The sequence below is a fragment of the Kaistella sp. genome, from assembly GCF_032060305.1.
Classification (GTDB): domain Bacteria; phylum Bacteroidota; class Bacteroidia; order Flavobacteriales; family Weeksellaceae; genus Kaistella; species Kaistella yananensis.
On the sequence record NZ_DAMBHK010000005.1, the window covers coordinates 1 to 57,671 of the forward strand.

The 57,671-nt window shown below is 43.4% G+C and carries 37 protein-coding genes and 1 pseudogene (1 of these 38 running past the window's edge); 35 read left to right on the forward strand and 3 right to left on the reverse strand.

Going from position 1 to position 57,671, the window contains the following annotated elements:
* The 8 genes and pseudogenes from glyA to V5N63_RS01305 all read left to right on the forward strand — a co-directional run.
* A pseudogene (glyA, locus tag V5N63_RS01270) lies at positions 1–272 on the forward strand (serine hydroxymethyltransferase); the annotation flags it as partial.
* 648 nt (positions 273–920) lie between these two features.
* Positions 921–1,379 carry a regulatory protein RecX gene (locus V5N63_RS01275; RefSeq protein WP_332032294.1) on the forward strand — a complete coding sequence of 153 codons (459 nt, stop codon included), beginning with the start codon at positions 921–923 and terminating at the stop codon, positions 1,377–1,379.
* 340 nt (positions 1,380–1,719) lie between these two features.
* A complete protein-coding gene (locus V5N63_RS01280) occupies positions 1,720–2,361 on the forward strand; it encodes an outer membrane beta-barrel protein (RefSeq protein WP_332032296.1) in 642 nt (213 codons plus the stop codon).
* A gap of 73 nt (positions 2,362–2,434) precedes the next feature.
* On the forward strand, positions 2,435–3,232 hold the full coding sequence (locus V5N63_RS01285; protein WP_332032298.1) for a polysaccharide biosynthesis/export family protein: 798 nt from the start codon (positions 2,435–2,437) through the stop codon (positions 3,230–3,232).
* Between the two features lie 6 nt (positions 3,233–3,238).
* Entirely contained in the window at positions 3,239–5,563 is a 2,325-nt protein-coding gene (locus V5N63_RS01290; RefSeq protein WP_332032300.1) for a GumC family protein, read from the forward strand.
* Between the two features lie 339 nt (positions 5,564–5,902).
* Positions 5,903–6,871: an SDR family oxidoreductase gene (locus V5N63_RS01295; RefSeq protein WP_332032302.1), complete on the forward strand. Its 969-nt coding sequence runs from the start codon at positions 5,903–5,905 to the stop codon at positions 6,869–6,871.
* A 619-nt stretch (positions 6,872–7,490) separates the two neighbouring features.
* Positions 7,491–8,954 carry a nucleotide sugar dehydrogenase gene (locus tag V5N63_RS01300; RefSeq protein ID WP_332032304.1) on the forward strand — a complete coding sequence of 488 codons (1,464 nt, stop codon included), beginning with the start codon at positions 7,491–7,493 and terminating at the stop codon, positions 8,952–8,954.
* Positions 8,954–10,120 carry a nucleotide sugar dehydrogenase gene (locus tag V5N63_RS01305; protein WP_332032306.1) on the forward strand — a complete coding sequence of 389 codons (1,167 nt, stop codon included), beginning with the start codon at positions 8,954–8,956 and terminating at the stop codon, positions 10,118–10,120. The genes V5N63_RS01300 and V5N63_RS01305 overlap by 1 nt, the downstream gene beginning before the upstream one ends.
* A gap of 272 nt (positions 10,121–10,392) precedes the next feature.
* Here the strand turns inward: V5N63_RS01305 and V5N63_RS01310 are convergent, their stop codons facing one another.
* Positions 10,393–10,959 carry a helix-turn-helix domain-containing protein gene (locus V5N63_RS01310; RefSeq protein WP_332032308.1) on the reverse strand — a complete coding sequence of 189 codons (567 nt, stop codon included), beginning with the start codon at positions 10,957–10,959 and terminating at the stop codon, positions 10,393–10,395.
* 600 nt (positions 10,960–11,559) lie between these two features.
* On the opposite strand from V5N63_RS01310, the gene V5N63_RS01315 reads away from it, so the two are divergent.
* The 14 genes from V5N63_RS01315 to V5N63_RS01380 all read left to right on the forward strand — a co-directional run bounded on the left by V5N63_RS01315 (position 11,560) and on the right by V5N63_RS01380 (position 26,783).
* Positions 11,560–12,198, forward strand: a complete 639-nt coding sequence (locus V5N63_RS01315; RefSeq protein ID WP_332032310.1) for a DUF6266 family protein — start codon at positions 11,560–11,562, stop codon at positions 12,196–12,198.
* 504 nt (positions 12,199–12,702) lie between these two features.
* Positions 12,703–14,136, forward strand: a complete 1,434-nt coding sequence (locus V5N63_RS01320; RefSeq protein ID WP_332032312.1) for a lipopolysaccharide biosynthesis protein — start codon at positions 12,703–12,705, stop codon at positions 14,134–14,136.
* Positions 14,133–15,215 (forward strand): DegT/DnrJ/EryC1/StrS family aminotransferase, encoded by a 1,083-nt coding sequence (locus V5N63_RS01325; protein WP_332032314.1) that lies wholly within the window; start codon positions 14,133–14,135, stop codon positions 15,213–15,215. The genes V5N63_RS01320 and V5N63_RS01325 overlap by 4 nt, the downstream gene beginning before the upstream one ends.
* A 2-nt stretch (positions 15,216–15,217) precedes the next feature.
* Positions 15,218–15,859 (forward strand): acetyltransferase, encoded by a 642-nt coding sequence (locus tag V5N63_RS01330; RefSeq protein ID WP_332032316.1) that lies wholly within the window; start codon positions 15,218–15,220, stop codon positions 15,857–15,859.
* A gap of 1 nt (position 15,860) precedes the next feature.
* On the forward strand, positions 15,861–16,967 hold the full coding sequence (locus V5N63_RS01335) for a TDP-N-acetylfucosamine:lipid II N-acetylfucosaminyltransferase (protein ID WP_332032318.1): 1,107 nt from the start codon (positions 15,861–15,863) through the stop codon (positions 16,965–16,967).
* Positions 16,968–16,971: 4 nt separating this feature from the next.
* A complete protein-coding gene (locus V5N63_RS01340) occupies positions 16,972–17,928 on the forward strand; it encodes a glycosyltransferase (RefSeq protein WP_332032320.1) in 957 nt (318 codons plus the stop codon).
* A 186-nt stretch (positions 17,929–18,114) separates the two neighbouring features.
* Positions 18,115–19,017: a glycosyltransferase family 2 protein gene (locus tag V5N63_RS01345; RefSeq protein WP_332032322.1), complete on the forward strand. Its 903-nt coding sequence runs from the start codon at positions 18,115–18,117 to the stop codon at positions 19,015–19,017.
* A 1-nt stretch (position 19,018) separates the two neighbouring features.
* Positions 19,019–19,957, forward strand: coding sequence for a glycosyltransferase family 2 protein (locus V5N63_RS01350; protein WP_332032324.1), 939 nt, complete (start codon positions 19,019–19,021; stop codon positions 19,955–19,957).
* Positions 19,958–19,982: 25 nt separating this feature from the next.
* On the forward strand, positions 19,983–21,107 hold the full coding sequence (locus V5N63_RS01355; RefSeq protein ID WP_332032326.1) for a glycosyltransferase family 4 protein: 1,125 nt from the start codon (positions 19,983–19,985) through the stop codon (positions 21,105–21,107).
* 1 nt (position 21,108) lies between these two features.
* Entirely contained in the window at positions 21,109–22,176 is a 1,068-nt protein-coding gene (locus tag V5N63_RS01360) for a glycosyltransferase (RefSeq protein ID WP_332032328.1), read from the forward strand.
* 13 nt (positions 22,177–22,189) lie between these two features.
* Positions 22,190–23,287, forward strand: a complete 1,098-nt coding sequence (locus tag V5N63_RS01365) for a glycosyltransferase family 4 protein (protein ID WP_332032364.1) — start codon at positions 22,190–22,192, stop codon at positions 23,285–23,287.
* A gap of 37 nt (positions 23,288–23,324) precedes the next feature.
* A complete protein-coding gene (locus tag V5N63_RS01370) occupies positions 23,325–24,512 on the forward strand; it encodes a glycosyltransferase (protein WP_332032330.1) in 1,188 nt (395 codons plus the stop codon).
* Positions 24,509–25,567 carry a glycosyltransferase family 4 protein gene (locus V5N63_RS01375; protein ID WP_332032332.1) on the forward strand — a complete coding sequence of 353 codons (1,059 nt, stop codon included), beginning with the start codon at positions 24,509–24,511 and terminating at the stop codon, positions 25,565–25,567. The genes V5N63_RS01370 and V5N63_RS01375 overlap by 4 nt, the downstream gene beginning before the upstream one ends.
* A gap of 1 nt (position 25,568) precedes the next feature.
* A complete protein-coding gene (locus tag V5N63_RS01380; protein ID WP_332032334.1) occupies positions 25,569–26,783 on the forward strand; it encodes a hypothetical protein in 1,215 nt (404 codons plus the stop codon).
* A 304-nt stretch (positions 26,784–27,087) separates the two neighbouring features.
* Here the strand turns inward: V5N63_RS01380 and V5N63_RS01385 are convergent, their stop codons facing one another.
* The gene (locus V5N63_RS01385) at positions 27,088–27,516 is read right to left on the reverse strand and encodes an endonuclease domain-containing protein (protein WP_332032336.1); all 429 of its coding nucleotides are present in this window, start codon (positions 27,514–27,516) and stop codon (positions 27,088–27,090) included.
* A gap of 508 nt (positions 27,517–28,024) precedes the next feature.
* Here V5N63_RS01385 and V5N63_RS01390 point away from each other — a divergent pair.
* Together V5N63_RS01390 and V5N63_RS01395 are read left to right on the forward strand one after the other, a co-directional pair.
* Complete coding sequence (locus V5N63_RS01390; protein ID WP_332032338.1) at positions 28,025–29,110, forward strand: hypothetical protein; 1,086 nt, start codon at positions 28,025–28,027, stop codon at positions 29,108–29,110.
* A 413-nt stretch (positions 29,111–29,523) separates the two neighbouring features.
* Complete coding sequence (locus tag V5N63_RS01395; protein ID WP_332032340.1) at positions 29,524–30,750, forward strand: glycosyltransferase family 4 protein; 1,227 nt, start codon at positions 29,524–29,526, stop codon at positions 30,748–30,750.
* Between the two features lie 659 nt (positions 30,751–31,409).
* Here the strand turns inward: V5N63_RS01395 and V5N63_RS01400 are convergent.
* Positions 31,410–32,393, reverse strand: a complete 984-nt coding sequence (locus V5N63_RS01400; protein WP_332032342.1) for a lipoate--protein ligase — start codon at positions 32,391–32,393, stop codon at positions 31,410–31,412.
* A 734-nt stretch (positions 32,394–33,127) separates the two neighbouring features.
* Here V5N63_RS01400 and V5N63_RS01405 point away from each other — a divergent pair.
* The 11 genes from V5N63_RS01405 to V5N63_RS01455 all read left to right on the forward strand — a co-directional run.
* Positions 33,128–35,593, forward strand: a complete 2,466-nt coding sequence (locus tag V5N63_RS01405; RefSeq protein ID WP_332032344.1) for a T9SS type A sorting domain-containing protein — start codon at positions 33,128–33,130, stop codon at positions 35,591–35,593.
* Positions 35,594–35,806: 213 nt separating this feature from the next.
* On the forward strand, positions 35,807–39,085 hold the full coding sequence (locus tag V5N63_RS01410) for a T9SS type A sorting domain-containing protein (RefSeq protein ID WP_332032346.1): 3,279 nt from the start codon (positions 35,807–35,809) through the stop codon (positions 39,083–39,085).
* A gap of 288 nt (positions 39,086–39,373) precedes the next feature.
* Entirely contained in the window at positions 39,374–39,817 is a 444-nt protein-coding gene (locus V5N63_RS01415) for a hypothetical protein (RefSeq protein WP_332032348.1), read from the forward strand.
* 43 nt (positions 39,818–39,860) lie between these two features.
* Entirely contained in the window at positions 39,861–43,208 is a 3,348-nt protein-coding gene (locus V5N63_RS01420; protein WP_332032350.1) for an Ig-like domain-containing protein, read from the forward strand.
* A 289-nt stretch (positions 43,209–43,497) separates the two neighbouring features.
* A complete protein-coding gene (locus tag V5N63_RS01425) occupies positions 43,498–48,072 on the forward strand; it encodes a glycine-rich domain-containing protein (protein WP_332032352.1) in 4,575 nt (1,524 codons plus the stop codon).
* A gap of 507 nt (positions 48,073–48,579) precedes the next feature.
* Entirely contained in the window at positions 48,580–49,293 is a 714-nt protein-coding gene (locus tag V5N63_RS01430; RefSeq protein ID WP_332032354.1) for a hypothetical protein, read from the forward strand.
* 2 nt (positions 49,294–49,295) lie between these two features.
* Positions 49,296–55,073 (forward strand): choice-of-anchor D domain-containing protein, encoded by a 5,778-nt coding sequence (locus tag V5N63_RS01435; protein ID WP_332032356.1) that lies wholly within the window; start codon positions 49,296–49,298, stop codon positions 55,071–55,073.
* A gap of 101 nt (positions 55,074–55,174) precedes the next feature.
* Positions 55,175–55,453: a hypothetical protein gene (locus V5N63_RS01440; protein WP_332032358.1), complete on the forward strand. Its 279-nt coding sequence runs from the start codon at positions 55,175–55,177 to the stop codon at positions 55,451–55,453.
* 57 nt (positions 55,454–55,510) lie between these two features.
* Complete coding sequence (locus V5N63_RS01445) at positions 55,511–56,119, forward strand: sugar transferase (protein WP_332032366.1); 609 nt, start codon at positions 55,511–55,513, stop codon at positions 56,117–56,119.
* Positions 56,116–56,733, forward strand: coding sequence for an acetyltransferase (locus V5N63_RS01450; protein ID WP_332032360.1), 618 nt, complete (start codon positions 56,116–56,118; stop codon positions 56,731–56,733). The genes V5N63_RS01445 and V5N63_RS01450 overlap by 4 nt, the downstream gene beginning before the upstream one ends.
* A protein-coding gene (locus tag V5N63_RS01455; protein WP_332032362.1) for a DegT/DnrJ/EryC1/StrS family aminotransferase crosses the window boundary here: on the forward strand, positions 56,720–57,671 show its 5' portion. It continues 188 nt past the right edge of the window; 952 of the gene's 1,140 nt are visible here — the first part of the coding sequence; its start codon is at positions 56,720–56,722; its stop codon lies beyond the right edge, outside the window. The genes V5N63_RS01450 and V5N63_RS01455 overlap by 14 nt, the downstream gene beginning before the upstream one ends.

Consider the following 57,671-nt stretch of genomic DNA (forward strand, 5'->3'; position numbering starts at 1 on the left):
ACGGCAAGGAAACCGAGAAAGCCCTTGTAAAAGCCGACATCACCTGCAACAAAAATATGGTGCCGTTTGATGATAAATCAGCATTTACTACTTCGGGAATCCGTCTCGGTACGGCGGCCATCACCACACGCGGCCTTAAGGAGAACGACATGTCGACCATCGCCGGACTCATCAATGAGGTCGTGATAAACCTCAAAGACGACTCCGTTATCAGCGAGGTCCGCACAAAAGTGAATGCGCTGATGGATGAGAAGCCCCTGTTTCAGTATTAAGAGGGAAGCTGGGTAATGAAGGAAGGATGCTGCACCGTTACGGCTTCGTCGCGGTGAGGCTCCATCGGAGTGACAGGTGTGGGATGCTTGATGCTGGGTGACCTATGCTGGATGGAATATCATTACCAAAAAAATCAGCTTCTTTTACCCCGGCCCTAAAGGGAGTGAAGCTGATTTTTTTGTAGGCCATTTTTAAAAACCTAACAAAATGGCTCGACGGGCATCGGGAGTCAAACTGTTAGTGGTTCGACGGGTGAAGAATTATAAATAATTACTCAACGATTTTGCAGCTTCCACAGACTCGCTCTCTTTTCCTCGACCCCTCATCTATCAATGTGTGAATGAGATGACCTAGGAGTTATTTGCGTTAAGAAAAATTTGAATTTCTTCCCACAGGCCTTTCCACACTTAACACATAAAAATCCCCATTGTTCGAGTGGCGGCAATAAATTGTTTTAAGAGGTTGAATCTTCCGATCCGCCCTAGTTATGGGGATTTTCTTGGAAGAAATTCAACTTTTTTAGCAAATAAATCCAGTCTTGACTTTTTTGTTACTTTTTGTGTTAAGACAAAAAGTAAGCAGAATAGGAGATGAAAACAAAACAAAAAGCATAAAGAATATTTTAATAGTTAACCTCTTTTCGATTAATGGAACAGAAAAAGTCTTACACTTTCCTCGAAATCAAACAGAAAATGGCCGCTTACTGCAGCTATCAGGACCGCTGTCATCAGGAAGTGGAACAGAAGATGCGGGATTTTCTGCTGATTCCGGAGGCCAAGGAAGAAATTCTGCTCTACCTGATGCGGGAGAATTTCCTGAACGAAGAACGGTTTACGAGAAGTTATATCCGTGGGAAATTTTATATCAAATCCTGGGGCCGCAACAAGATCCGGAACCACCTGAAATTTAAAGGCGTGCCGGAGAAGCTGATCAACCGCTGTTTCGATGAAATCGATGACGCGGATTATGAAAAGACGCTCCTCAAAATCTATGAACAGTACTACGCCCGCCAGACGGGTAAGGAATATCAGAAGAAATCGAAGACCACTAAGTACCTGCTGGGAAGGGGTTTTGAGTATGAGGAGATTCTCAAGGTGAGTGGGTGAGTTTGTGACTGGTTTAGTGGTTTAGTGGTTTAGTGATTGAGTACTTGGGTGGCGATGGGGGGTGAATTTGTCACTTTGTCAAAGTTTTAAACAGTATAACAATACTTTGACAAAGTTTATCCTGTCACTTGTTTTTGCACCCATCTTCCATCTTCCATCACCCATCACCCATCATCCAAAATCTCCCATCTCCCATCCCTTGCAGGCAATTCTTCCCTGAAAATGGCGTTTTAACTAAAGTTAATCTGCGGCGGGATTAAAAAAAATACCCATTATTGAAATAATTTTAATTAATTTGCACAAATATTAAATAAACAGATAACATCCAATATCGACCGATATGAAGAAAATAAGTACAGTCCTCGCCCTCTTTTTAGCCATTGCCATCAGCGCGCAGTCAATTAAATATGGTGTTACCGGGAACATTCACAGAGGTTCTATCGTAGGGGTACACGACAGGTCTATAGGGAAATACGGTGGCGGATTAGGAATCTTCGCGGAGATTCCATTGGTGGAGAATGATGTCTTCGATTCTGCTTGGCTCTATGTAGTGCCACAGGTTGAATACAGTATGCAGGGTGAAAATGCTGAGGTAAAAAAAGATATTTATGGATTGCAGAAATTCCATCATGACTATTTAGCCATGCAGGTCTATCTGAAGTGGTTTTTTCATAAAGGTAATATGAAAAGAGATCTTTTTTTATTCGCTGGACCGCGGATTGAATATCTGGTGCGAGAAGACAGAAAGGTTGATCCCGCATACGATCTCACGCATTACAAGGTAAATCTTGACGATGAAATTGAAAAATTCGGATACGGAGTATCTTTCGGCGCAGGGCTCAAAATCAGCCAGCAGTGGTCTGCCTTTCTTCGTTACGACCGCGGCTTCAGCAAGGTGTATCCAAAGAATGATCGTAACAATACCTACAACAGGCTGATCGCTTTAGGGGTGAATTATTACCTGAACGAGAACTGGTGGTAAAAACAGCACGATTTTTGACCAAGATTACAGCCTGATGAAAATAGCTTTACTTTTGTAATCTTAAAATTTAACAATGAAAAAATACGCAGCCGTATTTCATATCCTTTTTATTGCGCTCTTCCTGACTTCCTGTAAACCTAAAAAGAATATCGTTTATATGTCCAATGATAACTTCCAGCAGGAAGTATCACAGGCGCGATATGCCGGACTTCATATCCAGGAAGGCGACCAGCTTCAGATTTTAGTTTCCGCTTTCGATGATATTGCGGTACGACCTTTCAACATCGGAACAATGAACCGAACAGGTACATCTGGCAGTACAGCTAACAATACTGCAATTACTCCCAGTGAATACACGGTGAGCAGCGACGGTACCATTGTTTTTCCTGTACTGGGACCGGTGTACTGCAAAGGCATGACGAAGCAGCAACTTAAGGAGGACCTGGAAAGCCGGCTTAAAAGGTATCTTACCGATCCACTCGTTACAATCACCCTGACCAATTTCAACATCAGTGTGCTCGGGGAGGTGAAAAGTCCCGGACAGAAAACCAGTCCCACCGAAAAACTCAATATTTTTCAGGCCATCGCGTTGGCAGGCGATCTTACCTATGACGCGAACCGGACGAATATAAAACTGATCCGGACTTCTGAAGCCACCGGTAAAGATGAAACGGTCTCGCTCGACCTCTCTGAGGCTTCTATTGTGAATTCCCCCTATTACTATTTACAGCAGAACGACATCCTTTATGTAGAACCGGACCGCAACAAACAGGTGGCGGTAAATACCGACTCGGCGACGGATAAATGGATCCGCTACGGAGGCGTCGCTTTAGGAATTGTTACGCTGATTATTACTTTAACCCGAAAATAAAAATTGATGGAACTTTTAGAATCTTCGGGTCCTGTACAGAAGGCCAAGCCCCTTAATATCAAGAAAGAAATAGTAAAATACCTCAGGAAATGGCCCTGGTTCCTCATCAGCATGGTGATTTTCTATACCGCTGCCCAAATTTATCTGCGGTATGCCGAACCCCAGTACCATACCAAGACTTCCCTAAAACTGCTTGAGTCGAAGGGTAAGAATGCGAGCGCCCTCACTGACCTGAAAAATTTCGGCATGGGGGTGAGCGGGTCCGATGAGCTTCAGGGTGAAACTACGGTGATCGTTTCAAAGCCCATTTTAGAGAAGGTCGCCCGTAATCTTAACCTGGATGTTTCCGTGTACAGTTCAGGAAAGATCAAGGAATTTGAACTCTACAGGAATTCGCCCTATGAGGTGAGAATCGTCAGTTTAAACAATCCCTCAGGCTTCAGCGGAGCCACCTATGAAATGACACCTGTAGGCAGTAATTCCTACCGGCTTTCCGGCTCCGGTAAAATTTACAGGTTCGGAAGCCCCGTGAAAGTTTCGTTTGGGGTGATTCATATTGCCGCAAAACCCGGCACCAGAAATAAGGTTCCTCTGAAGATTGTTTTTAAAAATATCGCCAGGGTGGTGAGTGGGTTGGAATCAACCATCAATGTCAGCCTGCCTCCCAACAAGGGCATGCTCATGGAGGTCTCTATGGTCGGACCTGTACCGAGAAAATCTGAGGATATCCTCAATGAGCTCAGCAAACAGTACCTTATCGACGGGGTGAACGATAAAAATGAGGAAGCCCAGAATACCCAGAATTTCATTAACGAAAGACTGGAAATCATCACGGAAGACCTGTCGGGTATTGAGGGACAAAAAGAAAATTTCAAGCGTTCCAACCAGATCACCAACCTCGATGCGCAGGCGGGTATTGCTTTAGGCAGTGCTGAGGAAAACACCAAAGCAGTGGTGGAAAAGAGCATGCAGCTGGATGTGGTGAATTCTGTACTTTCAGCCAGCGGCAGCGACCAGCTTCTGCCCTCAGGGATGGGCCTGAGTTCAGGAGCGGAAACGGCAATCAGTCAGTATAACGAACTCCTGCTGACCCGAAACCGCGTGCTGAAGCAGGCAACAGGGGAAAACCCTGCAGTCGTGGAGATGAACAAGCAGATTGGTGCACTCCGCAACCTGATCCGTAAGAACCTCATGGAAAGCCGCGAAACCCTGCAGCTGCAGATTGCCCAGGCGAATGCCCAGCTCAATGTCGCGAAAGGCAATATCAGCCGGTACCCTACCCAGGAAAAGATCTTCCGAAGCATCGACCGGCAGCAGACGCTGAAAGAACAGCTGTACCTCTACCTTTTACAGAAAAGGGAAGAGAATGCCATTACCCTGGCGGTGACCGCCCCCAAAGCCAAAATCGTAAACCCGGCGTTTACCACCGGCAAAGTACAGCCTCAGAACCAGCAGATTATCCTGGGCGCGCTTGCCGCAGGCTTCCTGCTTCCGCTGGTCTTCTTCTTTGCCAAAAACACCCTGGATACCAAGGTGCATACCAAAGAACATATTCTTGCGCATTTTCCCGATGCCTCTATTATTAGTGAAATACCGGTACAGGACACGCCGGATGAGTTGGTTCATGCCAATGATTTTTCAGTATTTTCTGAATCCTTCAGGATCCTGAGTTCCAACCTTAAATTTCTTCTGAAAGCCAAAACCCAGGAAAAAGGAGGGGTGGTACTGGTCACTTCATCCATCAAGGGAGAGGGCAAAACCACTGTTTCAATGAATACCGCGCTAACCTTATCCGGCAGCAGTTCCGTACTCATTATCGGGGCCGACATCCGTAATCCTCAGCTCGATCGATTTTTTAAAGGTAAAAATACTGGTCTTACTGATTATCTGGTTTCCGATGATACCGAGCCTGCTCATTTTATCGTACCGTCAGGACTCAGTGAAAACCTCGATGTGATGTTTGGCGGCAGCATTGCCCCGAACCCCAATGACCTGCTCGACATGGAAAAATTCGACACCATGCTTGCCGGACTTAAAAAACGCTATGATTATATCATCCTCGATTCCGCGCCCGTAATGCTGGTGAGTGATACCCTTCACCTCATCGAACATGCCGACGCTGTACTCTATGTGGTAAAATCAGATTTTACCGAGAAAGAAATGATCGATTTCGCTTACGGGTTCCGCAACGAAAACAGGATCGATAATATGGCCTTCGTCCTCAACAGTGTAAAACCTGAGAATACCCGCTATGGGTCCAAACTGGGCTACGGCTATTATTCGGAAGAGCACATCCACAAACCGAAGTGGTGGAAACGGTTTGGGCTGTAGGATGCTGGGTGGTTGAGTGATTGAATGGGTTAGTGGTTGAGTGGTTGAGTGGTGTAGTAGTTTAGTTGTTTAGTGGTTTAGTGAGGAATGCTGGCTGATGGAGGCTGGCTTCTGGCATGTGGCATGTGGCTTCTGGCATTTAACTTCTGGCGTTTGGCTTCTGACATCCAAAATCTAACATCCATCATCCAGCTTCCAGCATCTAAAATCTAAAATCTAAAATCTCTCCTCTCCTCTCCTTCACAAAATTACCACAAACCCCACCCATACTGGTCTGTATTTTGTAAATTTGCGGACTGTTAACATTATTGGAACGGGCATGCTGTTCACCATCATACTATGAAAAAAATACTCATCACCGGCGGTGCCGGATTTATCGGCTCGAATCTCTGTGAATATTTCATCGGCAAAGGCGACCGGGTCACCTGTCTGGATAATTTTTCCACAGGTTTTATGCATAATATCGAGCATCTGCTGGAGCATCCGCAGTTTGTCCTGATTGAAGGGGATATCCGCGATGCTGAAACGTGCGCCAAAGGCTGTGAAGGCCAGGATTATGTGCTGCATCAGGCCGCCCTGGGTTCGGTGCCACGGTCCATTAATGATCCTGTGACGAGCAATGATGTGAATGTGAGTGGTTTCCTCAATATGCTCGTGGCCGCGCGTGATGCCCATGTGAAACGCTTTATCTATGCCGCCAGTTCTTCCACCTACGGAGACTCCGATTCCCTGCCGAAAGTCGAGGAGGTGATTGGAAGACCGCTGTCGCCCTACGCCATCACCAAATATGTGAACGAGCTCTACGCTGATGTGTTTTCGAAAACTTACGGCATGGAGTGTATCGGTCTCCGGTATTTCAATGTCTTTGGGAGGAAGCAGAACCCCAACGGTGCCTATGCCGCGGTGATTCCGAAGTTTGTCATCCAGCTGATGAACCATGAAAGTCCGGTCATCAACGGTACCGGCGATTATTCCCGCGATTTCACCTACATCGACAATGTCATCCAGATGAATGAGAAGGCCATGCTTTCCGAAAACCCTGAGGCGGTGAACACTGTTTATAACACGGCAGTGGGCGACCGTACCACCCTGAATACGCTGGTCGCTTATCTCAAAGAATACCTGGGAACTTTCGATCCCGAAATCCTGAATGTAGAGACCATTTACGGACCAGAGCGGGCCGGAGATATCCCGCACTCGCTGGCTTCTGTGGAGAAAGCGAAAAGACTTTTGAGCTACGAACCTACCCACAACATACAGGCCGGACTTAAAGAGGCGGTGACTTGGTATTGGGAGCATTTGAGATGAGGCTTTGATGCGTGCTGGAGGCTGGGTGCTGGAGGTATGAAGTTGGGTGAGAGAGGAGTGATTGAGTGGCGATTTGATGGGTGATGGGTGCTGAATGTATGAAGCTGGATGAGGCAGGAGCTTTTGACTTTGCAAAAGAGTTTGCTTCGTCATTCTCGGCAAGGAGTGATTGAATGATTGAGTGAGGGATGCGGGGTGATTGAGTGTTTGAGGGATTGAGTGTTTGAGTGATTGACTGTTGAGTGGCTACAGTTTAGCTAGCGTTTGGCTTCCAGCATTTAGCATCCAACATCCAGCATCCACCACCCAGCATCCAACATCCAACATCTATAATCTAAAATTTAGCATGGCATCTGCCACCCTTCTTCCATCTTCCATCTTCCGACATCCAGCATCCAGGATACAACATCTATAATCTAAAATCTATAATCTAAAATCTAGCATGGCATCCACCACCCAGCATCTATTATGTTAACTTCACTTCACATCACTCCGGCATTTGCAAATAAATACTTACCTTTGTCGCTTCAAAAAAAGAAAAAAAGCAGGTGAATGAAATGCTAAGTCTTCACTTTTCAGTGTTTTACAGAAACAGTGTCGCTTTTTAACACCCTATTCTATGAAAGAAAAAATCGCCATCATCGGCCTTGGATATGTCGGTCTTCCTCTGGCCCGGCTTTTTGCCACCAAATACCCTGTGGTAGGATTTGATATCAACCAAAAAAGAATCGCTGAACTCAATGCCGGTAATGACTTTACCCTGGAGGTGGAAGAAGATCTGCTCAAATCGGTACTTGTTTCGGAGAACCCGGTGGCTTCCGGCTCCCAGCATCCCGCACCCAGCGTCCCACCCGTCATTGCGAGGAGCGACGAAGGAGCGACGAAGCAAACTCATTCCGAAGGAATGCTCGGCTCCCAGCATCCAGCATCCAACACCCCGCTCAACGGATTGTACTGCACCCACCAACTCACCGACATCGCAGCCGCCAATATCTATATCATCACGGTACCTACGCCCGTAGACAAGAATAACAAGCCTGACCTTACGCCGCTGTACAAAGCAAGCGAAACCGTAGGGAAGGTACTGAAGAAAGGGGATGTCGTGATTTATGAATCTACGGTGTATCCCGGCGCGACAGAAGAAGAATGTATTCCGGTCTTAGAAAAGATCTCCGGACTGAAGTTCAATGAAGATTTCTTTGCAGGGTATTCCCCAGAGAGGATCAATCCTGGCGATAAAGAACATACCGTAGAAAAAATATTAAAAGTGACCTCAGGCTCTACACCGGAGATTGGAAAAGTGGTGGATGATCTGTATAAATCGGTCATCATCGCCGGAACTCACCTTGCCCCTACGATTAAAGTGGCGGAAGCCGCGAAGGTGATTGAGAATTCGCAGCGCGACATCAATATCGCGTTTGTGAATGAACTGGCGAAAATCTTCAACCTCATGGACATCAATACCCATGACGTGCTGGAAGCAGCAGGAACCAAGTGGAACTTCCTGCCCTTTAAACCGGGACTCGTAGGCGGACACTGTATCGGCGTTGATCCCTATTACCTGGCGCAGAAAGCCCAGGAACTCGGCTACCATCCTGAAATTATCCTGGCGGGCAGAAGACTGAACGATTCTATGGGGTCTTATGTGGCGTCGCAGGTGGTGAAAGCCATGATTAAAAAGAATATCGCCATCAACGGCGCAAAGGTGCTTATGCTGGGTATTACCTTTAAAGAAAACTGTCCGGATGTCCGCAATACCAAGATCGTAGATGTTGTGGCTGCCTTGAAGGATTATGGAATCGACGTCACCATTTACGACCCGTGGGCCAATCCCGAAGAAGTAAAACACGAGTATGGTCTCACCTGTCTCAACAGATTAGATCACACCTGTCATTCCGAACGCAGTGAGGAACCTCTTTCCGCAGCGCAGCCGGAAAGCACCTCAACCCATCAATACGATGCAATCGTATTGGGAGTTGCCCACAACGAATTCCTCGACCTCGACCTGAGCCTAAACCTTAAATCAGATGGAATCGTTTATGATGTGAAAGGGATTCTTAAACACGCAAATTCTAAATTATAATGAAGATCGCAGTTGCCGGTACCGGATATGTAGGGCTTTCCAATGCCGTTTTGCTGGCGCAGCACCACGAAGTGGTAGCGCTGGACATCGTGCCGGAGAAAGTACAGTTACTGAATGAGAAAAAGTCGCCTATTGAGGATGACTATATCACCGACTATCTGCAGCATCAACCGCTGAACTTCAGGGCTACGTCAGATCCTGCTGACGCTTATGAGAATGCGGATTTTGTTATCGTGGCAACGCCCACCGATTACGATCCCAAAACCAATTATTTTGATACCGGCAGTGTAGAGCACGTGATTCATGACCTCATCCGGATCAATCCGAAAGCGGTAGCCATCATTAAATCTACGGTACCGGTAGGATTTACCGAAAGCCTCAGGAAGAAACTTAATTTTGAAAACATCATCTTCTCCCCGGAATTCCTGAGAGAAGGGAAAGCCCTCTACGACAATTTATATCCTTCCCGGATCATTGTCGGCGAGCAGAGTGAAAGAGCCGAGGTATTTGCATCTTTGCTGAAGCAAGGGGCACTTAAAAAAGACGTGCCTGTTCTTTTCACGAATGCGACAGAAGCCGAAGCCATCAAGCTTTTTTCGAACACGTATCTGGCACTCCGGGTGGCTTATTTCAATGAACTCGACAGTTATGCCCAAATTCATGAGCTGGACAGCCGCCAGATTATTGAAGGCGTAGGCCTTGATCCGCGGATTGGTCATCATTATAATAACCCGTCTTTTGGATATGGCGGGTATTGTCTTCCTAAAGACACCAAGCAGCTGCTGGCGAATTATGATGCGGTGCCGAACAATATCATTGGAGCAATTGTTGACGCGAACCGTACCCGAAAAGATTTTATCGCCGATTCTATTCTCGCGCGAAATCCTAAAAAGGTGGGAGTTTACCGCTTAATTATGAAATCCGGTTCCGATAATTTCCGTGCTTCTGCCATTCAGGGCGTCATGAAAAGAATCAAGGCGAAGGGCGTGGAAGTGGTGGTGTATGAACCGGTACTGAAAGAAGAAACCTTTTTCGGATCGCGGGTGACCCAGGACTTAGAAGCATTTAAAAAAGAATGTGATGTCATCATCTCCAACCGAAAAGCTCCCGAACTGGATGATGTGAAGGAGAAGGTTTATACCAGGGATCTGTTTGGGAACGACTAAGGGGGACGATGAAGTTTGGAGGATGAGGTATGGAGGATGAGGTATGAAGTATAGGTAAAAGGTATGAATGATTAACGGGATTTGAGTAATCCTTCTGTACACCATTATGTTCATAGTATATAAACATCTCTCAAGTACCCATTTCCCCGTCACCTGCATTCATTCTAACTTTTGATATCTAAACTCTAACCTCGAACCTCTAGCTTCTAACTCATAACACCTTTCCAATCAACCAAAAGAAAATCCCCGGCTCACAGCCAGGGATTATTTTTTTAAGGATGAAAACACATTTTCTTGGGTTTCTTGAATGGCAGGGAAACTAATTTAATCTTCTTTGGCCATAGTTGCAGATTTTGGCCTTTCGCACAGCGCGCCTTTTGAAAGAGCTTCCGAATCCGACAGACTTCTTGGCTATTGTACTGTCGGTGTTCCCATTTGCACTGGGCAATTTTTTCTTTAAGGCGATGGAGATCGATAATCTTGCTTCTTGGTCTTGTCCTTGGCTGTGGTATGACCTCTTTATGGGGGTCAGGTTCGCAATATTTTATGGAAGTATGGCCGAAGTGGTCTGCATCTCCGGGACTGACCATAAAATTTTTGGGATAATAAACTTTGCCTTTTATGACCGTAGATCTTATTTTTCCGGCTTTCCTATAGCGTTGCAATGTTCTTTCAGTAACATGCAGATGCTCGCACATGCTCACATTGTCATAAAACGTTGCATCTAAATCGTCTTGATGTGCGCTGTAAATTTGGGGAGCTTTGACGGTCTCTACTAAACATTCGGTAATAAGATTAATTGCTGCCTGAAGATCCCCAGATTTTGCTAAAAATTCCATAATTTTTAATTTTTAAAAAATTAGTATTTCGCACAGCCTGAACCTTTTAGCTGATGATTTAATCAACGCTTTGTTCAGGCGTACCCGTCAAAAATAGAATTTTGTTTTTTTATTAAAAAGCCTAAACGGAAAAAATAAGTGATTTAAGCTGAAAAATTGTCAAAAATTACAAAAAAGGTGCATGAATAGAGGGTTTATGAACAGATTCTATATTCTGCTTTCCGGAGGTAGGATTTGGGTCAAAAGGCAGTTTCCTTCGAATCAGCTTCGGAAAAGGTACCTTGTTGCCGAAGCCAACTGCTATTTGATTCGAATGTGATTCGAAGCCAACCCTGCCAAAAGCCAATTTCATTGGATGGCTTTTTCCAGTTCCTTTCCTTTTTCCAATTTTTTAGATTTTGGATGGTCTATTTTGCCTCCCGGCGACAATAGGTGACAAAACACGACAGCTTTATTTGGGGATTCAGACACAGAACGACGATTCGCGTCAGTTCTTGTAAATCAGGGTTTTACATTGTATGTTTGTGGTAGAAATGATGCTGCAGAGTCGTTTCGAAGTATCGGTATTTTTAAATGTTTAATCCCTAAAAAATAAAAGAAATGGGAAAAATTCAGATCGGAATCCTCGGTGGATTCCAGGGAAAAGTTGGAACCGTAGTTGGTTCCACATGGCGAGGTGAAGATATTATTAAGGCTTTACCCAAAAGAAGGGCAGATAACCCTACAGAACTGCAAAAAATTCAACGGCTGAAGTTTAAGGCAGTCAGTGAATTCCTCAATCCTTTGCGGGATACTTTGAGCAGGTATTTCAGCAATGATGTTGGGGTGAAGAGCAGGTATAATCTTGCAACGTCCTACCACCTCCTCAATGCAGTAGAGGTGACGGGTGAAGTGGCAACGATGCTGTTCAACAGGGTGATGGTCTCTAAAGGGGTGCTTTACAGTTTCCAAAACCCGACTGTGGCGCACACGGGAACTGAAGTGACGCTGAATTGGGAAGACAATTCTACGATGGGTAATGCAAAAGCGGAAGATGCCGTGCATGTGGTTTTTTACAGTGTGGAACATCAGATGTTCTTCGTGTATGAAAACGTAGCGGAACGCAGTGCGCTCACTGCCAGCATTACTTTGCCCGCAAATTTGGCAGGTACCGCAGTGGAAGCCTACGCATTTCTGTACAGCAGTGCCATTAAATTTTCTTCTAATTCGGTTTATCTGGGCAAACTTGTTCTCGATTAGTACTCGCTACAAGCGCCAGGCAACTCCCAGACTTCATGCTTTGGGAGTTGTTTTTATTTACGCAGTAGGCAATAAGCAGTAAGTAATACGCAATAAGCAATACGCCATACTCAATGAGTTACTTCAGCTAAAATCTAGCATCTGGCATCTGGCATCTGGCTTGTGGCTTGTGGCTTGTGGCTTCCAGCACCTAAAATCTAAAATCTAGAATCCCTCATCCATCTTCCATCACCCCTCGAAAGAGATTGTGCTTTGCATTGTTTACAATATACACAAACCCACATTAACAAGATTTCTTATATCCCATTGCGTCAATGTTTAAAATAAAATGGCTACTTTTGCTGAAAATTTTAAACGCCTGAAATACCCAAGTCCCTTGTTTGCAATGCTTGGCATATTGCCGCTAAAGATTTGGATTGGGAAAATTTGAGAGGTAATCAGAGATTCTATTTCAGGGATATGATGGGTTGATTCTTAACCAATTATATAAAGTAAAATGAACGAATGTCATTAAAAAAACAGGCCGTGTCCGGAATGATCTGGACTTTCTCCCAGCAATTTGGTGTCCAGTTGATTACTTTTGCAGTAAGTATTATTCTTGCAAGATTATTACTGCCTTCTGATTTCGGAACTATTGCAATGTTTAGTGTGGTAATGTCGGTTGCCTCTTCATTGGTTGACGGGGGAATGTCTTCAAGTCTCATTCGATCTACAGAAGCAGATGACCGTGATTTATCCACCATCTTTTGGTTCAATATAATGGTCGCGGTTGCCATGTATCTTATTATTTTTTTTACCGCCCCTCTGATTGCTAACTTTTATAAAGTAGAAATACTGACCTCAGTCATCAGAGTGTACAGTATTACCATTATCATTAGATCTTTAACAGCAGTACAGGGAACCAGATTTGTGAAAGCTATGGATTTTAAGACACTGTTCAAAATCCAATTACCATCATTGATTATCGGAGCGGTGTCGGGCGTTGTGATGGCTTATATAGGTTTTGGAATTTGGGCATTAGTTTATTATCCGATCATACAGGCAGTTGTTGGAGGTGTTCAGTTGTGGTGGTATAGCAAATGGAGACCATTACTGCTTTTTGATCAACCGAAGTTCAAAGAGCATTTTAGCTTTGGATATAAAATGACCTTATCTGGCCTGTTAGATACCGTGTTTAACAATATCTACACTATTCTTATCGGAAAATACTTTTCCAATGCCCAGTTAGGATATTACAATAGAGCAGATAATCTCAAACAATTACCTGTTGCAAATCTTTCAACAGCACTTAACAAAGTAACCTTTCCTCTATTTGCTCAATTAAAGAATAATGATGAGAAGCTGAAAGAGGTGTACAAAAAATTGATGAAACTGGTGATTTTTATTATTGCACCCGTTTTATTTTTGATGATGATAGTAGCAGAACCAATGATCCGCTTTTTATTGACTGACAAATGGTTGCCGGCAGTACCTTATCTGCAGGTTCTCGTCTTGTCAGGCATCCTGTATCCAATTCATGCATATAACCTTAATATATTGAACGTAAAAGGTCGTTCAGATCTATTCTTAAAGCTCGAATTTTGGAAAAAAGGATTGCAAATCATATCGCTGCTTGCATCCGTACCTTTCGGCATCATAGGAATTGTTTGGGGACAGGTTATATTTTCAGTTTTGGCATTTTTTATCAATACCCATTATACCGGAAAATATTTAAAATATGGATCGTTCCAACAGTTAAAGGATTTAATGCCCATCATATTTCTTTCTGCATTTCTTGCATCAGTTATTTATTTAGCTGATCATTTCTTTTTCAATAAATGGTTAGATTTGCCAAGATTAATCGTGTTATCCTTGATATACGCTGGACTTTATCTGGGAATTGTATGGATATTTAAATTCAAAGAAATTAATTATATTAAAGAACTTATCAAAAAATGATCCCCGTAACCAAACCTTTTTTACCGCCACAACAGGTTTACCAACATTATCTTGATGGAATCTGGAAACGCAATTGGCTCACCAATATGGGGCCGCTTGCCAGTGATCTTGAGCTTAGGCTGAAAGAACATCTGAAACTTGATCATCTGCTTTTTGTGACCAACGGAACGGTGGCGTTGCAAATGGCGATTAAAGCCTTATATCTGAAAGGAGAAATCATTACCACGCCCTTTTCCTTTGTGGCGACCACGAGCAGCATTGTGTGGGAAGGATGTACACCGGTATTTGTGGATATTGATGAAGATTCTCTGAATATCAATGCGGATCTTATTGAGGGAGCGATAACTGATAAAACCTCCGCCATCCTGGCGACGCATGTTTATGGTAATCCTTGCGATGTGGAGAAAATTGAAGAGATTGCCCAAAAGCATCAGCTTAAAGTGATATACGATGCCGCTCACGCTTTTGGAGTGGAGGTGAATGGGAAATCGATCTTTGAGTACGGAGATATTTCTACCTGTTCGCTGCATGCTACCAAGCTCTATCATTCAGTAGAGGGCGGATTGGTGATTACCAAAGATGCTATTTTGTTGAAAAAGTTAGCGTACATGAGAAACTTTGGTTTCGATGGTCCGGAAAGCTTTGCTGAATTAGGAATTAATGGAAAAAACTCGGAATACCATGCCGCGATGGGATTGGCAAACCTGAAATATTTGGACGCCATCCATCAGAGAAGAAAGGAACTCACCGAAAGGTATGATGAAAAACTAAAAAACCTAAAAGCAAGAAGACCCATATGGCATGCCGGTTCCGAAAACAACTTTGCCTATTATCCTTTGGTGTTCGAATCGGAAGCATTGATGTTGAAATGTGTGGAGCTGCTGAAACTGAATGAAATCTTTACCCGCAGATATTTTTATCCTTCCCTAGCATCTTCTTTGCCTTACGTGAAGCCTCAGGAATTGCTGGTAACAAGCGATATTGCACAAAGGGTTTTGTGTTTACCTCTGTATTATGACCTCACTTTGGAAGAAGTGGATTTAATCTGTCGTTTAATATTAAGAGTTCAAAATAACTGATTATGCTGATCATTGGTGCGAAAGGTTTCGCAAAAGAAGTGCTTGAGATTCTTCATCAAAACGGACAAACAGAAGATCTTTGTTTTTATGATGATGTGAATGACGATGTGCATGAGAAATTATTCGGGCAATTTCCTATTTTAAGAACAATGGAGCAAGCAAAAACCTATTTCAAAGAAACCTCAAATCAATTTGTTTTAGGTATTGGAAATCCTCTTTTGCGCAAAAAACTTTGTAACCAATTTGAAAATATAGGGGGCGAGCTAAGCAGTACCATCAGCAAAAATGCTGAAATAGGAAATTTTGGAATTAACATCAGTTCAGGATGTAATATCCTTCCAGGAGCGAAAATTTCAAATGATGTAGAAATAGGAAAGGGCACCATGATTTATTATAATTCAGTGATTACTCATGATGTTAAAATTGGGGAGTTTTGTGAAATCTCACCATCGGTCAACATCCTGGGAAGAGTGCATATTGGTAATTTTGTAAGTATCGGAGCAGGCTCCGTAATTTTTCCTGATGTGGTTATTGGTAGCAATTCGGTCATTGCTGCAGGAGCAGTGGTGAGGAATAATGTGCCTGAAAAAGTGATGGTCGCCGGAATACCAGCGGTGATTAAGAAAGAATTGATAAAGCCATAGAATGAAAAGAATTATTCATTTTGCCAATGATGAAAAGTTTATAGATAAAGCTTATGATGAATTCAAGCAGTTTGAATCATTAGCCCATTCGCATTTTACTATTTTCAGTAATAATTCTCAATTGAAGCACATTCGTTTTAAGTGTTCTATAGCAGATGAAAATTATTTTAAACATCCAGAAACAGAGGTAATCTTAAATTCTTATGATTTAATTATTATTCACTTCATGGATGTAAGATATTTTGATTTGCTTAAAAACCAAAGAATTAAAACAAAAATTTTATGGATTGGATGGGGTGGAGATTACTATTGGTTGATCAATACGCTTAATAATTTCTCAATATATAAGGAATTAACAAAAGCCCAACTTGGAATAAAAGACAACTTTTTTCTCAAAATTCTGAAAAAGTATAAAAACAACAAAAATGTAAATTTACTGAATAGAGTAAATTACTTTTCACCAGTATTAGAGGAAGACTTTTCACTAATTAAGAAAAACTATAAGAATTTTAAGCCTCAATACGTTGCATGGAATTATGGTAATCTAGAAGACCACTATAGATCCGATTTGCCAATACTTGGGGATGCTGTACTTTTAGGGAATAGTGCTACTGCTACCAATAATCACTATGATCTTATCAAGATTATTGACCAACTAAATCTCTCTAATGAAAAAATCTTCATACCGGTAAGTTATGGAGAGAAAGGATATATAGATCGCTTGAAAAAATATCTTTTGAAAAGGGATATTAATGTAAAAAATATCATATTACTGGAGGATTTCCTGACAGTGGACGAATATAATAATATACTTTCCCAATGTAGTAATGTTTTTATGGGACATATTAGGCAACAGGCAATGGGAAATGTGATCTATTTAATTTACATGGGAGCTCGGTTATTTTTCTTTAGGGAAAGTGTAGTATATAATTATCTCATCAAGAATGGTCTTGCGGTATATTCTTTTGATCAGTTACTCGACAATAGACAATTGTTACATGAAACAGTGGATTCCGAAACTCATTTACAGAATCGGGAAATCTTAAGAGCACTTTGGGGAAAACAGATCAATAGAGAGAATACGGAAAGAATAATTATGTTGGCATAAAAGTATGAATAAGAATTTACCAAAAGTTAGTGTAGTAACCATCACTTATGGTCACGAGAAATACATCAAAGAAACCCTTGATGGAGTGATGATGCAACAATATTCCGGACCCGTGGAATTTATTATCGCAAACGACAACTCTCCAGATGCCACCGAGGAGATAGTGAAGAAGTATTTCTTAGAAAATCCGGCACCAAGCAATTTTGAAATAAAATATACTAAACATGCAGCCAATAAGGGCATGATGCCTAATTTTATATGGGCATTAGAACAGGCAACCGGAAAATATATTGCCCTCTGCGAAGGCGATGATTACTGGACTGATCCTTTGAAGTTGCAGAAACAGGTGGATTTTTTCGAAGAGTATAAGGAGTGTGTATTTGTATTTACAGCAGCTATTTCTTTACGAGGCACTATAGAAGAAGAATATTTCTCGAATAAATTATTCACATCAGGTTTAATTTCTAAAAAATTATTCTTACAGAATGGAGGAGGAAACTTTGCTACCGCTTCCGTTGTTTTTAAAAAAGATGATTTATTACCAATTCCTCCATTTTTTAAAAATGCAACCGCTGGCGATATGTTCCTAGCTTTATTAGCGGTTACAAAAGGTGAAATTGGATATATTAGTGATAAAACAGCAGCTTACAGACAGATGGCATCGAATTCATGGACTGCTAGTCTCACTTATGAAAAATATGTAGAACATTACCTTACGTTACAATCCTTATTAGGAGAATTTGATCTATACACCGAAAATAGATATACTGAGATAACAAATATGTTAAGGAAATCTTATACGACCAATTATATTTACATGCAGTTAATACACTTGCCCTTAAAAGATAGTCTAATTACTGTTTTTAATAATTTATCTTTTAAAAACGATTTTAGATATAATAAACAGTTGATTAAAACATTTGTCTGGCGGTTATTAAAAAGGAGAAAAATTTTTTCATGATTTTATGAAAAAATAAAAAATAATGAAGTTTTTAAAATCTCCCCGATAATGAATATAGAAATAGCTTTTAAAATTTCTAATTCAAATGTTATTCAGATCAGATTAAACAAATTGTTTAGCAGCAGGAGATCCGACTAAGATAATCATAGAAAATATTTCATGCAAATAGTATAAACATAGTTTAATATGATGAAAAAAAATAAAGTGTATTGTATCATTGTAACTTATAATGCAATGAAGTGGATTGAGAGGTGTCTTAATACTATTCAAGAAGATCATGTTCAATTAGAAATCATTGTTATTGATAATAATTCAACAGATGAAACCGTTGCATTTATTAAAAAGAATTTTCCAAGCATTCAAATTTTTCCGCAGCAAGAAAATTTAGGATTTTCAGGTGCAAATAATTTAGGGTATGAATTGGCGAAAAAGAATAATGCTGATTTTGTTTACCTATTGAATCAGGATACTATAAGCTATCCAAACAATATTGAAAAGCTCATCAAAATTTATGATAGCTACCGGAGTATAGGGGTGGTTTCTCCTTTACATTTAAATGATGATGGTAATAAATTAGACAAAAAATTTGAAGAATACATTACCTCAGGCTCCTGCCCTCATTATATTTCCGATATTTCTTTAGGGAAAACAAAAGAATTTTATCAAATAGGTTTTGTAAATGCGGCAGCATGGTTAATTAAGGTTGAAACGATACAATCTTTAGGTGGTTTGTTTTCAAAGGCTTTTTATCATTATGGGGAAGATTCTAATTTTTTGTCCAGACTGCGATTTCATAAGAAAATATGTGTTATTGTACCAAATGTTTTTATTCATCATTTAAGAGAGGAAAGAGAAGGAAAAATGAGTACAGCATTTGAGAATAGAAAACTTTCTATAAAAAAGGTTGAAATTATGACCAATCCTAATATTTCCTATAAGAAAGCGATGTCAAATACATTTCGATATGCTGGACAACAACTTTTTAGAATGAATATTAAAGGAGCTTGTGAGCTTTTTTCATATCCTCTTTTTCATTATCATAAAATAAATAAATTTAGAGCGTCTTATAAATCAGGATCAATTCTTTAATATGTTTTCCGTAATCATTCCTTATTATAAAAAAAGAAAATACATCGAAAGGTGTCTGGATGCGGTTTTGAATCAAACGTTCAAAGATTACGAAATTATCGTCATTGACGATGGTTCCAATGATGATATTGCAGAACTCCTAGCGCAAAATTATTCAGGAAAAGTTACCTTGATTCAACAGCAAAACCAGGGTGTTTCTGCAGCGCGAAATGCCGGTATTGCTGCAGCAACTCACGATTATATTGCGTTTTTAGATGCCGATGATTATTGGAGCCCATTGTATTTGGAAAAGATGGCAGAGGTTATCCATCAGGAACAAAACATTAAAATTATCGGTTCACACTATTCTCGAATTAAAGCTAAAATTGAAACGGAAAATAAAAAGCTAGACTATTTTCTAATCAAAGAATATTTTAAGAATGCATTACGAAATATGTATTTTTTTACTTCTGCGACGGTAATTTCAAAGCGTTTTTTTGAGTCAGAGGCGGGTTTTAATCCGATTTTAAAATCTGGCGAAGATATCGATGTTTGGTTTCGTGCGGTCGCAAGTGGGGGAAATGCATACTATATTAGAAATACTTTAGTGTATTATTCTGATGAAGATGAAAACCAATTAACGGTAGCGCCAAAAAACTATCAGAATAGATTTTTTGCTAATATTGAAACGTTGTATTTTAATGAAAACAAAGTAGATAATAAGGATTTTTATGAGTTTCTCAGCAAATTTATTTATTCTAGTCTTTATCATTTCAAATATGAAAAAGACACTGAAAAGGAAAGTAACCATATTAAAAATATAATTACAAATAAGTTTTTTTTCGCTGAACTCTATTATTTGATTCCTTTTAGAATTGGTAACTATTTATTAAAAAATAATACATTTAAAAAATTAACGAGAAGGTATTTTAAATTTATATTTAGATATCTACATACGTAATTAAAAAAAACTAAACTTCTCAATCATGAAAAAGCTGTTGTATGTTATTGGTTCTCTTGAAAATTCAGGTGGAAGCGAAAGAGCACTTACAGGAAGAGTTAATTATCTTGTAGAAAATTATGATTATGATATCACTATCGTTACGACTAACAAAAATAGTTTAAAAAGCTACTATCCTATTAATCCGAAAGTTAAATTGGTGAACATTCCCATCTCCTTTGCCAAAAATACTTTAGCAGAAAAGCTGGAATATATTTTTTTTAATTCTCATAAAGAAGAGAAGGAATTATATGAATACATCAACGAACATAAATTTGACATTTGTTCTTCGTTAGGTGCAGAATCTTTTCTTTACAAGGGCAATAATGGACACTCTTTTTACAAAATCAAAGAAAATAGATTTACTTATAAAAAACTTTTAAGGGATAATGTACGTTCTATCGGCAAGAAGATTTGGCGATATTTTCGTTTCCGTAATGCGGTTATGGTTCAAAAGAAGATGGATTGTTCTGTTACCCTGACAAAAGAGGATGCTGATTTCTGGAGTAAGTATTTGAAGAAAATTGTTGTAATGCCGAATTTCATCGATACAGAAAACATTGAGTCATCTGAATTAGAGAATAAAATAGTAATCGCTGTAGGGAGATTAGAGGTCGAAAAAGATTTTGAATCATTAATTGAATCTTATTTTCTCGTAGCCCATAAATATCCGGAGTGGAAACTCCATATTTATGGTGATGGATCTTTAAAATCGAAGTTACAAGACCTCATAAATGAAAAAAAATTGACAGATAAAGTCATCTTAAAAGGATCTGTTAAGAATATTTATGAGCAATATTTACATTCGTCTATTTATGTTCATACTGCAGTTTACGAGGGGTTTGGTTTAACTATTTTGGAGGCCATGGCCCATAAGCTACCAGTAGTTGCCTTTGAATCTGTAGGAGGCGTAAAGGTTTTGGTAAAAGATAATGAAAATGGGTTTTTAATCAAAAATCGAGATAGAGTATTGTTGGCGGAAAAAATCGGAAAATTGATTTCGGACAATGAATTAAGAAATGCAATGGGGGCGAAATCCCAAACAATTGCTCACGAGTATTCCGTTGAAAATATCATGGAAAAATGGCACCAATTCTATAGCACCATCTAAAATGAAAATCCTGCGCCTCACTACCCTCCTAGATTTCGGAGGACAAGAAAAACAATATCTGAGTTTTACGGAAAAACCGGAACTGCTCAAGCATCACTATGTTTTTGCGGCCATTGGTTTTGGGGGAAATGCCGAAGAAACGCTTAGGGAAAGAGGATTTGAAGTGCATATTCTGAATCAACCTTTTGCCATCAAGAATATCGCCAATATTTGGAAAGTCTATCAACTGATCAAAAAATTAAAGCCCGATGTGGTACACACCGCAGCTGCAGAAGCCAATTTTCATGGCATGATTGCAGCGAAATTGGCAGGGGTGAAAACCATTATCGGTGAAGAAGTGGGAATTCCGAATCATTCTTCAACCGCTCAGAAAGTATTCAGACAGGTGTACCGGTTTGCCGATCGCATTATTGGGGTGTCTCAATCCGTAAAAAATCATTTGGTGCAAATCAAAGAGATTCCTGCAAGCAAAGGTGAAGTCATCTATAATCCGGTGAGTTTACCCAGGCAATCTCCTAAAGCAGCATCAGAAAAATTTGAAATCGTATATGTCGGAAGATTGGAAAAAGTGAAAAATGTGGAGACTTTGATCCGTGCATTTGCCAATTCCCGTCCTAAGGATGCTCACCTCACCATTGTGGGTGATGGAAGAGAGCGCGAACATTTGGAGGCCTTATCCGCTCAACTTCAAATGCAAGATCAAATCACCTTTACCGGTTTCACCTCCGAACCGTCCAAATTCCTCTCCAATGCAGATTTATTTATTCTGCCTTCGTATTCAGAAGGGTTCGGGATTGCCGCTGCCGAAGCGATGTTTTTGAAAATCCCGGTCTTGTGTTCCAAAGTTGGAGGCATTCCCGAATTTGTGAAAGAGGGCGAAAATGGATGGCTATTTGATCCGAAAAATACCGAAGAATTGACTTCGAAACTGACCGAGATTATGGCGATGGATGCTTCCGTTCTCCTTAAAGTTGGAGAAAAAGGGCACGAAGAAGTAAGCCAAAAGTTTACCGTAGAGCGGTATATCGAAAATATAGAAGGATTTTATCACCATTTGCATCATGATTAGAGTATTACATATTATGTCCACCGTTACAGGCGGTGGCGTGGAACGCAGACGCCTTTCGCTTGCAAAAGCATTTAAAGGTTCTGCCTTTAAAATGAAACTCGTTGGTACTTTCAAAAGTGGAAATATCGCCGAACAAATTGAAGCAAACGGTGTGGAAATCATTGAAGTTGGTGACTTTAATGGGCCTTTTCATTGGGAAAAGCATCGAAAAATTCAGCAGATTATTGAGGATTTCCAACCCCATATTATTCACGGTGCGGTGTATGAAGGGGTCACCATGGCGGCCATCAATGGTTTTATCAAAAAAGTTCCTATTGTATTGCTCGAAGAAACTTCTGATCCGCAAAACCGATCCGCGAAAGCAAATTTCTTGTTGCGCATCTTTTCTTGGGCAGCCGATCGGTTTATCGCCATTGCTCCCAATGTGGCAGATTACCTGACCAATACCGCAAAAGTATCTGCTAAAAAAGTCATCACCATCAACAACGGAGTCGAAATTCCGCGCGAAGTTTCAGCAGAGGAAATATCGCAGTTAAAGGAAAAGTACAGCATACAGGAAAGTGATTTCATCGTAGGTTCTGTGGGAAGATTGTTCAATGACCACAAGAAAATCACGGATATTTTGGAAGCGGTCAAGCAGTTGAATTTGCCTCACTTAAAATTGCTGATTGTCGGTGGAGGACCCGATGAACAATTGCTTAGGGATAAAACGACCGAGTTAGGCATCGCTGATCGGCTGATATTTACCGGCTATCAATACGATACCGCGCCTTATTATCGGTTGATGCAGTTGTTCTGCATCTCTTCCCAAAGGGAGGGCTTTGGCTTGGTGGCTGCAGAAGCGATGTTGCATCACCTTCCCGTATTGGCGACCAAAGTAGGGGGGTTACAGAATGTAGTGAAAGATCAGGAAACCGGTTTTTTAGTTCCTCCTAACAGTCCGGAACAACTGGCAGAGAAAATACATTATTTTTATGAACATACCGATGCATGTGCTTCAATGGGAGAAGCAGGATATCGCCGAGCCATCGAAAACTACACCGAGGAACGGTATGTGAAAGCGGTGGAAAAACTTTATTTAGAATTGCTGGAAAAGAAAGGAATCAAATAACTTTGGGCGACATTAAGATAATATCTGAAAAACTAACATGAAAAACCTCCTCTTTATCACCTGGGACGGTCCACAGACTTCGTATATGGAAGGGCTGTTTATGCCCATTTTCCACGAAATCGCAAAACGTGAGGATCTTGCTTTTCATGTCATGCAGTTCACCTGGGCAGACGGGCAGAAAACCACTGCGGTAAAAAAAATTGCGGAAGATTTTGGCATCCGATATACCGCTGTTCCCATTCTGAAAAAACCGGTGGCTTCTCTGGGGAGTATGATCACCCTTTTTACTTCTTCGGGGAAAATTAAGAAGTACATCAAAGAACACCATATTGACATCGTGATGCCGCGGAGTACTTTTCCGGCCTTCATGGTCAGCAACATAAAAAACAGAAACTTTAAAATCATCTTCGATGCGGACGGGCTACCGATTGAAGAACGGGTGGATTTTGCAGGACTCAAAAAAGAGAGCCGGCAGTACCGTTGGATGAAATGCATTGAAACCCGCATGCTGAAAAATGCGGATTATGTCATTACCCGCTCCCAAAAAGCGGTGGACATTCACCTCCAGACATTGGGTGAAGACTTCCGGTCTAAATTCTCGGTCGTGCTGAACGGCAGGGATACGGAACAGTTCAGGTATGATCAGGATAAAAGAACAGCGGTAAGGGAACGGTTAGGGATAGGGAATGCACTGCTTTTCGTGTATGCCGGCTCGCTGGGGCCGCAATATTGTTTCCAGGAAATGCTGGAGGTTTTTCAAAACTATGCCGCAACTCATCCCGCGCACTTCCTTATCCTGACGGGGAATACAGACTATGCGGAGAGTCAGATCCCGCCTGGTCTTTCTTCCAGAATTACCGTTGAAAAAGTCCCGGTGGCGGAAGTTCCGGATTATCTAAATGCCGCGGATTTTGCTTTTGCTCTCCGTCAGCCTTCCTTCAGCATGCAAGGGGTCGCTCCGATCAAACTGGGGGAATACCTGCTTTGCGGGCTACCGGTGTTGGCGAGCAAAGGCATTGGCGACAGTGATGCCATTCTTCAGCACTTTAAAGATTGCCTGCTCTACGACCACCGCAAAGGAATGGCGGCGCAGCTACCGGAAATCCTGACCTTTGCAGAAAATGCTATCTTTGCCGACAGAAGCGGCATCAGCGAAACCGCGCAGCAGTATTTTTCACTGGAGGCTGCGGCAGCGTCGTATCTTAACGTATTGAGAATTTTATGAAAATCCTGTATTTCACCAAATATTCCCGCAACGCCGGCAGCAGCCGTCTCCGCAGTTACCAGTACGTACCGTGGCTGGAGGATGCCGGTTTTAAGGTTGAGATGAGTCCGCTCTTCAGTGAGCAGTACCTCGTGAATCTCTATGCCGGTACATCCACATTGAAGGAAGCGGTAAAAGGGTATACAAAAAGGTTGTTAAAGCTGTTCTCTGCGGCAAAATATGACCGTATTGTGATTGAAAAAGAAGTGTTCCCGTATTTGCCTGCCTTTGCGGAACGGTGGCTTTCGCTTTTGGGGGTGAAGTATATAGCAGATTACGATGATGCGATTTTTCATAATTACGACCGGCATCCCAATCCGATGATCCGCCGTGTTTTAGGGAAAAAGATCGACCGCGTGATGAGGTATGCGGACACGGTGGTAGCAGGTAATTCTTATCTGGCAGCACGGGCAGAGCAGGCAGGTGCCAAAAGCATCGATATCATCCCTACCGTTATCGATCTTTTGCGCTATCCGAAGTTAATTCCTGCGGACGATCAGCCTGTCGTTCTGGGCTGGATTGGCACGAAAACGACTTTTGAGAAACATGTAATGCCCGTGATGGGATGGCTGCAGAAGGCTGTCGAAGAAAATGATATGGTCTTTCATCTGGTCGGGGTGCAGCCGGAGCAGGATTATGGGGACAGAATCAGATTCTTTCCCTGGAACGAGGAGACTGAGGTGGCGATGATCCGGTCCTTCAGCATCGGGATTATGCCCCTTCAGGATTCGCTGTGGGAACAGGGGAAATGTTCCTATAAACTCATCCAGTACATGGCGTGTTCCAAACCGGTAATCGCGTCTCCGGTCGGCATGAATAAGGAAGTGGTGCAGGAAGATATCAACGGCTATACGGCTACCGGCGAATCCGAATGGCGGGAGGCGGTTAAGCTTCTTGTCAGTGATGCAAAGAAAAGAGCAGACTTTGGCAATGCCGGCCGAAAAATGGTTGAGGAGAAATATGCGCTGCAGGTGACAGCGAATAAATGGATTGCATTACTGAGAAAACCAATATAATATGCTGCTGGATCTCTTTTACATACCGATCATTATAGTCCTGGGGCTGGGGTTTATCAACCTGTTCAGCAGCCAGTTGACAGCAAGGGATACCGACATGCTAAAGAAACTTTTCTTCTTTCATCTGCTGTTGGGCACCTACTACTGTTTTTTTATCCAAGGCGATGCGATAGGGTACTGGCGGGTGCCCAAAGCCTATACGATGGATACTTTTAAAGAGGGGCTGTTCAACGGGGAAGGTACTATGTTTATGTATGCGTTTAACTTCATGTTCTCGAACCTGCTCAACATGTCTTACCTGTCGAACACGCTGTTATTTTCCCTCTTTGGTTTTATGGGGCTGACTTTCTTTTATATGGTGGCGGTGAAGACCATCACCTTCAATACCATGATGTTCGGGTATGTTCTTTTTCCGCTGATCTTTTTTCTGCCCAACCTCCATTTCTGGAGTGCCGGGGTCGGGAAGGACACCACGCTTTTTCTCTGCATCGGCATGTTTGCCTATGGCATCCTTAAACCCATTACCCGGATTCCGCTGCTGGTACTCAGCGTCCTTTTGGCTTTGGCCATACGTCCGCACATCGTACTGTTCCTGATGGCAGGGTTTGGACTTGCTTATATTTTTGGGGGAAAGGTCTCGGTCTTTCAGCGGGTGCTTTTTTCCGGGGTACTGATCGGCATCGGTTTGGCGATTTTGCCTTCCGTCATGGAATTTGCCAAGATTGAAGAGGCGTCCGCTGAGGGATTTGATAAGTTTGCGGAAGCCAAGTCAAGCGTGCTTAGCCGGGCTTCCAGTGGATCACGTATTGATGTCAGCGGGATGCCTTTTCCGTTGAAGGTGCTTACCTTCTGGTTCAGACCTTTTTTCTTTGATGTCCGCAATCTTAATGGACTGATCGCTTCTATTGAAAACCTGATTTTTGTTATCGTCTTTTTAAAAGCTATGCTTAGCAAACCTTTGACCGCCTTCAGAAAGGCGCCCTTTGTGATTAAAGGGCTCGTCTTCTTCCTGATCTTTGGGTCTTTCGCTTTTTCCCAGTCGCTGGGGAATGTCGGCATTATGATCCGGATGCGCAATATGTTCCTGCCCGGGATGCTCATCTATCTGATGTGGGTGTTCTCCTACCAGAAGCAGGTGGCCAGGGAGCAGATGCTGGCGTATCAGGAGAAACTGCGGCAGAATCCGAAGCTGAAGGAAAAGATAGCAAAAGGGTAACCACCCCGGCCTTCCGGCAAAGCCGTAAGGCCACCCCTCCGGAGGAGGGGAATGCTCGGTTTTTCTTTTGTGAGGGAGGTGTTGGGTAGTCAGCACTGGGCATTTTTCCGAAGTGCCATTTTATTCCATCGGGTGTTGATAATGTAGATGTCGGTAAAGTTCCACCGTACAGCTTTATCCGATTCTCTAAGATCCACGGGGATATTCCCCTCCCCTGGAGGGTGTCCGTGTGCGCACGGATGGGGTGGTTATTTTTCAACCGACAGGGCTGTTTTTCCACCCAAAGGACGGTTCTTTCCGGAGTTTATTCAGCAGATTCCTTTATCCCATAATGCTCCATGATGAAGTTTTCCAGGTCTTTTATGACAATTACCATATTGTTTTTAATATCATGATTTGAAATTCTGAACACCTTTACTCCATAACTTTCCAGATCAGATTGTCGCTTCTTATCATATTCCTGTTTGAAGTCATGACTCCAGCCATCAATTTCAATAGCCAGACCTAAATTTTTAACATAGAAATCTACAATATAGTTTCCGATAATTTTCTGCCGGTCAAAATCAATTTGGTGGAACCTGCCGCGGTGAACCTGTTTCCAGAACAGTAATTCACAAAGAATCCGGGCTTTCCTTTTATCCGGAAGCAGAGGTTTCAGCTTTGCATGATAAGGCAGATTTTCAATTCTGTTTTTTCGGATGGGAGTACCCCGGATGTGGGTGAGGATTTTCATGTGTTTCTTTTAAATAAAGATAGGGAATTATGAGAAATAGCCAGGCCGTGAGACCACCCCGTCATCCGCTGGCGCGGCTGCCACCCCTCCGGAGGAGGGGAATGCTCGGTTTTTCTTTTGTGAGGGAGTTTTTGGGAAGTCAGCACTGTTCAATTTTCGGAAGTGCCATTTTATTCCTTCGGGTGTTGATAATGTAGATGCCGGTAAAGTTCCACCGTACAGCTTTATCCGATTCTCTGTGATACACCGGGATATTCCCCTCCCCTGGAGGGGTGCCGGTACGCCTCTGGCGTACCGGTGGGGTGGTGCAACGTGGCCTTCATCACTCCCTGTTTTTGAACTTTGATATCCTGCAGGAAAAACCACCCCGTCCTTTCATCTGCGATGAAAGGCCACCCCTCCAGAGGAGGGGAATACGCGGTTCTCCTTTTGGAGGGATGGAATTAGAAACACTTTACGTTATTTTTTTTCAAAGCTTTAACAAAAATCTTCCTATTTTTACGGCAGCATGAAAATCCTCCACCGTGTTTTTCCGGTTCTGCTGTTGGCCTACCATCTGCTGTTCGCCTGGATAGGATACCAATACATCCTGACCCATCACGGGGATGCAGAACGGTATTGGTTTCTCGGACAGGACCTTTCTGCTTCGTCATGGACTGATTTCCTGAAACCGGGTACTGATGTGGTGAAGTTGCTTACTTTTCCGCTCGTCAAGTTTTTTAATCTTCCGTTCTGGAGCGGCTTCCTCATCTTCAGTCTGCTCAGTTTTGCAGGCGTGCTCATCCTTTACCGGAATTTAATGCGGCTCGCAGGAAGTAAGGTAAAATTACAGATTCTGGTGGTGTTGCTGATGCTGCTTCCCAACTTCCACTTCTGGACTTCCCTCATCGGGAAGGAAGCGCTGATTCTTATTCCGCTCACCATCTTTTGTGCTGAACTCAGCCGGAAGAGGTATTTCAGTGTATGGCTCATTATTTCATTGCTGGCAGTAGCGGTCATCCGCCCGCATGTGGCGTTTGTGCTTGCCCTGAGTTATGTTCTGGCGCTTCTGTTCACGCTCCCGCTTTCTTTAAAAAGAAAAGCAGTGTTATTGGGCGTACTCGCTTTGATGACGGGCCTGTTTACGTGGCTGCTCGCCGGCCTTCAGGATTTCAGTGGTGGATTTCAGCGGGTTCTTCAGAAATATGAAGCCCATATCAGTTATTTTAAAACAACAGACGGCTATGTTCCCCTTGACCGGTATCCTTTGCCTTATAAATTCTTTACGTTCTGGTTTCGTCCGCTGCCATTTGAAAAGGAAGGAGGGCTGTATGGGGTGATCAGTATTGAAAATACCATGCTCCTGGTGCTTTCCCTCTTTGCAGCTTTTTATTCAGTAAAATATTTAAGTATCCTGAAAAAGCAGATGCTCTTCGTTTTTCCTGTAATCATGCTGTTCATCTTCACCCTGATGTATGTTTATGCCTACGCCAACTACGGCATTATCATGAGGACGAGGGTGATGGGAATGCCGTTCTTTGCCGTCCTGCTGGTGGAGGTTTTTGGAGTTGCTGTAAATGAGGCAGGTGCTTCGAAAAAGAGGTTGTTTTCCTGAAGGGATGGAAGATGGTGCTGGATGCTGGATGCTGGGTGATGGGTGATGTAAGATGGAAGATGGGTGAGAGATGCTGGAAGATGGGTGCGGGAAGATGGATGCTGAATACTGGAAGATGGAAGATGGAAGATGGAGGTTGGATGTAAGAGGCAAGAAGCCATAAGCCCTAAGCTAAAGGCAAGATGCTTGATGCTGGGTAATTTGAGGTCCTTCAAAATATTCCGTCTGGGTTTCCGTTATCAGGGTGATGAACAAATGGGATTTATTTTATAGTTTCTAGTGTTAAAATGACTGAATTTTATCCCGTTATTGGTATAATTTATGTAATATTGCGGAGGAAAAAAAATCTTAAAATCTTAGGGGGTAGTGAGATTTATATGAACCGAATTTGCTGTTAAAACAGCTTTGATGTTGTGAAAAAATTAGTGAGAATAACGACGGTACCCGTGTCACTCGACAAACTGCTGGGGAACCAACTCCACTTCATGAATGAACATTATGAGGTTACTGCCGTGTCGTCGGACCGTGAGAGCCTCCGTAAGATTGCTGACAAATATGGCATTGGCCATCATCATATTGAGATGACCCGCAAAATTACCCCTTTCAAAGATCTGAAATCCTTCTGGCAGGTCTACAGATTCCTCAGAACCCACCGCCCCGAAATCGTGCACACCCATACCCCGAAAGCGGGACTTATCGGGATGGCCGCAGCATTTTTTGCGGGCGTGCCTGTGCGCATGCATACGGTGGCCGGTTTACCGCTGCTGCAGGCCAAAGGCCTGAAAAAGCAGGTGCTCAAGATCGCGGAACGTACAACCTACTCCTTTGCCAACGGGGTGTATCCGAATTCCTTCAATATGGAGAAAATCATTGAAGACTACGGGTTCTGCAGTGCCGGAAAACTGAAAGTGATTGGTAACGGGAGTTCCAACGGCATCGACCTTCAGCATTTTAATCCTGAACAGTATCCGGAAGAGGAAGTTAAAAGAATAAAAACTTCGCTTGGCATCACCGAAAACGATTTCACTTTCGTATTTGTAGGGAGGCTCGTGAAAGACAAAGGCATCAACGAACTGGTTTCCGCCTTTTCCGCGCTGTCTAAAAAGCATAAAGGACCTTTTAAACTCCTGCTCGTAGGGAACTATGAGGAAAAACTCGATCCCCTGCTGCCGGAAACCCTTAAAGAAATTGCACAGAATCCCAATATTATCAGCACGGGTTTCCGCGAAGATGTACGCCCTTACTTCGCTGTGAGTGATGCGCTTGCCTTCCCGAGTTACCGGGAGGGCTTCCCCAATGTAGTGCTGCAGGCTGCAGCCATGAATCTGCCGTGCATTGTAACCAATATCAACGGCTGCAACGAGATTATCGCCGATGGCGTGAACGGCCTGCTGATGCCGGTAAAGGATGAAACTGCACTCGAACAGGCGATGTACCGCCTTTACAGTGATCACGCACTCTATGGCAAACTGCAGTCCAATGCACGAAACAGTATTGAAGGGCGCTTTACCCAGACCCTGCTCTGGTCACAGATCCGTGAGGAGTACGACCGCCGCTGGCTGCTGTCCACCCCTTCCTCAAGCCGCACCAAAAGACTTACCCGCATCATTATAGACAAAGCATCTGCGTTTCTGTCTTAGTTGATGATGGGTGCTGGATGTCTGATGCAAGGTTTCAGGTGCTCCACCATGGATAAAGGGTTTATGTGTTGGAGGATTTTCATCTCCATTCATTTTATTTTTAACGTTTACATGTGACTCCCTGCAGAAAGTTTTTTTCTGAAGCAAAATTCATGTCACTATATCCTTCTTTTTAACGGAATTTCTTCGGTAAAACAGCTGCAGGGGATGACAAAAAGTGGTTATAAAGCCCGCTTCTTGACCAGGGGAATCCTTCGGTTTCGCAGCATAGGGCGCTTTTGACTTCATCAAAACACTGCGGTAGGTTTGCTTTGCAAAAGAGGCTGCATCACTCTGCGCTATGATATTAGCACCGTAACGGCTTCGCCGCGGTGAGTCTCCTCCGGAGTGACAAAGACCTGTGTTGAAAGTGAGGGCTTTGCTGAACGGTTTGTTTGGTGCGGGGTGCGGGGAGCAGGAAGCGGGGAGCTGCAAGTTGGATGACCTTTGCTTCTCGGCAGCGGTAGCTTGTCGCTGCGCTAAGTACTATGACAGTGGGCACCGTTACGGCTTTGCCGCGGCAAGGCTCCTCCGGAGTGACAAAGATGTGTTTTGACAGTGTAGGATTTGCTCATAGGCTTGCTTCGTCGTTCCGCTTCGCTGCACTCCCCGCAATGAAGTCACTTAAACACCTCCATCACTTCCTCAACCGTCACCTTTCCAAAGTAGTCGGTTAAATCGACGTTTTCGAGGATGCTGCGCAGTTCCTCTTCCTCATGCTTGTGCCCGATGAGCAGGTCTTCCAGTTCTTCAATGGGTTTCGGCGCAAAGAAATCACCGAAAATCTTGGCTTTTTCGATGTTGCCCTTTACGACATCGAGGTGGACTTCAATAAATCCTGCCGGCACCTTGATGGCTTTCTGAAAACTGTAATTCGGGGAGAAGCCGAAGTTCCAGTCCCAGGTTTCATACTTTTCTTTCATGAGCTGTTCGATGCCTTCCCGGTCTTCGGTTGTCAGTTCATAGCGTTCCGCACCGGGATTGCTGCTGATGATCTCGTCCGTCAGCAGGTTTTTCAGTACTTCCGTTGTGGTGTCCTCAGGCAGATAATGGATGAGGTTGGTTACCCGTGCCCGGTTGGATTTGGTGGCCTTGTCGATGAACTTCAACGGGTTGGCTTTAAGGGCTTCCCCCAGAACCTCCATTTCTGAATTGAGGAGCAGGGTACCGTGTTGAATCATTTTCCCGTTTTTGGCAAGTTTCGCATTGCCACTGAACTTTTTGCCGTCAACCAGCAGGTCGTTGCGGCCCTGCAGTGCGGCAGGCACGCCGAGGCGGTTCAGCAACCGGAGGACGGGCTGGGTGAAGACCGAGAAATCCCCGAAATCATGGTCGCCCAGAAGGGTATGAAAAGAAAAGTTGAGGTTGCCCAGGTCGTGGTACACCGCGCCGCCTCCCGACATCCGTCTTACGACTTTGATTTCTTTATCCTGTACATAGTCGAGATTGATTTCTGCCAGCGTGTTCTGGAATTTTCCAACAATAATGGAGGGCGCGTTCACATAGAGCAGGAAAATATCTTCCGTGGGAAAACGGTGGAGCAGGAATTCTTCGCTTGCGATATTGAAATAGGCGTTGCTCGAAGGGGAGTCGATGATGAGCATGGGGAATGTTTTTGCAAAAATAGGGAAAAATGTTGGGTGATGGGAGCTGGGAGAGGGAAGAGGGGAGTTGGATGCTGGGTGATGGGTGATGGGTAGGGAAGAGGGGGATGTCTGTCCCTGATAGAGGTTGACCAAAAAGTCACCGCATGATGAAAGCTTATTTAAGAAAACTTTAAAAGCAACGGGTTTTCAGCGAAGAATTTAAGAGAGAAATTGTGTCTCTTTTTGAGAGTAGAAAGTTCAGTGTATTACAACTAGAAAAACTTTATGGAATTTCGGAAGCGCAGTTTTAAGCATCCATCATCCGTCATCCTTCCAAAAAGTTTCCCCCATTCATTGTTATCACCACGCTTTCCCCATAGATCTTTGTCGCTCAGAAGGCGTCTAAAGTACAGATGCAGGGTAATCATTACTGCATCGTTGCGGCTTCGCCACTGTGAGACTCCTGCGGAGTGATACGCCCTCCTTCGGAAAAAACGGTGCAGCGATGGGTGTTCGGTCTATGCTGTAATTTTTTAAGCATTTGATCTTGAAAGAATTGCTACTTTTCCATTTATACGGGAAACCGTAAGGCTGTTCGGTATCAAGAAGGTATCTTGGGTATGAATTAAACTTTTTCCGGATGACCCCATATTAAGGTCATGTTTTTTAAGGGTGAAATCACGGGTTTTTTAGAATGATTTAATCCATATATTTGTATATGGTTCTTATTATATCTTAAAAAAATACCCACGATGAAAAAAATACTCCTTTTCTTATTTTTTACCTGCTTCAGTATCGTTTACGCTCAGAATATCGGAGATTACCAGTCCGTAGGAAGTGGCAACTGGAATTCAACTGCCACCTGGCAGGTTTATAACGGTACGGCCTGGGTGAATCCAACTGCCGGTCAGTATCCTGGAAATCCTGGAGGTAATTATGCTGTGACAATTGGAGCTGGACATAACGTAACTGTCAGTTCCTCTCTCAATATTACCACAGGGAATATCGTTGTGAAGGGTACCTTGACTTTAAACGCAAATCTAACACTCACCGGAACAAATCAGTTTGTTATAGATCATGGCGTCGTATTCTTTAAGAAGGGTACTGAACTTCATCTCCCTCAAAATTCAGAACTCATTATTGATATTAACAGCAGTGCCAACCCCAGCCAGGGGATGCATCCTCTAGACTATAAAGAAAATGAATGTAATAACAATACTGCTTTATATATAGGTCTGATTAAATACGCAGCTTGTAGCGGAAGCGGAAATACTGCTGCGGGTACTTTCGATGAAGTGAATAGTATTGGAGGTTCTATTTTAGCTGCACCTTTTGCAGATCCGATCGCAGTATGTCTGTCTGATAATAAACCGATTACGCTTTTGGGTTCTGTGATCCGATCCCTGTCTACACTGACGCCATCTTACAGTTGGACTCTTATCAGTAAGCCTGCTTCATCCGGTTTTGCATTTGCATCCACCACGGTTCAAAGTCCGGTTATAGGAACTCTAACCCAGGCGGGAGACTATGTTTTTGAGCTTACTGTTACTGCAGTATTTAAAAGCAGAACACTGACCAGTGTTAAACGGATCACCGTGAGTGTTGACGGAACCACTACTTTTGACGGTACTTTATGGTCTGCCGGTATTCCTACTGAACAGAATCACCGCCATGCAGTGATCAGCGGCAGTTATACTACTGAATCGCAAGGCTCTTTTTCTGCCTGCAGCTGTACGGTTACACCTGCTGGAGTTCTTACAGTGTCAGGGAATACTTTTGTGAATGTGATTGAAAAAGTCACCAATCAGGGAGTGGTTACGCAGCTTATGGTAGAATCCGACGGAAACTTAATCCAGAAACTCCCCGTGCCTAACACCGGTGCGGTGACGGTACAGCGATCTGTGACTGATATGGATAATGTTTTAGGGACCGCGATGGACTATGTTTTCTGGAGTTCCCCGGTTGCAGGACAGAACCTTCAGACTTTTTCGCCGGGTACGCTGCCCAACAGGATTTACCAGTACAATGAAACGAACGATCTGTTTACGCAGGCTTCAGGCAACTTTGTGTTGGGAAAAGGCTATGCCATACAGGCTGAAACATCGGCAGGTTATCCTCCCAACGTAGTGGGGTATTCCAAGACCTATGAGTTCAAAGGAGTGCCGCATAATGGAGATCTTAATGTCACCATTAAAAAATCTCCCAACACGGGAACCGTTGACCACGGCTACAACCTGTTGGGCAATCCTTACCCTTCCAACATCAGTTTTGATGAACTTTATAATCTGAACACAACTGTTATTCAGCCGAAAGTCTGGTTCTGGACCAATAAAATCTATACGCCGAACCAGCAGGGATCCAGTTATGACGGAAGCAATTATTTGGCATATACCAAAGGAGGATCCAACAATCCGGGAGTGAACGGCATTATTAAGGTGGGTCAGGGATTCATTGTCCAGAAAACAGCTTTGGGAGACGGGACTTTTACCTTTAAAAATATGAACGGCACTGCACCGGTACGTGTGGCGGATGCCGGAACCTTTTATCAGAAAGGCAGCATGAACCGTTTTTGGTTGGCACTGACGTCTCCGGATAAAAAAGACAATACCCTGCTGATCGGTTATTTCGCCGGGGCGGCAGACGGGTATGATGAGACCTACGATGCGAAGGCGCTGTCTATGACTCCTGATCTTTTTTATTCTGTGGTCAATGACCAGCGTTTGCTGGTTCAGGGGAAAGCTCAGGATTTCAGGGCGGCAGACCGGGTACCGCTGGGTGCCAATTTTGATCAGGAAGGAAACTATACCATTGCGCTTCAGCAGCCGGAAGGAATTTTCACTGGCAGGCAGGCGGTATATCTTAAGGATTATGAAACCGGACTTATTACCAATCTGTCGGAACAGCCTTACACTTTCGCAGCAAAAGCCGGAATCAATGAAGGCCGGTTCGAGGTTCTTTATCAGCCTCAGGCAACGCCGGTGGCTTCCGGACCTGCGAAAGATGGAATTGTGGTGTACAGAGACGGAACCCTTTATGTGATCAGATCACGGGAGAAAATCAGTCTTCTTGAAGTATACGACGGTGCCGGCAGAATGGTGTATGCTGAACGTCCGGGGAGAGAAGAGATTTCGGTTAATTCGGAGCGTTATCCTAAAGGGGTCTTCTTCTTTAAGGTTCACACCGGCGGCAGTGTCATAACGAAAAAGGTGCTGCATTAAAACCGCAGCTTTCAGTAAACCGACCTCAGATTTATGGTTTGAGGTTTTTTTTATAATTTTTTGCAACTGAGCGCAAAATTGCGCCGGCATTGCATGATTTTTGCCTCTTAGAGAATTAAAAAAAAATCTTATCTTTGCGATGATATCGGTTTAAGCATCAGTCTGTTTGCTGCTGCACATGTCGTCCCAGGTAAAAAAATACAATTATAATATATGAAAAAAAGTTTACATTTTCTCAAAAACCGCCTTCTTACAGCCTTATTTATACTGTGGTCTGCCGCTTTTTTTGCGCAGACAACGCTCGTAAATTACCAGTTTACCAATAACCTTACGGCTGATCCAGGCGCACTAGGAAATCCGGTGTTAAAGTATTATAACCCCTCAGGAAATGAAATTCCGGCCACTTTCGATAATAATATGCTGTCTACAACAGTAGATGGGAACTATCTGGAACTTTCTATTGATGCAACAGGACATCAAAGTATGGTGATTTCATTCAATGCAGATTTCACAGCTTTATTCATTGCAGGCTCCTGGAATGCGCAGGCTAACACAGGTGCGGGTAACTCCTATGTAGATATAGGAACTGTAACCATGTTTGCGCTCTTTAACAGTACAGATACAGCGAATGCATCTTTCAATCTTCCAGTAGCCGCTAATGGTAAAGCTGATCTTAAAATTAGAATTACATCTAATTTTGCTACGATTGGAGGGGCGCGTTTAAGACTTGACAATTTGAAGCTTACTTCAGGATCACCTAATATTAAAGTCTATAATAATTCAAATGTTCATATTCCTCATTTGTCACCGGCATCTGTGGCTTTAACTACAGACTTCGGAACCAGACAGACTACTGATCCTGCCCTTACCAGAACATTCAGGGTGAGAAACTTTCAGGGAGACAATGGTTCGGTCCTTAATGTTTCTAACATCACAGTGACAGGTGTAAATTCTGGAGACTTTACGGTAACGCCAACTGCTTTAGGTAATATCGGGGTTTCCATCAATGATGCAGATAATAACAGTGCCAGGATGAAAACTTTTACTATCAGTTTTCTCCCCTTAGGAGACGGTATCCGTACCGCCGAAATCAATCTTTATTCCAATTCTGCACCCAGTCCCTATACCTTTACAGTAGTGGGTATGGGAGCCAGCTGTAACTTAGAAAGCACTGCTTTTGCAGTCAATTCGATGGCACCTGGAGTCCAAACTCTTGTAGCTGATTATAATCCGTCGTCGGATTTGATTGGAGGTTTTACCACTAATAATAATGCAGGAGCGGTGAACAATACCTTAGGTATCAGACTTTTCCCAAATAATAGTAATCTTCACACCAGTTCCTCCACTTCATGGTATGTAAGAAATGCTTCGAAAACAGTAGAATTTGGCGGAGCAAGCGGTCTCGATATCAGTGGCCAGAAAAATGTTGCGATTGAATTTAGAATTGCAGCGTTTGCTACCGCAAATAACAGAGGAGTTAATTCTGATGATGAAATTAAACTTTTTGTGCTAAAACCGGACAATACATGGTCAGAAGAATTGAAACTTAATGGCTCAAACAGCTCCAATACTTACTATTTTTATGATTTCAATGGAGGTGAGACTTTATCGGGTGATTATGATGGAAATAATTTGCCAGCGGAAGAAACAAATCGGAACATCGGTTTTTTTGGATCTACCGAACTCAGGTACAAAAAATTTGTATTGAACATTCCTGCATCTGCCAATATTTCGAATCTTAAATTTAGAATTACCGCTAATACAGGTGGTAACAATAGAATGTGGCTTATCGATGACGTCCGGGTATTAACCAGTAACGCGGTTTATAAAACATGGAATGGATCATCTTGGTCTCCTTCAGCTCCAACTGCGAATGAAAAGGCTGTTTTCACAGGTGTTTATAATGTGCCAGCTGTTAATCTAAATATCTGTGAATGCGAAGTGGTGAGTACGGGAGGTGTCACTATTCCTGCCAACCGAGTATTAAATGTGCGGGGAAAAATCACCAACCACGGAAACGGAGACAACTTCGTAATAAAGACCGGCGGTAACCTCATCCAGATTGAAGACGGTGCGGTAAACACCGGCAGCATTACTGCCGAAAGATTGGTAAGCGACATCAATAATATCTCTACCCACATGGATTATCTGTACTGGAGTGCTCCGGTAACCGGTCAGAATCTACAGGATTTCTCTCCCGGTACTCCGGCAAACAGGATTTTCCAGTATAACGAGCCGAACGATCTGTTTAAGGCGGTACCTTTAGCAACAGAGCCCAACTTTGTTCCAGGCAAAGGCTATGCCTTCCGGGCAGAAAGTGGAACAGGAATTTCGAATCCTTATTCGAAAACCTACAAATTCAAAGGCGTACCGAATAACGGCCTTATTGAAAGGGAGGTGCAGCGCTCACTTAACACCGGTGCCGCGGCTGATGTTGTTCACGGTTATAACCTGATCGGTAACCCGTATCCGAGCAATATGTCGTTCGAGCAGTTTTATCAGCTGAACGAAGATGTGATTTATAATACCGCCTGGTTCTGGACCAACAATTTCTTTACACCGAACCAGCAAGGGTCAGGTTACGGACAGAATAATTACGCCGTGTGGAACGGTACCGGGGGAGTTGCGGCAACCGCACCGGCTGATAATAACCCTTCCAATCCTACAAGCAATACCACGACTCCCAACGGAATTGTTACGGTAGGACAGGGCTTCATTGTGCAGGTAAAGAACCTGGGACTGGGCCAGAAGGTTCAGTTCAGAAACCGAAACGGCAGCACCCCAGTGCGGGTATCTAATGTCGGTACCTTCTACAGCCGTCAGAATGAAGAAAAAGACCGGTTCTGGCTGAAACTGATCTCCGCCGACAGTATTGTGAACCGCCAGCTGATCGGTTATATCGACGGAGCCACCAACGGCTTTGAGCAGGATTATGATGCCGAAATTATGGGAATGAGCTCTGATATCTTTTACTCCACTTTGGAAGGTCGAAAATTGCAGATCCAGGGGAAAGCGGCGTTTGACCCTACCGATAAGGTACTGCTAGGTGCCAATATCTTTAAAAATGGGACTTATACCATCGCCATTGAAAATCCGGAGGGAATATTCAACGCCGGACAGAAAGTATATTTAAAGGACAATCTGCTGAACCGCTGGGTTGACCTGAATGCACAGGCCTATACCTTCGAAGCGACGAAAGGACTCACAGAGGGCCGGTTTGAAATTGTGTATGAATCACCGACCATCCTGGATACCGACGCGGTTACAAAAGATGAGCTTATGGTGTACCGAGACAGCGGAGATTTTGTGGTAAGAGCAAAGTCTAAAAAAATAACCATGCTGGAAGTGTACGATGCCAGCGGCCGTTTAGTTTATACCGCCAAACCGAATGACACGAAAGTCGTGATTAGCGGAGACCACCTGAACCGCGGGGTCTATATTTTGAAAATTAGTCAGGACGGTGTTGTTACAGCAAAGAAAATCCTGAAATAGACATTTTTTTAAACGCCATAGAAAATCCCAAACTTGAGAAGGTTTGGGATTTTTTTTGTAAACTCTACGGAAAATGAAAGGGTTAACATCTTGTCCATAGAGCATCAGGTTTCGCGCTGTTTTAAGTAACGAGCAATGTAAGCACTGTTTATTTTAATATGATATATTTATTTTATAAATTGGATTCGTAACTATTCATTAAAAAAAAATAATGATTAGTTGTTGATTATTTAGTTAATTTTGATAAATGGTAGAAAATATTTATTTATCAATCTTAATACAAGTGTTATGAAAACAAATTTATCCGGACAAAAATTGTGGTTAAGTGTTATCCTCATGTTAATGCTTATATCAGTGCGAGGTCAGAAACAGCAATCCCAACAATTGCTTAGTAATTCTTCCTCAAAGGGGACTGCACCTGTACTACAGGAAAAAAATGCAGATGTTATTTTCAAAAAGACTGCTTTTCAAAAAAGCGCTATGGTAAATGATATTGGCTGTGGTTCAATTAGCGCTGAAAAACCCTCAGAAGTTAAACAAAGGGATACTCAAAAAACAAAGTCTTTAAGTAAAAATATTTTAGCGGCATTATATAATAATAACCAGAATACAGCTGTAGTGGATAGTAGACCGCCTGTGACTTTGGTGGTACCTAAGCAGTATGATGAAGAATGTCATCCAAAGGGGGAAAAAATTACTAAAATGGAACTGATTACTACAGAAGCCAACTGAAAAATGTTCGTCAGACCATTAAAATATTTCTAAAACATATCCCATGAAACAATATTTACTTTACCCTTTTAAATTTTCTCTGATTTTTGTTTTATTGGCAATAGGTTACTCGAAGGCCCAAGTTACAATTTTTCAAGAAAATTTTGAAACCATACCTTTAGGAGGGGTTGGAACCTGGCAACAAGGTTATTTCGGAAATGCACCATCATTTTCTTACAACTACTTTACTGTTCAAAATTGTCCTGCAAATTTAATTGCAGGAACAAGAAGTATGCAGGTTACTGGCATCACCTCAACAACAACGGCAACCTGTAGTTACGTAAACAATCAAAATACAAATCCTAATTTTTCCCCGTTAATCTATCATCAAATTAATGCGACGGGTTATGATAATATTACATTGTCTTATCTGTGGAAATGTAACGGGCAGAATAATATTGATTACGGAAGACTTATGTATTCCCTGGATGGAAATACCTGGAGCACTCTTGTGACAAATTTAAGGATGGGGAACGGAAATACACAAACTGTCATCAATTATGCACTACCTGCAGCAATAGCAAATACTACTTTTTATTTGGGATGGAGTTTTGTAGCTAATACTGGTACAATAAATAATCCTGGATTAACTGTTGATAATATTGAGGTAAAAGGTTCTGCGATAATTACCTGCGATCCGATTAGCGCAACCGCTTCCAAATATGTCATCTGCCCGGGCGAAACTACAACGCTCACTGCAAGCAGTACAACAGCGGGTTATACCTACACCTGGTATACCGATTGGGATAACAATACGCATACCGGAACATTGGTAGGAAGCGGTGCTTCAGTGAGTGTAAGTCCAGCACAATCCACTCTTTACGGAGTAGTTGCGACAAAACCTGGCTGTCCTACCGGAGTAAATGCAGCTTATAGTTTAATTAACATTGCCGTTACACCGACCCCTACATTAATTGTATTAGATCCCGTGGAAGCCATTGCCTGTAGTGATGAATACCGCCAGATCAGTGTGGTGAGTGGCGGGAATATTCCTGATCAAGCACTTAATGAAACATGGAATCCCGTGGCTAATCCATGGATTACGAGCGCATCTGCCAGCGGAGGTAATATCAATAATGCGCAATGGGCACTCTATGACAGTGGTGGAGGATTCTCAAGTAATGACAAAAGTGTTTTCGCGATGGTCAATAGTGATGCGATGGGACCGTATAGCATGGAAAGCAGCCTCATTTCTCCACCTTTCAGCTTAAATGATTACAACACACCAGTTAATCTAACTTTTTATCATCACTTCAGACAGTTTCAGACAGCAAGTACTGCATATGTTGAAATAAGTACCAATGGTACTACGTGGACGACGTTAAGACAGTACAGCTCTACGGTGGGTGGAGCGACCAGTTTTGCAGCTGAAACGATTTCGTTGGATTCTTATGCCGGGCAGCCTTTTTTACAGCTTCGTTTCCGGTATAACGCAAATTATGCATGGTATTGGGCTATAGATAATATCGCCATATCAGGAGTGCCGAAGCCAACTACGGTCACATGGTCACCGGTAGCGGGTCTGTTCACCGATGTCGGGGGGAATGTTCCTTATGTCTCCGGGCAGCACGCCACTACATTGTATGCGTCTCCATCTGTTACCACCACCTACACAGTCTCTGCTACAACTGCTGTTGGCTGTCCTGTAAATACGACTGTTACAGTAGAGCGTGGGGATAAGAGCTGGACTGCAGCGAACGGTAACTGGAACACGGCGGCAACCTGGGCACCCGTTGGTGTACCTACTAGTAATCATTGTGTTAAAATTCCGAATGGTACTTTTGTGACTGTTAACATTCCTGATGCAAAGGCCAAAAACATCACCGTTAAATCCGGCGGAAAACTCGAAATTGCCGGCAATCTTACTGTAACTGATTTCATTAAAAACGAAACCGGGAATGCTGATAACTTCGTGGTGAAAAACGACGGGAATTTAATCCAGATCAATCCCGTTATCAATACGGATCCCATCAGTGCTGAACGAGAGGTCACCGATATGAACAATATGCCGACGGGTGTGGGTGCTCAGATGGATTATGTCTATTGGAGCGCACCGGTAAGCGGCCAGAAACTGAGGGGGAATGTTGGAGAAGGCGGTTTCTCGCCCGGAACACCCAACAACCGTTTCTTTGAATATAACGAAGCCACCGACTATTTTGTTTCCACGCCGGATGTTACTTTTGCCCCCGGTAAAGGTTATGCCATCCGGGCAGAAGACGGCTATTCCAACGGGTACGACAAAACCTATTTGTTCCGTGGTGTGCCGAACAACGGGGAAGTATCCGTCAGTATTAAAAGGTCTCCTGATGTGGGAACGGTGCAGCACGGCTTTAATCTCGTAGGGAATCCTTATCCTTCGAATATAGACTTCACGAAGCTCTATGCGAATAATTCCGGACTGATTTACAATACCGCTTATTTCTGGACCAACAGCACCTACACTCCAAATCAACAAGGATCGGGTTATGGTGGTAATAATTATGCAGTATTCAACGGTATCGGTGGAAATCCGCCTACAGGAGGCACTTATCAATCTGCACCCAATGGTATTGTAAAGGTAGGTCAGGGCTTTATCGTTCAGAAAAAGGATATTGGCGGTCCCGTTCCTTTGGTGTTCAAAAATTCCTATGGTGCCGGTCAGGATTTGAGGGTTAGTACATCAGGCACTTTTTACCAGAAGAGCAGTGGCGACATTAATCGTTTCTGGTTACAGCTGGAATCTCCGCTAAATCTTATTAATACACAGTTAATAGGGTATGTGGAAGGGGCAACTGCTGATTATGAACAGGATTATGATGCGGAGATTATGGGATTGAGTTCCGATGTGTTTTATTCTAAAGCTGGAGACAGAAAAGTTCTTATTCAGGGCAAAGGATTGTTTGGTGAGCATGACAAAGTTGTTCTGGGAGCCAATTTTTTCCAGAACGGTAATTACACCATTTCCCTTCAGCAAGCCGAAGGTATTTTTGCTGTCGGTCAGGATATTTACCTTAAAGACCAATTGTTGAACACGTTCACCAACCTTAAAACCGGAAATTATACTTTCGCTGCAAACAAAGGAATCAGTGATGGTAGGTTTGAGATCATTTATAAACCGGAAACCATTCTGAGCACAGCAGGTTCTCTGAAAGATGACCTTTTAATATTTAGAGACCGCGATGATTTTGTGATCAGATCCAGGGGTGCTAAAATTACGGGTCTGGAAGTGTATGACGGTGCCGGCAGGCTGATCTGGAGCGCCAAACCCAACCAAAATGCGATGCGTATTCCGGGTACTGCCCTTGGCAACGGAATGTATGTTCTGAAAGCAGACCGTAACGGTAACGTTACTGCTAAAAAGATCGTTAAATAAAAATCAATATCTGATGGATAAGTAAAGGCCTGAATCATTTCAGGTCTTTTTTTTGGTGCCCATTATCTAATGTTGTAAAGGTGCGTTTTGGGCCCCCGTTAAACTGTCTTTTTTTTCAGGCAATAAAAAAAGAAACCCGTGTATTTTATGTTAAATATCCGTAAATTATTAATAGTTTTGCCGGGTCTAAAAAAGCAACTGGCGGACAACCCACGTCGTTTGTGCTGATGTGCGATAGAATTGCTTTGAAGTTATTTATTATCAACGATTTAAAATAAAAATTCTGTATATGAGTAAAGAAAATACTCTTTTTGATTCAAGAACATTTCTAAAACTCCTTCCCATACTGTCGATCATCATGTCGTCTTTTTCGTTCGGGCAGGCATCACAGACGTATAATGTCCCGGGGACCTACACTTTTACCGTGCCCGCCGGTGTAAACACTATCAAGGTGGAGGCCTGGGGTGGCGGTTCCGGGGGAAACAACGATATCAGCCGCGGCGGTGGTGGCGGAGCTTTCGCAGGACATAACACCTTGTCTGTAACCCCGGGAGCTTCTTATACGGTAAGAGTCGGCAGTGGCGGTGCCGCTGGTACGGGCAACAGCGGACAGGATTCCAGTTTTGGAACACTGATCGTTGCTAAAGGAGGAAACGGTGCTACGGGAGGCTCAGCTACTGCCAGTACAGGAGCTGTGCGATACAGCGGCGGTAATGGAGGAAGCAGTACCCGAAACGGCGGAGCCGGAGGGGGCGGTTCGGCCGGTTCCCAGGGCGACGGAGGAACTGGTGGGAGCACCAATAATACAAACGGCGCTGTCGGTGGAACTGCCGGAGCAGGCGGTGGAGCTGCCGGAGGAAATGGAGGAAATACCAATCAAAATGGTAGCAACGGAGGATTCCCCGGTGGCGGGGGCGGCGAACGAGGAAGTAACGGTACCAGTATTGGCTCGGGTGCAGGTGGAAACGGGCAGGTCATCATCACCTATACCCCTGCTTATCTTGCACAGATTATCTCTGCAGATACCGGATCATCGACCTGGTGTGCCGGGGAAACAAGAACGGTAAGTGTGACCATTAAAAATATCGGTACCCAGGCGTGGACCGACGGAGCAGGTAAAGATTTCAATATCGGGATTAAATGGAATACGAACGGCAGCAGCTGGCCCGATTATCATGTACGGGTTGACGCCGGAAATTTAGCCCCGGGTGCAACCAGAACTTATTTTTTTACAGTAACGGCTTCCAATAACGTAAACGGTGCCTACACCACGCCATTGGCCGCGGGTACTAATAATCTAACCTTTGATGTGGTTTATGAGAACGTTGCATGGTTCGGAAACAATCCGGGTGGGACTACAGGAGTGGGGCCGGGAAATGCGGTATACACTACTCCCAATCAGACCATCACAGCTCTCACGGCAGTATCAAATAACATTTTATCCTATTCAAACGGCACCTCAGGACAACAAAGTGCAACTGCCGCAGAAAATGGGAACGCTGTTTTAACTGCGCCCGCAGGGACGTATTTCGCTACAGTAAATTTTGCGAGTTATGGTACGCCTGGCGGAACTGCGCCTAATTATACACTGGGTGCCTGTCATGCAGCTACAAGTCAGTCGGTGTCTGAGGACTATCTGTTGGGTAATTCAGGATCGGTAACGATTCCAGCCACCAATGCGGTCTTCGGGGATCCCTGTGTAGGTACGCTGAAGAGGCTTTATGTTTCAGCATCTTACGCGCAGGCCATCTGCAGCGGAACCAGTGTAAGCATCAGCGGGAGTAACCCGACCGGCGGAAACGGAACCTATACCTACCTTTGGGAAAGCAGTACCACCAGTGCAACTGCAGGATTCGCACCTGCTGCCGGAGCGAACAGTGGAATCAATTATACCAGCGGTGCGCTTACCCAGACGACCTGGTTCAGAAGATATGTAAGTTCAGGCTGCGCCAGCGGATATTCCGCGGTAGTGATGGTAAAGGTGAACCCAACACCCGTAATTCCTACCATTAATATTACTGCGGCTACCTGCAGTACACCGGGAACAGCGACGATTTCGAATTACGCGACTGCCAATACCTATACTTTTTCACCGGCAGGGCCTTCGGTCAACAGCAGCGGAACAGTAACAGGATTCAACTATGGAACCACGTACACCGTCACCGCCAGAAATGCTTCAGGCTGTATTTCAGCAGCTAGCGCAGCATTTACGGTCGCGGCACAACTCAGCACTCCTGCAGTACCAACGGTTACTACCACTCCAGCCACCTGCAGCGCACCGGGAACAGCGACGATTTCTAATTACGCCGCTACGAATACCTATACTTTCAGCCCTTCAGGTCCTACAGTTGGGTCGGGGGGAATAGTTTCCGGATTGGCTGCAGGCACCAGCTATACAGTGACCTCCGGTAACGGCAGTTGTACTTCCGCGGCGAGTCTGTCTTTTACCATTACGGCGCAGCTTCCTACCCCGGCAGTCCCTGCAATAGTTACGACAGGAGCTACCTGCAGCTCAGCGGGAACAGCGACCATTTCTAATTACGCCGCTACCAATACCTATACTTTTGTGCCTTCAGGACCTACCATCGGTTCGGGCGGGATAATTTCCGGTTTGCTTGCAGGAACCAGCTATACGGTAACCTCCGGTAACGGAAGCTGTACTTCTGCCGCGAGCGCGCCGTTCTCAGTCGCATCCAGATTGCCTGCTCCTACCGTGACTTTAACTTCGGGCGCGGGAACAAACAACCAGACCGTATGTTCCTCTGATGCGGTAACACCGGTGACATACACTGCGACCGGAATCACCAGTGCCAACGTCACTGGATTGCCGGCAGGGCTAACCGGAAGCTTCGCTTCGAATGCTTTCATGATCAGCGGCACGCCAACAGTCTCCGGAACATTTAACTATACCGTAACCTTCACGGGAACTTGCGAGATCCTTACCGAGACCGGGATCATCACGGTTAACCCTACTCCTTCCGCGGCAGTGTCTGCGATCGGCAGCGGGCAGATCTGTACGGTAGCAGATGTGGTATTCAATATTGTCGGAACACCGGCGGCAACCGTGATCTATCAATTGAACGGAGGGGCACCCGTATCCCTGACATTGCCTGGTTCAGGAGTAGCACTGGTTACCGTAAGTGCAGCATCTGCCAGCCAGACGCTAACTCTTCTGTCCGTATCGAACGGGATCTGTACCGCGGCGCTTTCAGGAAGCAGCAGTACGGCAACTGTGAACTTCAGTGTAACGACGTGGAACGGAACGGATTGGGATAACGGTTTGCCCGATAATACCAAACTGGCAGTATTTGCAGCAGATTATTCCACCACCAACGGAAATATCACGGCGTGCGGATGCCAGACCAACCCTGGAGTAACCCTGACCATTGGAGAGGGGACCTTTATGGAAATCTTAAGAAATATCATCAATAACGGTACTATTGTGGTAAAGAGCGATGCCAACCTCCTGCAGAAGAGCGAAGGCGGTACTTATACCGCCGGTGCTGAGGCTAAATTTATGGTAGAGCGCAGTGTGAGCGGGGTGAAGAACAACCTCACCACCGGTATGGACTATATTTACTGGAGTGCTCCGGTGACAGGGCAGAATCTGCAGGATTTTTCGCCGGGTACGCCGCGCAACAGGATCTTCGAATATACCGAGGCCACAGACCTCTTCAAACAGGCACCTGAAAACGAGTTTATCAAAGGGAAAGGTTATGCCTTCCGTGCAGAAGGAGGCTTGTCTAACCCCTATGCGAAAACCTATATCTTTACGGGTGTTCCGAATAACGGATTGGTGCGCAGGGGAGTTACGAAATCCCCGAATACCGGAACCGGCGGTACGGTGGAGCACGGCTACAACCTGATCGGTAATCCTTATCCTTCCAACATTAATGTGGATCAGTTCTTTATCAATAATGCTTCTGTTATTCACGGTACTGCATGGTTCTGGACGAATACTGCTTATGTCGCCAATCAGCAGGGATCCAGCTACAGTGGTAACAACTATGCGGTATATAACGGAACCGGCGGAACCGGAGCCACAGGAGGTACCGTGGCACCCAACGGTATCGTAAAAGTCGGACAGGGATTCCTTGTACAGGCAAAAACTGCAGGAACGGTGGAGTTCCGAAATTCCTATGGCGCCGGAGATGATCTCCGTGTGGCAGATGCAGGGAATTTCTACCAGAGGGGTAATGAGAAGAACCGCTTCTGGCTTGAGCTGCTTTCTCCCGACAATATCCTGAACAGTCAGCTTATCGGTTATGTTCCGGGGGCCACTAACGGTTTCGAAAAGGATTACGATGCGGAGATTTTAGGAATGAGTGCAGATCTCTTCTATTCAAAAGTTCAGGATTACCGATTGATGATTCAGGGCAAGGGTGTCTTCACGGATACAGATAAAGTTTCTTTGGGCGCCAATTTCTTCAGGAACGGCAATTACACCATTTCACTGAAAAATACGGAAGGTATTTTTGCCAACGGCCAGGCAATTTATCTGAAAGACAGGCAGACCGGAGCGGTGACGAACCTGAGCGAAGGCAGTTATATTTTTACCGCAAGCAAGGGAATAAGTGAAGACCGGTTCGAGATCATTTACCAGCCGGAGACCGTTTTGGCTACCGATGCAGAACAACAGGGAACCCTTGAGGTGTACCGGGATGGCGGTGACTTTACCGTGCGTTCTTCCCATAAAAGGATTGCAGCCCTTGAAGTGTACGATGCTTCAGGAAGAATGGTGTACAGCACTAATCCTTTCAGGAAGGAAATCGTAATACCGGGAGACCTTCTCGTGAACGGAATATATCTTGTAAAGACCGAGCTTGAAGACGGGCAACGCTCCGTGAAGAAAATCAGAAAGTAAAGGTCTGCTTTATACAAATCAACCTGGAAGCGCTTCGAAAGAAGCGCTTCTTTTGTTTCCTGCACACCCTGGGCTTCGCTGTCAGCGGCAGCTGTCGGTCTTTGGAGAGCATATGCTGACGGATGCCCGCTCAGAGATCAGCGGTTATTTGCTGAGGTACGTTTAGTAGGTTTCAGATGCCTGCGACGCTGTTTCTGTGTATGCCGAAGTTGGGAAATTATCCTGAAAAAATTCTGTCTTTCGTGCGGATGTTACGGACAGGGTAAACCAAAGTCTGAATTTTGGGGAATTTTATTGAGCTAATCCCCGGAAATGCCGATGAAGAACGTGTTTTAATTTACATTATCGTTAAGGATATGATAATTAATCCAAATGATTGTTTGGATAAACATTAAGCATATAATAAATATTTGTAAATAATATAAATATTTTAAGTGAGTATTAAAATAATCTGTAATTTTGCTTCCCCAAATAATGAGAACTACCTCTTATTAAATTTGTTACTTTATGAAAACAACTTTATTTTCTTTTTATAAATCTTTGCTTGCTGCACTCCTGCTTTTTATTTCTGTGGCTGGATGGGGGCAAGCAACGCTATACAGTACTAATTTTGGTACTAATACTTCATTGGTCACAGGATGGTCTAGTTCGAGTACTAGTTCTGGATGGAATGCCAGTACCTCCTCTGCTTCAAGTACCTATACTGGTGCTAGTGGTGGAAGTAATATAGTTTTTAATGGTACAGGAACAAACGGAATTACTCACACCTTAACTTACAATAATAATTTATCAACAGTTGGTTATACAAATATTACATTACTATGGGGTGGTAGAGGGACTTCAACTTTTAATGGGGATATTATAATTGAATGGTCTTCAAATGGAACAACATGGAATAAAATTACTTATGCTTACACTAAAAATGGGAATGCATGGGCGCTGGTAAATAGTGGAAATAGGATTTCGTTACCTTCAGGAGCAGAAGAAGTATCTAATTTACAATTTAGGTTTTCGGCAGCAGCAACAAATAATGGAAACTACAGAATTGATGACTTTTCTGTACAAGGTACGGCGACTCCCACCTGTGCCGCTTCAACAGTCTCTTCCACCGTTTCAGCAGTAAATAATTCAACTTCCGGGGTAGATTTTTCAGGAAGTATTACCAATGCCGGTGGTGGAACTAATATCACTGAAAGAGGTTTCCAATATCCACTACTGTAGATGTGGCGACTTCACCGGGTACGGTTAACGAAATACCAACTGCCCCGGGAACAGGAGCATATTCTCTTAATGCCGGATTAAACGCAAATACCAAATATTTCTACAGGGCTTATGCGAAAAATGATTGTGCAACGCCACAAACAGGATATTCCCACAATACACCGGTTACCGCTACCCAATATATTGTGACTCTACCAATTTCTACCACGAGCAATGCTGCTTCCAATATTAGCAACAATGAGTTCCGTGCAAACTGGACCAATCCTGGTGCCGGTGGAGGCGAAACGTATTGGTATAATTTGACCGTCGAAAAATGGGATGGTTCTGCTTGGGTTGCATTTGGAACCTATAATAATATTCCTTCCGGTACACCGTATTATGATGTAACCGGAGCAACAGCCAATACACGTTATCGATATCATTTCAATTCCGAAAACGCAGGAGGTGTATCTATTCTTCCTTCTAATTGGACAGAAGTGACCACTACTTCTTCAATTACTTGGGCCAATGTACAGCCGGTAGCTCCTAACCCAATTACCGAACCCGCTTCTGCTACTATTTACGCAAGAGTGTTTGCGGATGGATCTACCAATCTTGCTTCGCCAGCTCAGGGACCGAATATTTCCGCATGGATAGGATATAGTACTGCCAACTCTAATCCGAGTGGAGCAGGGTGGACATGGGTGTCAGCCAGTTATTTTGGAAATGATGGAACGAATAATGATGAATATTCTGCTGTTCTTTCAGGGCTTAGTCCGGGAACGTATTATTATGCTTCCCGATTTCAATCAGGAACCGGTGCCTATTTTTATGGCGGTGTCAATAATGCACCGTGGGCTTCAACATCAGATAACGGCGTACTGACGGTGAATCCAAACAAGGTCAGTTGGGGAAATTACCAACATCCACATACCGGCACTTATATTCTTGGCGATTCATTTAATGTTTATGGTCGTGTATATCAGCCGGGGATTACCGATGTGGGCAGTCCGGGAAACGGAATCACCGCAGAGGTAGGTTATAGTACCACGAACACAGATCCTGCTACTTGGTCTGCAGCCAGTTGGAAACCCGCCACGTTTAATACCGATGCAGACGGTGCAGATGAATACACCCGTAACATTGGCGCAGATATTTCAGTTGACGGAACTTATTATGTAGCATTCCGATACAAATTAACGGGTGGCAGTACTTGGTATTATGCAGGTCATGGAACAACAGCCAATTCGGGTGGCGAATGGAACGGAAATACTTATATCAGTGGTGTCATTACCGTAACTAGACCGCGTGAAATTAATATAAAACAAGGCGGAACGAATATCGTATCAGGGGGTACATACACGTTCGGAAATCAAATTTCGGGTACGAGTTCTTCAGTTATTACTTTTACAGTAGAAAATACAGGACAGAACGATTTGTCAGTAGGTGCATTGAGTATTAGTGGCACGAATGCGGGTGAATACACAATTACACAACCCGAGAATTCTACCGTTGCTGGTGGCTACACGACCACATTTACGGTGACGTTTTCCCCAACAACCACCGGACCGAAAACTGCACAACTTTCTTTGGTTAACGATGATGCCAATGAAAATCCTTATATCATTAATTTGACGGGGACGGGAACAGCAAGTGCGACATCAGATGTTATCGTTGCACCTTACACTTATCCTACAAATATTGCTTATGCAAATTATCAGGCAACTGATATTACTGGCGCAATTGGTGCGGTAGAAATAGCAAAATTCACCATTCGGGATGGTGGTGCAACTGCAGATGCGGATAATTTGGGAACAACGGTGAACAGTTTGACGGTGGGATTGACCAACGCTGCTAATATCAGAAAAATTGCACTTTATGATGGTGCTACTGAATTAGGAGAACTGGCAGCAACTGCTTCTAATGCATTTACTGGACTTAATATAATAGTGGCAGATGGTACCACCAAAGATTTCAGTGTACGAGTAAGTTTTAATACTTCGGTGACCGATAATCAACAGATTCAGGTTTCCGTTACGGGAGCAGCTGCTGCGACATCAGGCTCCGGTTTCGGAACTGTAAACGCAGTGGCGACAGTCACAGGGAACGAAAACAAAATTGTTGTAATAGCAGATCGGTTAGCGTTTACAACCCAACCTGTAACTACAGGCGTTAATTCACCGATGAGCAATGTCGTAGTTTCCGCAAGTGATAATAATAACAATAAAGATTTAGATTATTCTGGAAATATTGTAATTACTTCTACCGGAACATTAACGGGTTCACCTGTCACGGTGGCCTCCGCTTCCGGGGTAGCAACTTTTAGTGGATTAACACATACCGTAGTTGGAACAGGACTGAAGTTAACTGCAACATCTACAGGATTGACAGATGCAATAAGTAATGCTTTTGATATTACCACTATTACATATATTCATGGTGATTATAGAACTAAATCAAGTGGAACATGGTCGTATAATCCTACAACGCCAGGATCAACACAATGGGAACGATATAGTTCAACTCTTGGTTGGCAAGATTATGTTGGTCAACCAACAGCAGCAACAGAATATACGGCATACATAACATTAAATACGGAGATTCCAACAGATGCTACAGGTCATGGAAAAGCTAAGATTGTAGTTACTAAAGATGAAACTACAGGTTTACCTGCTACTCTAGTTTTTAATCCATCTTCAAACTGGACATTTCGAAATGTTATTATAGAAAACGGAGCAACATTGGAGATGAAAACTGTCGGTTTCAACGTTCTTGCAGATCGTAATTTTGAAATTAAAGATGGCGGTAATTTCATTTTTAATTTAAGCTCTACTGCAGCAGCAGGATTAACAGGCAGTTTATGGAATGGTGTTGAGGTTTTTCATCCTGCGTCAAATTTTATTGTTAAAAACCATGAGACAGGTTCTGGTAAATATTTTTTTCCACCCGCAGATAAATTATCTTCAAACACTTATAATGGGGTAACTGCATATTTTGGAAATTTGCTTTTTGATCCAATTGTAAAAGACTTAAGGTTTACCACAACAAATTTAAACAACACCACAGTCACGCATGGTAATCTTGAAATTAGACCTTATGGAATTGGTTCAGGTTCTCAGACTTTGCTTTATGGTTCGGTAAATTGGACAATAGGAGGTAATTTTATTATTGGACAAAATTCTAATGACACTTCAACTACTAATATCAATTTAACTACTGGCACAAATACAATTGTATTTAATGTTAAAGGAGATTTTATAAATAATAGTGGAAATACTTTAACATTTACATCTAATCCTTCTGCAAGCACAACAATAAATTTAGAAGGTGATATGCAGATTGGTTCAATTGGTAAATTAATTTCAGCAGGATCAACCAACGCAACTTTAAATTTCGCAGGAACATGGGTTGGTAACAAAGATGATCCAACGATCCAAACCATCGATGTAGCCAATGCAGCCACCGCTTCAAATATTGCTTTCAATGTTAATTCAGGAGCTTATGTAAAATTGATTAATCAGGATCTGGCTTTAGGCAGCAGCTCTTCATTTAACGTGAAAAATGGCGGTACACTTGATTTCGGATTTAGTCCGTCAAATCTGGCACTTAATATTACCAATCACGTTAATACTGCAGCGTTCAAAACAGAAGCCAATTCCACAATCAAAATTACATCCTCTGAAGGAATCACTAATACCACCGGATCGGGTAACGTACGGACAATGACTACCGGAAGAGTTTTCGATAAAGGTGCAACTTATCATTATATTGGAAAAGTAAACCAAGCTACGGGAAATGGCATTCCAGATCAGATTACAGGTAAACTTATTGTAGAACTTGAAACTCAGAATGCGACGCAGGATGATTTGGAATTCAGATCTACGGGTACCACAACATTTGGCACTACAGGTGGAATTAACGGTCTTTTAGAAATCAGAAAGGGAAAAGTATTTGATGACCCTAGTAAAGGTTTTAGAAATTACAACGGTACCGTTGATGAGAATAATGATGGTGAGGCTGATGTGCAAAAGGGAGATTTGGTGATGAAGGGAGGCAAGTATGTAGTTTCAGGTGGAGGTTTCAAGCCATCATTATCGGGAAATTACACATTAAATTCTGGTACCGTAGAGTTTGCGGGTAACAATAATACTAAAATCAGGGTAAAACCCGCGTATTTCAACGTAGATGTCTCCGGCAGTAACGTAACGCCGGGCGGGAAAAATTTAGTGGTCAATAATGAACTTAAAGTCATTTCCGCAACGGCAGTATTAACCATCCCGGAAGTGCCTGACAATGAAAACCCTTATGTAGTTACGGCTAAAAAAGGGATTCAGATCGCCGAGGGCGGAGAGGCAATTTTTAAAAACAACGCCATTCTAATGCAGGAGAAAGATGCAGTAAACACAGGAGACATCACAATGGAGCGGAAAGCCACCGTGCCCTCTGTTCAATATAATTATTGGTCTTCGCCTGTGAAAGATCAACCATTGTACAGTTTATATCCGGGGATTCCTGATAATAAAGTCATGGTTTACAATTCAGCAAATGACCGTTTTACCGTATTGCCTACTTCCAGTAACCCAAAATCTGTATTTGCTAAAGGCTATTCCATAAAAGGTTCTTCAAATACAGATTATGCACCAGCCCTCACGGCAAAATTTGTAGGTGAGCCTCATAATGAAACTACGGCCGGAATTACCAGCATGCTTTTGTCCACGGCGGGAAGCAACTATAATTTAATTGGAAACCCATATCCATCCAACCTTAATTTGTTGGAGTTATTTGCAGATGGGGATAATAACGGTAAATTTTACAATGTAACTAGTGGGCCGGATATCGAAACCCCAACTGCCTACTTCTGGGATAATACCAGTAATACCGATCTTACCCAACAAGGTTCCGGTTACGTTAATATGAATTATGCATTGCTTAATCTGTCCACCGGAATTGGAACTCCTGCACCAAGATTGGCAACTACGGGTAAAAAACCCAATGGGATTTTAAAACCCGGACAGGGATTCATTATGAGAGCAGCCGAAAGCGGTGGCAGCCTAACCATTAAAAATACTCATAGAACGAGCTTAACGAAACCATTGGGAGGAACTGACGGAGTATATTACAAAGCGAATGAAGCAACAACTGATAAATTCTGGCTTACTTTAACCACACCAAATCAGATGAATATCGTGATCGCGCTAGCTTACCACCCTGAGGCAGAAAATTCTTTTGAAAGATTTGACAGTATGATTTTTAGTGAAGCAGTAACGGAAAACTTTTATTCGTTAAGCTCCGACGCACGAAAATTAGCCATCCAAAGCAGAAAAGGAGATTTTAATACGGAAGATAAAATTCCTTTAGGTATTAAAAGTTCTGAAACAGGTTTACAGAAAATAAGTTTGGAGAGCAACTACGGCGCTTTTGATAATCAACCGATCTATTTGAAGGACAAACTGTTGAATACGCTAACTAATTTGTCAGATACACCTTATGAATTTACTACGGCAATGGGCGTTGATGAAAATCGTTTTGAAATTGTTTATAAACCGGGGACTGTACTTGCTACTGATAGCGGAATAAAAGAAACGCTTACTGTGTACAGAAATGCCAACGATATCATTGTGAAGTCGAAGCATTCAAGAATTGATGAAGTAGAAGTGTACGATGTTTCTGGTAGGCTGATTATTAAGGTGAAAGGAGGTTCCGATGAATTGCGAATCAATGCTTCATCATACATTTCCGGTACATACGTGCTGAAAATTAAATGTGACGAAAAAACCGTGACCAAAAAAATATTGAAGTAGAAACCAGAGACACCGCTGTATTTTATATTAATCGAAATTAATTATCTTTGAACGTCTTTTTTTAAAAGAGATTATTATCTTTGCACCAAATTGTTCAATAAATGAAAAAATACATCTATATCTTCATCATATTTATTTCTTTCGGTGTTACGGCACAGACGCAAACTAATGTTTTTGACGATACTGCAGAAATGGCTGAACGGGAAGAGTATACCGATGCTTATTCAGATGTACCCGAAAAGGAACCAGAGATTGCTTATGGCCCTGGTAACCCTGGCGAAGACACCGTACCCATCGACGATTATATCCCAATGTTGCTTATGGTCGCTGCCGGGCTGATTATTTACAAAACTTACCACAGGAAATCCCTGTCCAGATGATACCTCAAACCCGAAATCAGTTTCGGGTTTTTGCCTTGGATTATTAATGAAATCGATGTGTACGAAAAGTTTCTGAAACCCGTTATAGATGTTATTACCGCACTTATAGCTTTGGTCTTGCTGAGTCCGGTTTTATTGGGAGTTGCTTTGATTCTGGTTTTGGTCAATGGTGGAAGTTCCTTTTTTATTCAGACTAGACCGGGCAGGAACGGAAGACTTTTTAAAATCATCAAGTTTAAGACGATGAATGATAAAAGGGATGAATATGGCAGGCTGCTGCCTGATTACCGCCGGCTTACTTTTTTCGGCAGGCTGGTAAGGAAGACTTCGCTGGACGAGCTTCCGCAACTGATTAATGTGCTGAAGGGCGACATGAGCCTGGTGGGGCCGCGTCCCCTGCTTCCCGAATACCTTGCGCTCTACAGCCCAGAACAGCAGAAAAGACACGACGTGAAACCCGGTATTACGGGCTGGGCACAGGTGAACGGCAGGAACGCCATTTCCTGGGAAGAGAAATTTGCCTACGACGTGGAATATGTTGAAAATATATCTTTAGCGCTGGATGCTAGAATCCTCCTGATGACGATAGCGAAAGTGCTGAAAAGGCAGGATGTGAATGCCGGTAACAATATGACGATGGAAGCTTTTAAAGGAAATAAAGCATGATTTTATATGGATCCGGAGGTCAGGCGAAAGTCATTTACGACCTCATACTTTCGAATAATCACCTGCTGGAGTATCTGGTAGATGACCGGCCGAACGGAAACTTTCCGCACCATCTGCCCGTGTATGCCCCCGCAGAGGAACTCATAAGGAATAAGAAAGTCATTATCGCTGTTGGTGATAACAGTATCCGGGAACAAATTTATCTCCGCATCAAAGACTGGTGTACCTTCGAGACCATACAGCATTCCAGTGCCTATGTATCGAGGTTTTCGAGCGTTGGTGAAGGTACCGTGGTTATGCCGCAAGTTTGCATCAATGCAGATGTGAAAATAGGTCACCATTGCATTATCAATACCGCCTCCACCATCGAACACGATTGTGTGATTGAAGATTTTGTACATATTTCCCCCAAAGCATCATTGGCTGGAAATATTACCGTAAAGAAAGGAGCACACGTTGGAATTGGAGCCAGTATCATTCAGGGGGTTACGGTAGGTGAAAATGCCATGATCGGCGCAGGAGCCGTTGTGCTTCGGGATGTGCCACCCCACGCTGTGGTGGTAGGAAATCCCGGTAAAATTATAAAAATGAAAGAAGAACATGGAGCAATCTAAAATATGGCTTTCGTCGCCCCACATGGGCGGAGGAGAGATGAAATATATCCAGGACGCGTTTGCAGAAAACTGGGTCGCTCCGCTGGGACCCAACGTAAACGGGCTGGAGCATGATTTGGAGGAGTTCCTGAATGAGGATATCTATGTAGCGGCACTGAGTTCCGGAACCGCGGCCATTCATCTTTCCCTGATTCTGCTGGATGTGAAGCCTGGCGATTTTGTCATCTGCCAGTCGCTGACGTTTTCTGCTTCCGCGAATCCTATCGTGTATATGGGCGCCACTCCTATTTTTGTTGACAGCGAGAAGGATACCTGGAATCTTTGTCCGAACGCCGTGGAAGATGCCATTAAATTCGGAATCTCAAAAGGAAAGAAACCCAAAGCCATTATCGCGGTCGCGCTTTACGGGATGCCTTATAAGGCTGATGAAATTAAAGCGATCTCTGAAAAATATGATATCCCGGTCATTGAGGACAGTGCGGAAGCGCTGGGAAGCATGTATAAAAACCAGAAATGCGGAACCTTCGGTGATCTGGCGGTACTGAGTTTCAACGGAAACAAGATCATCACGACTTCAGGGGGCGGAGCCCTGATCCTGAAAGACAAAGCTTTCAAAAAAAAAGCGGTATTTCTCTCGACCCAAGCGAAAGATGACGCTCCCCACTATGAGCATACCAATATCGGTTATAACTACCGCATGAGTAATATCTGTGCCGGAATCGGACGCGGACAGATGGAGGTGCTTCCGCAGCGGGTGGAGCAGCGCAGGGCCAACCACCGGTTTTATGCGGAACTCTTTAAAGACTTCCAGGGGTTTGCCCTTCATGCTGAGCCGAACAGTGACTATTATTCGAATCACTGGCTGAGCGTGGTCTGTGTGGATTCGGCCTGTGGAATCACTCCTGAAGCCGTAAGGCTTGCGGCACAGAAGGAGAATA

Bases quoted from the DNA above. Each gene is read 5' to 3' on its own strand.
- V5N63_RS01450 (WP_332032360.1), top strand. From the start codon at position 56,116: ATGATTTTATATGGATCCGGAGGTCAGGCGAAAGTCATTTACGACCTC.
- V5N63_RS01285 (WP_332032298.1), top strand. From the start codon at position 2,435: ATGAAAAAATACGCAGCCGTATTTCATATCCTTTTTATTGCGCTCTTC.
- V5N63_RS01390 (WP_332032338.1), top strand. From the start codon at position 28,025: ATGAAAATCCTCCACCGTGTTTTTCCGGTTCTGCTGTTGGCCTACCAT.
- V5N63_RS01290 (WP_332032300.1), top strand. From the start codon at position 3,239: ATGGAACTTTTAGAATCTTCGGGTCCTGTACAGAAGGCCAAGCCCCTT.
- V5N63_RS01335 (WP_332032318.1), top strand. From the start codon at position 15,861: ATGAAAAGAATTATTCATTTTGCCAATGATGAAAAGTTTATAGATAAA.
- V5N63_RS01310 (WP_332032308.1), bottom strand. From the start codon at position 10,959: ATGGAATTTTTAGCAAAATCTGGGGATCTTCAGGCAGCAATTAATCTT.
- V5N63_RS01345 (WP_332032322.1), top strand. From the start codon at position 18,115: ATGATGAAAAAAAATAAAGTGTATTGTATCATTGTAACTTATAATGCA.
- V5N63_RS01370 (WP_332032330.1), top strand. From the start codon at position 23,325: ATGAAAAACCTCCTCTTTATCACCTGGGACGGTCCACAGACTTCGTAT.
- V5N63_RS01385 (WP_332032336.1), bottom strand. From the start codon at position 27,516: ATGAAAATCCTCACCCACATCCGGGGTACTCCCATCCGAAAAAACAGA.
- V5N63_RS01295 (WP_332032302.1), top strand. From the start codon at position 5,903: ATGAAAAAAATACTCATCACCGGCGGTGCCGGATTTATCGGCTCGAAT.
- V5N63_RS01425 (WP_332032352.1), top strand. From the start codon at position 43,498: ATGAGTAAAGAAAATACTCTTTTTGATTCAAGAACATTTCTAAAACTC.
- V5N63_RS01440 (WP_332032358.1), top strand. From the start codon at position 55,175: ATGAAAAAATACATCTATATCTTCATCATATTTATTTCTTTCGGTGTT.
- V5N63_RS01325 (WP_332032314.1), top strand. From the start codon at position 14,133: ATGATCCCCGTAACCAAACCTTTTTTACCGCCACAACAGGTTTACCAA.
- V5N63_RS01430 (WP_332032354.1), top strand. From the start codon at position 48,580: ATGAAAACAACTTTATTTTCTTTTTATAAATCTTTGCTTGCTGCACTC.
- V5N63_RS01375 (WP_332032332.1), top strand. From the start codon at position 24,509: ATGAAAATCCTGTATTTCACCAAATATTCCCGCAACGCCGGCAGCAGC.
- V5N63_RS01315 (WP_332032310.1), top strand. From the start codon at position 11,560: ATGGGAAAAATTCAGATCGGAATCCTCGGTGGATTCCAGGGAAAAGTT.
- V5N63_RS01305 (WP_332032306.1), top strand. From the start codon at position 8,954: ATGAAGATCGCAGTTGCCGGTACCGGATATGTAGGGCTTTCCAATGCC.
- V5N63_RS01300 (WP_332032304.1), top strand. From the start codon at position 7,491: ATGAAAGAAAAAATCGCCATCATCGGCCTTGGATATGTCGGTCTTCCT.
- V5N63_RS01355 (WP_332032326.1), top strand. From the start codon at position 19,983: ATGAAAAAGCTGTTGTATGTTATTGGTTCTCTTGAAAATTCAGGTGGA.
- V5N63_RS01405 (WP_332032344.1), top strand. From the start codon at position 33,128: ATGAAAAAAATACTCCTTTTCTTATTTTTTACCTGCTTCAGTATCGTT.
- V5N63_RS01360 (WP_332032328.1), top strand. From the start codon at position 21,109: ATGAAAATCCTGCGCCTCACTACCCTCCTAGATTTCGGAGGACAAGAA.
- V5N63_RS01420 (WP_332032350.1), top strand. From the start codon at position 39,861: ATGAAACAATATTTACTTTACCCTTTTAAATTTTCTCTGATTTTTGTT.
- V5N63_RS01340 (WP_332032320.1), top strand. From the start codon at position 16,972: ATGAATAAGAATTTACCAAAAGTTAGTGTAGTAACCATCACTTATGGT.
- V5N63_RS01400 (WP_332032342.1), bottom strand. From the start codon at position 32,393: ATGCTCATCATCGACTCCCCTTCGAGCAACGCCTATTTCAATATCGCA.
- V5N63_RS01350 (WP_332032324.1), top strand. From the start codon at position 19,019: ATGTTTTCCGTAATCATTCCTTATTATAAAAAAAGAAAATACATCGAA.
- V5N63_RS01330 (WP_332032316.1), top strand. From the start codon at position 15,218: ATGCTGATCATTGGTGCGAAAGGTTTCGCAAAAGAAGTGCTTGAGATT.
- V5N63_RS01280 (WP_332032296.1), top strand. From the start codon at position 1,720: ATGAAGAAAATAAGTACAGTCCTCGCCCTCTTTTTAGCCATTGCCATC.
- V5N63_RS01365 (WP_332032364.1), top strand. From the start codon at position 22,190: ATGTCCACCGTTACAGGCGGTGGCGTGGAACGCAGACGCCTTTCGCTT.
- V5N63_RS01320 (WP_332032312.1), top strand. From the start codon at position 12,703: ATGTCATTAAAAAAACAGGCCGTGTCCGGAATGATCTGGACTTTCTCC.
- V5N63_RS01380 (WP_332032334.1), top strand. From the start codon at position 25,569: ATGCTGCTGGATCTCTTTTACATACCGATCATTATAGTCCTGGGGCTG.
- V5N63_RS01410 (WP_332032346.1), top strand. From the start codon at position 35,807: ATGAAAAAAAGTTTACATTTTCTCAAAAACCGCCTTCTTACAGCCTTA.
- V5N63_RS01275 (WP_332032294.1), top strand. From the start codon at position 921: ATGGAACAGAAAAAGTCTTACACTTTCCTCGAAATCAAACAGAAAATG.
- V5N63_RS01415 (WP_332032348.1), top strand. From the start codon at position 39,374: ATGAAAACAAATTTATCCGGACAAAAATTGTGGTTAAGTGTTATCCTC.